Source organism: Bradyrhizobium tunisiense (assembly GCF_042263385.1).
Taxonomy (GTDB): Bacteria; Pseudomonadota; Alphaproteobacteria; order Rhizobiales; family Xanthobacteraceae; genus Bradyrhizobium; species Bradyrhizobium tunisiense.
The window spans coordinates 230,686-288,356 of record NZ_JBHLEV010000009.1 but is presented as its reverse complement, the minus strand read 5'-3'; the positions used below and the strand labels follow the sequence as shown (position 1 = coordinate 288,356).

General features: G+C 58.2%; 39 protein-coding genes and 7 pseudogenes (1 of these 46 running past the window's edge). 29 read left to right on the top strand and 17 right to left on the bottom strand.

The genetic code is table 11. The annotated features are described in order from the left end of the window. On the top strand, positions 1-421 hold the final stretch of the coding sequence (locus tag ACFDR6_RS30605) for an aminotransferase class IV (protein ID WP_375860635.1). The gene continues 494 nt to the left of window position 1, outside the view; only the last 421 of its 915 coding nucleotides appear in the window; the start codon falls outside the window, past its left edge; it ends in the stop codon at positions 419-421. A gap of 181 nt (positions 422-602) precedes the next feature. Here ACFDR6_RS30605 and ACFDR6_RS30600 read toward each other — a convergent pair. Further along, positions 603-769: pseudogene (locus ACFDR6_RS30600) on the bottom strand (IS256 family transposase); the annotation flags it as partial. A 145-nt stretch (positions 770-914) separates the two neighbouring features. Here ACFDR6_RS30600 and ACFDR6_RS30595 point away from each other — a divergent pair. Both ACFDR6_RS30595 and ACFDR6_RS30590 read left to right on the top strand, forming a co-directional pair. Beyond that, positions 915-1,058 (top strand): hypothetical protein, encoded by a 144-nt coding sequence (locus ACFDR6_RS30595; protein ID WP_375860634.1) that lies wholly within the window; start codon positions 915-917, stop codon positions 1,056-1,058. 17 nt (positions 1,059-1,075) lie between these two features. Then, on the top strand, positions 1,076-1,336 hold the full coding sequence (locus ACFDR6_RS30590) for a hypothetical protein (RefSeq protein WP_375860633.1): 261 nt from the start codon (positions 1,076-1,078) through the stop codon (positions 1,334-1,336). Positions 1,337-2,170: 834 nt separating this feature from the next. Here the strand turns inward: ACFDR6_RS30590 and ACFDR6_RS30585 are convergent. The 3 genes and pseudogenes from ACFDR6_RS30585 to ACFDR6_RS30575 form a co-directional block, all read right to left on the bottom strand. Further along, the gene (locus ACFDR6_RS30585) at positions 2,171-3,766 is read right to left on the bottom strand and encodes a class I adenylate-forming enzyme family protein (protein ID WP_375860632.1); all 1,596 of its coding nucleotides are present in this window, start codon (positions 3,764-3,766) and stop codon (positions 2,171-2,173) included. A 757-nt stretch (positions 3,767-4,523) separates the two neighbouring features. Next, entirely contained in the window at positions 4,524-6,209 is a 1,686-nt protein-coding gene (locus ACFDR6_RS30580) for an MFS transporter (RefSeq protein WP_375860631.1), read from the bottom strand. A 303-nt stretch (positions 6,210-6,512) separates the two neighbouring features. Then, a pseudogene (locus ACFDR6_RS30575) lies at positions 6,513-6,735 on the bottom strand (IS3 family transposase); the annotation flags it as partial. 1,068 nt (positions 6,736-7,803) lie between these two features. Here ACFDR6_RS30575 and ACFDR6_RS30570 point away from each other — a divergent pair. Continuing rightward, positions 7,804-8,079: an FAD-dependent oxidoreductase gene (locus tag ACFDR6_RS30570; protein WP_375860630.1), complete on the top strand. Its 276-nt coding sequence runs from the start codon at positions 7,804-7,806 to the stop codon at positions 8,077-8,079. 71 nt (positions 8,080-8,150) lie between these two features. On the opposite strand, the pseudogene ACFDR6_RS30565 reads toward ACFDR6_RS30570, so the two are convergent. The 6 genes and pseudogenes from ACFDR6_RS30565 to ACFDR6_RS30545 form a co-directional block, all read right to left on the bottom strand. Further along, a pseudogene (locus ACFDR6_RS30565) lies at positions 8,151-8,608 on the bottom strand (IS3 family transposase); the annotation flags it as partial. Positions 8,609-8,838: 230 nt separating this feature from the next. Further along, on the bottom strand, positions 8,839-9,900 hold the full coding sequence (locus ACFDR6_RS30560; protein WP_434056906.1) for a reverse transcriptase domain-containing protein: 1,062 nt from the start codon (positions 9,898-9,900) through the stop codon (positions 8,839-8,841). Positions 9,901-9,939: 39 nt separating this feature from the next. Then, positions 9,940-10,185, bottom strand: a complete 246-nt coding sequence (locus ACFDR6_RS36385; RefSeq protein WP_434056905.1) for a hypothetical protein — start codon at positions 10,183-10,185, stop codon at positions 9,940-9,942. 536 nt (positions 10,186-10,721) lie between these two features. After that, complete coding sequence (locus ACFDR6_RS30555) at positions 10,722-11,246, bottom strand: IS3 family transposase (RefSeq protein ID WP_375860629.1); 525 nt, start codon at positions 11,244-11,246, stop codon at positions 10,722-10,724. 33 nt (positions 11,247-11,279) lie between these two features. Next, positions 11,280-12,653: pseudogene (locus tag ACFDR6_RS30550) on the bottom strand (IS110 family RNA-guided transposase). A gap of 180 nt (positions 12,654-12,833) precedes the next feature. Then, on the bottom strand, positions 12,834-13,160 hold the full coding sequence (locus ACFDR6_RS30545; protein ID WP_375860626.1) for a transposase: 327 nt from the start codon (positions 13,158-13,160) through the stop codon (positions 12,834-12,836). On the opposite strand from ACFDR6_RS30545, the gene ACFDR6_RS30540 reads away from it, so the two are divergent. Both ACFDR6_RS30540 and ACFDR6_RS30535 read left to right on the top strand, forming a co-directional pair. After that, the gene (locus tag ACFDR6_RS30540) at positions 13,139-13,810 is read left to right on the top strand and encodes an FAD-dependent oxidoreductase (RefSeq protein WP_375860625.1); all 672 of its coding nucleotides are present in this window, start codon (positions 13,139-13,141) and stop codon (positions 13,808-13,810) included. The two genes, ACFDR6_RS30545 and ACFDR6_RS30540, sit on opposite strands and share 22 nt — an antisense overlap. Continuing rightward, a pseudogene (locus tag ACFDR6_RS30535) lies at positions 13,798-14,151 on the top strand (S-(hydroxymethyl)glutathione dehydrogenase); the annotation flags it as partial. The gene ACFDR6_RS30540 and the pseudogene ACFDR6_RS30535, both read left to right, overlap by 13 nt. A 447-nt stretch (positions 14,152-14,598) precedes the next feature. Here the strand turns inward: ACFDR6_RS30535 and ACFDR6_RS30530 are convergent. The 3 genes and pseudogenes from ACFDR6_RS30530 to ACFDR6_RS30520 form a co-directional block, all read right to left on the bottom strand. After that, positions 14,599-15,105 (bottom strand): annotated as a pseudogene (locus tag ACFDR6_RS30530) (CmcI family methyltransferase); the annotation flags it as partial. A gap of 347 nt (positions 15,106-15,452) precedes the next feature. Further along, positions 15,453-15,551: pseudogene (locus tag ACFDR6_RS36380) on the bottom strand (molybdate ABC transporter substrate-binding protein); the annotation flags it as partial. Between the two features lie 474 nt (positions 15,552-16,025). Beyond that, entirely contained in the window at positions 16,026-17,126 is a 1,101-nt protein-coding gene (locus ACFDR6_RS30520; RefSeq protein ID WP_375860622.1) for an Ldh family oxidoreductase, read from the bottom strand. A 1,406-nt stretch (positions 17,127-18,532) separates the two neighbouring features. Here ACFDR6_RS30520 and ACFDR6_RS30515 point away from each other — a divergent pair. The 6 genes from ACFDR6_RS30515 (at position 18,533) to ACFDR6_RS30490 (ending at position 25,813) form a co-directional block, all read left to right on the top strand. Then, complete coding sequence (locus ACFDR6_RS30515; RefSeq protein ID WP_375860621.1) at positions 18,533-19,561, top strand: radical SAM protein; 1,029 nt, start codon at positions 18,533-18,535, stop codon at positions 19,559-19,561. 157 nt (positions 19,562-19,718) lie between these two features. Continuing rightward, complete coding sequence (locus ACFDR6_RS30510; protein WP_375860620.1) at positions 19,719-21,110, top strand: Gfo/Idh/MocA family oxidoreductase; 1,392 nt, start codon at positions 19,719-19,721, stop codon at positions 21,108-21,110. 407 nt (positions 21,111-21,517) lie between these two features. Further along, the gene (locus tag ACFDR6_RS30505) at positions 21,518-21,880 is read left to right on the top strand and encodes a class I SAM-dependent methyltransferase (protein ID WP_375860652.1); all 363 of its coding nucleotides are present in this window, start codon (positions 21,518-21,520) and stop codon (positions 21,878-21,880) included. A 641-nt stretch (positions 21,881-22,521) separates the two neighbouring features. Further along, complete coding sequence (locus ACFDR6_RS30500; protein WP_375860619.1) at positions 22,522-23,268, top strand: YqcI/YcgG family protein; 747 nt, start codon at positions 22,522-22,524, stop codon at positions 23,266-23,268. Between the two features lie 153 nt (positions 23,269-23,421). Beyond that, entirely contained in the window at positions 23,422-24,714 is a 1,293-nt protein-coding gene (locus ACFDR6_RS30495) for an APC family permease (protein WP_375860618.1), read from the top strand. 1 nt (position 24,715) lies between these two features. Continuing rightward, the gene (locus tag ACFDR6_RS30490) at positions 24,716-25,813 is read left to right on the top strand and encodes a radical SAM protein (RefSeq protein WP_375860617.1); all 1,098 of its coding nucleotides are present in this window, start codon (positions 24,716-24,718) and stop codon (positions 25,811-25,813) included. 1,360 nt (positions 25,814-27,173) lie between these two features. Here ACFDR6_RS30490 and ACFDR6_RS30485 read toward each other — a convergent pair. Then, the gene (locus ACFDR6_RS30485) at positions 27,174-27,452 is read right to left on the bottom strand and encodes a hypothetical protein (RefSeq protein WP_375860616.1); all 279 of its coding nucleotides are present in this window, start codon (positions 27,450-27,452) and stop codon (positions 27,174-27,176) included. A gap of 318 nt (positions 27,453-27,770) precedes the next feature. Here ACFDR6_RS30485 and ACFDR6_RS30480 point away from each other — a divergent pair, with 318 nt between their 5' ends. From ACFDR6_RS30480 to ACFDR6_RS30425, 12 genes are all read left to right on the top strand, one after another. After that, entirely contained in the window at positions 27,771-28,538 is a 768-nt protein-coding gene (locus tag ACFDR6_RS30480) for an amidohydrolase family protein (protein ID WP_375860615.1), read from the top strand. 2,041 nt (positions 28,539-30,579) lie between these two features. Further along, on the top strand, positions 30,580-31,629 hold the full coding sequence (locus tag ACFDR6_RS30475) for a cytochrome-c peroxidase (RefSeq protein ID WP_375860651.1): 1,050 nt from the start codon (positions 30,580-30,582) through the stop codon (positions 31,627-31,629). A gap of 1,604 nt (positions 31,630-33,233) precedes the next feature. Continuing rightward, entirely contained in the window at positions 33,234-34,406 is a 1,173-nt protein-coding gene (locus tag ACFDR6_RS30470) for a cobalamin-independent methionine synthase II family protein (RefSeq protein ID WP_375860614.1), read from the top strand. Positions 34,407-34,421: 15 nt separating this feature from the next. Further along, on the top strand, positions 34,422-35,258 hold the full coding sequence (locus ACFDR6_RS30465; RefSeq protein ID WP_375860613.1) for a phosphodiesterase: 837 nt from the start codon (positions 34,422-34,424) through the stop codon (positions 35,256-35,258). Positions 35,259-35,383: 125 nt separating this feature from the next. Further along, positions 35,384-36,619 (top strand): ABC transporter substrate-binding protein, encoded by a 1,236-nt coding sequence (locus ACFDR6_RS30460; RefSeq protein WP_375860612.1) that lies wholly within the window; start codon positions 35,384-35,386, stop codon positions 36,617-36,619. A gap of 121 nt (positions 36,620-36,740) precedes the next feature. Beyond that, positions 36,741-37,961: an ABC transporter substrate-binding protein gene (locus ACFDR6_RS30455; protein WP_375860611.1), complete on the top strand. Its 1,221-nt coding sequence runs from the start codon at positions 36,741-36,743 to the stop codon at positions 37,959-37,961. A gap of 97 nt (positions 37,962-38,058) precedes the next feature. Next, positions 38,059-38,922, top strand: coding sequence for a branched-chain amino acid ABC transporter permease (locus ACFDR6_RS30450; RefSeq protein WP_375860610.1), 864 nt, complete (start codon positions 38,059-38,061; stop codon positions 38,920-38,922). Between the two features lie 4 nt (positions 38,923-38,926). Then, positions 38,927-39,943 (top strand): branched-chain amino acid ABC transporter permease, encoded by a 1,017-nt coding sequence (locus ACFDR6_RS30445; protein ID WP_375860609.1) that lies wholly within the window; start codon positions 38,927-38,929, stop codon positions 39,941-39,943. Further along, positions 39,940-40,686, top strand: coding sequence for an ATP-binding cassette domain-containing protein (locus ACFDR6_RS30440; RefSeq protein WP_375860607.1), 747 nt, complete (start codon positions 39,940-39,942; stop codon positions 40,684-40,686). Before ACFDR6_RS30445 ends, ACFDR6_RS30440 begins: the two co-directional genes overlap by 4 nt. Further along, complete coding sequence (locus tag ACFDR6_RS30435; protein ID WP_375860605.1) at positions 40,679-41,368, top strand: ABC transporter ATP-binding protein; 690 nt, start codon at positions 40,679-40,681, stop codon at positions 41,366-41,368. Before ACFDR6_RS30440 ends, ACFDR6_RS30435 begins: the two co-directional genes overlap by 8 nt. 194 nt (positions 41,369-41,562) lie before the next feature. Beyond that, a complete protein-coding gene (locus ACFDR6_RS30430; RefSeq protein WP_375860604.1) occupies positions 41,563-42,216 on the top strand; it encodes an LbetaH domain-containing protein in 654 nt (217 codons plus the stop codon). Positions 42,217-42,875: 659 nt separating this feature from the next. Beyond that, positions 42,876-43,781 carry a LysR family transcriptional regulator gene (locus tag ACFDR6_RS30425; protein ID WP_375860603.1) on the top strand — a complete coding sequence of 302 codons (906 nt, stop codon included), beginning with the start codon at positions 42,876-42,878 and terminating at the stop codon, positions 43,779-43,781. Positions 43,782-44,173: 392 nt separating this feature from the next. Here the strand turns inward: ACFDR6_RS30425 and phnY are convergent, their stop codons facing one another. The 3 genes from phnY to ACFDR6_RS30410 all read right to left on the bottom strand — a co-directional run bounded on the left by phnY (position 44,174) and on the right by ACFDR6_RS30410 (position 48,107). Further along, complete coding sequence (phnY, locus tag ACFDR6_RS30420) at positions 44,174-45,616, bottom strand: phosphonoacetaldehyde dehydrogenase (RefSeq protein WP_375860602.1); 1,443 nt, start codon at positions 45,614-45,616, stop codon at positions 44,174-44,176. A 194-nt stretch (positions 45,617-45,810) separates the two neighbouring features. Beyond that, positions 45,811-46,953, bottom strand: a complete 1,143-nt coding sequence (aepY, locus tag ACFDR6_RS30415; protein ID WP_375860601.1) for a phosphonopyruvate decarboxylase — start codon at positions 46,951-46,953, stop codon at positions 45,811-45,813. Between the two features lie 74 nt (positions 46,954-47,027). After that, positions 47,028-48,107, bottom strand: a complete 1,080-nt coding sequence (locus ACFDR6_RS30410; RefSeq protein WP_375860600.1) for a methyltransferase — start codon at positions 48,105-48,107, stop codon at positions 47,028-47,030. A gap of 918 nt (positions 48,108-49,025) precedes the next feature. On the opposite strand from ACFDR6_RS30410, the gene ACFDR6_RS30405 reads away from it, so the two are divergent. From ACFDR6_RS30405 to ACFDR6_RS30385, 5 genes are all read left to right on the top strand, one after another. Continuing rightward, complete coding sequence (locus ACFDR6_RS30405; protein ID WP_375860598.1) at positions 49,026-50,666, top strand: flavin-containing monooxygenase; 1,641 nt, start codon at positions 49,026-49,028, stop codon at positions 50,664-50,666. 35 nt (positions 50,667-50,701) lie between these two features. Further along, positions 50,702-53,140 carry a CaiB/BaiF CoA-transferase family protein gene (locus ACFDR6_RS30400; RefSeq protein WP_375860597.1) on the top strand — a complete coding sequence of 813 codons (2,439 nt, stop codon included), beginning with the start codon at positions 50,702-50,704 and terminating at the stop codon, positions 53,138-53,140. Positions 53,141-54,003: 863 nt separating this feature from the next. Then, positions 54,004-54,927 carry a 3-hydroxyacyl-CoA dehydrogenase gene (locus ACFDR6_RS30395; protein ID WP_375860595.1) on the top strand — a complete coding sequence of 308 codons (924 nt, stop codon included), beginning with the start codon at positions 54,004-54,006 and terminating at the stop codon, positions 54,925-54,927. Positions 54,928-54,945: 18 nt separating this feature from the next. After that, on the top strand, positions 54,946-55,839 hold the full coding sequence (locus tag ACFDR6_RS30390; RefSeq protein ID WP_375860594.1) for a beta-keto acid cleavage family enzyme: 894 nt from the start codon (positions 54,946-54,948) through the stop codon (positions 55,837-55,839). A gap of 239 nt (positions 55,840-56,078) precedes the next feature. Continuing rightward, a complete protein-coding gene (locus ACFDR6_RS30385; protein WP_375860593.1) occupies positions 56,079-57,377 on the top strand; it encodes an MFS transporter in 1,299 nt (432 codons plus the stop codon). Positions 57,378-57,671 lie beyond the last annotated feature (294 nt).

The window sequence follows — 57,671 nt, the reverse complement described above, 5'->3', positions numbered from 1 at the left end:
GGCTGTTGTGCAGGCCCAACGGGATGATTACGACGTCCCTTTTCTCCTCAATTCAAGGGGGAAGCTGGCCGAGGCAGCGTGGGCGTGCGTGTTCATCGTTCGCCGCGGTCAGTTGATCACGCCGAGCGGAACTAACGACATATTGGAATCGATTACGCGCCAGACAGTCATCGAGTTGGCACGTAAATATCTTGGACTGGAGACTGTCGAGCGCGATGTCGATCGAACGGAGCTAATCCTCGCCCAAGAGGTGTTCTATTGCGGCACCGGCGCAGAAATTGCGCCGGTGACATCTGTGGATCGTATGGTTGTTGGGAGCGGTCAACCTGGTGTTATTACACGGCGATTGATGGAGATATATGCGGCAGTCGTCACCGGTAAGAATAGCGCTCATGAATCGTGGCGGACACCCGTTTTTTGACGATGTTAGTCTCAGACGGGCTCGCCTTCGGCATTTGTCGACTGTACAGGAGCCGGCGATCAGAGTTGATGCGCTCGTCGCCAGGGGCGCCGTCCGACGAGAATTCGTGGTGGGGCAATCTCCGAGTAACATGAAAATATCGCTTCAGGCAACGGGGCCATTGGCTGATCGACGGGGTGGTGGCTAGCGTCTGCTGGCCACCGAGCTTACGCATGTTGAGCTGGTCGGAGGCGAACAAGGCCCAAATCAGCATGGCAGCGCTGATGGCAGCACGGTCTGCTTCTTGATGCGCCGCTTGAACTCCTCATGCAGCCATTCGATTGCATTCGTTGTACGAGCGCTCTTCCACTACACGAAATTGCCCGCAAGATCCAGGGGCCGCCCCGACTTGGTTGCTGAGATTGTCCTCGGACGCATGCTGGCGCTGGCCCGGGGCATGCTTGATCAGAAGCAGCACAAACGTGGACCGATCGCTGCACGCGCCGGAGGTAGGGTGCATAGGGCAGCGCAAGGCGCACTGCCCAGGGAGTTCGTCGTCAAGGTCTCGGTTGCCACCACGCTGGCGTACGCCTGCGGCGGCCAGTTCGTCACTCATGGGGAGGTGCTGTCCGGCAACGCTATGACTGCCACACGCTGACCATCGTCACTCCGGGCATGGAGACGCTCATCGGCAATCCCATTGAGCGCGTCCTCGCCCACAAGGCTTCCACATGCGCCGCCGAATACAAGTTCAGGGTGTTCACCTCAGGTCAGAAGCAGCGGATAACGCCGAAGATCGTGCGCGAGGTGCGAAGACCGTCCGCCGTTGAACCGGTCATCGGCCATCTCAAATCCGAACATCGGACGGGCCATGACTATCTCTGGCGTCGCAAGGATGCTGTCCTCGCGGCCGCAGCTACGACTTTTTGCGGCTGATCCGCTGGATAACAGCTCTTGCTGGGCGAAATCCTCGCTCTGTCACCGAGCGGCTTCAGCTCGTCCGGCACGATACCAACGCGTTTGAAGTCGTTCGACTGGATGCGATGGATTGGGTTGCACAAGCGCTTCGTATCCGACTCTGTCGGGGGCAGAATCGGTGATCTGGACCAACAGATGGGCTGGAGAAAGCTGAACGAGGCGGAAGCGCATCGCTGAAGCCATAGTCGGAGTGATCGAGAATAACGAACTACCCGCCGTGCAAGGCGCGAGTTGCCGCCAACTTCGGGAAATTGGGGCGCCCGCCGCTATGCGGGGCTATCAGATCGAAGTCGAGCCTTCACCGTCCCCGCCTAATTGTCGCGACGAGTGGGTCTAGCGCTCGACGTCTGAGCCCAAGCCCACTTGCTCAACCCACTCATGGACCTGCAGGAGGATCTGACGCCTACGTATCTCTTCATCGGCCCCAATCTCGTCGTTATCCGGCATGTGGCCACCCCGTTCCGCTCTTATATATTTTTGCTCGGATCGCCGAGGTCATGTCGATGATCGCGTGCAGCAGCGACTGCAAAAGATCGGCCTGATTCGCTGTCGCATCGGTTGCCTGGTGGCATCAGCCTTTCGGATGCCAAGACAGAAACACGGCTCTCGATTCGAGATCTCCTGGAAATCAAATTGCAGGCCTTTGAGTCTCAAACAGGAAAGCCAACGATCCGAACTGAAGTGTCGACCGGAAATCGGCTCCCGCTTGATGAGTCGGAAGCGTTTTCACGGCCGACTTGCTTAACTATTGAACTACCTGCGCTCGTGCCAACCTGCACTAAAACAAGGGCTCTAGCGCCAGCGTTTCTCCTCACCGTCATAGGTGTCCGATAAGGGGTCGCTGATGGCCATCAGCTCACGTTTGAGCACCTTATTGCTGGTGACCGTTCTCGGAAGCGACGGGACGAAGGCGATGTACCGTGGCACCTTGAATACAGCAAGGCGCGTACGAGCATGCGCGAGAATCCGCTCAACATGCAGGTCAGCTGGCTTAAGTCCGTATTTCAGCTCGACGTAAATCTTGACCTCCTCGCCCCATTTATCATCACGAACAGGCACCGCGGCGACATCGGCGATCTCGGGAATCTCGCGGATGATAGCCTCCACCTCGCACGCAGCGATATTCTCCGTAAAGCGACGGATAATATCCTTCCTACGTGCTACGAACCAGTAAAAGCCGAGTTCGTCGTGACGCAACAGATCACCCGTCTTGAACCATTCGCCTTCGAAGCAATCCGCGTTCGCGTCCGGCCTATTCCAATAGCCCTTGAAGATCCCACGCCCCTTTACCCACAACTCGCCAACTTCGCCTACTGGGGTGGGGCTGCCGTCATCGTTGACCAAACGCAGCTCCCGAAAAGGCGAGCGAATCCCGATCGAGCCAGCCTCATTCATCTCAGCGAAGCCCGGCGGCATTTGCGTGCCATTTCCGATTTCCGTCATCCCGTAGGGGTTGTTGCCATGCACGCTAAACTGCTCGCGATATCGGCGTACCGTCTCAGCACTCCAGCCGTCGTACTGCCACACCTGCCTCAGGCACGTCGGTAGGTCATGGGCGCTGTCCGCAATCAGCCTCGGCAACGCACACCACTCGATGCGAAATGTTTTCACCCAGTGCATGAATTGCGCTGGATCCATTTGCTGAGCGACGTACACCGTTCCGCCGTGTCGATATGAGTTCAAAAGCATAAAGGGCCAACTCATATAGGAGGAGGATGCCCAACTCAAATACCTCTTGTACGGGTTAAGGTAGGTAACTACGGACGAGCACACTCCCCAATAGTCGTGCGTCAACATGCAACCCTTGGGAAAGCCCGTCGTCCCCGAAGTATATTGGATTGTTAGCAGGTCCTCGGGCCCGACATCCTCGTCCACCGGCGAATCGTCGACATCCTTGAACAATTGGTGGAGAGTGATAGCAGTCCCGCCGGAACGCTGCCCGACACGAATTACTCGCTCGTTTGCAAGTTCTTGCGGCCAAGGATCCATAGCGCAGAACATTGGCCATGCAGAGTCGTCGACAACAGCCAATTTGGCCTGGGTCTCACTGAGAATATGCTCGACCTCCCTCGGCTTGTAGCACATGTTGATCGGGACCATCACCGCACCGAGCTTTGCAACCGCGAACCACAAGATCGGCCATTCGATGCGGTTGGGCAGCATCACCCCGACGCGATCACCCTTGCGCACTCCGAAGCCGCGCAGCGCATGTGCATAGCGGTTGGACCAGACGTCCATCTCGGAGTAGGTCGCGCGCTCGTCGCGCTCGAAGATGTCGACCGCGGTTGCGGAGCCGTGTGTTCGTGCCCGCATGGACACAAGCTGTCCCACCGTTGTGGCTTCATATGAGGCTTCCAGCGCCTCGCTGCTGCGCAGGGCCTGTGCCATGCGCTCGTGCAGTCGGCTTGATGTCGAATTGGTAGAGGGCATTTCTGACAAACCTCGGGTTTGTGAGACAAAGAACAAGTCGCCTAACTGGCGCAACCGTCCGTTCCTGACAGTTCCATTAAGTGTCCTGTGGCCAGAGCCAGCGCAGGGTGCTGAGGATCTCCGAAACGTCTGACCACGTCGGCAAGCACATGACACGGAGACACGACCGTGATGAGCTGCGTCATCCGTTGTGGCGAGCGTAGTTGACCGTACATCATTGATAATGATCGCGACACTACCTACTCTGGTGAGCAATATGAAAAAATCGTGGTGGCCCGTATCATAGGCAGATGCCATGGACTAGTAGCGGTCGATCTGGACCGCGGCTGCGGCGGATGATGCGCGCTGCTACCAAGGATGGCCGCAATCCAGCATCTTTGCGTGACAGATGCCGTAGAGCTCCAGTGACTGGGGCCGATGGACGATATGTTCGTGCCGACTGTTTCGCACTAGTGCAGCACGGATCGTCGTGAGGGAGGAATGGTAGCGTACATCGCTGTTAGCCGCCAGCACGTCGGAATTGCGCTCGCCTGCGGCTATAGCGAATGATCCACATTGCTGTTGTGTCGGTAATGTTCTGAGATACCGCGATCGGGCTGCTGGTTCATTTCCATTATGGGCCTCTGCATGTGCTCGATACGGGCGCCCGCGTGCGTCATTAGTCGCGCGCGCCTTTCTGCTTCAATCAGAAGCGAAGCTTTCGGCCTAGAAGGCACTATTGGTTGCTGTCGTGTTTGCAGTTGTGGGGCAGAACCTCGTTCGCAGCGCTGTTCGGCGTGTTTTCCTTCCAGCGCATCGATCCGAATGGGCGCTCCAGCATGCGGCGGACGCGCACAGGGTCAGGGCCGAGGTGGAAAGCAATCGCCTGCTGCTCAATTTCGCGCTCTGACTGCGTCGAGCGGTTGCGCTGGCGCAAATAATCGAACCATGTTGGGCAGTGATAGCGCTCGATCCACAATTCGGGGGCCGCGACGTTGCGGGCAATCGACCAGCCATAAGCGCCGTTACGCTGCCGGAACAGCTGTATGTCCTGCATCACAAGTTGAAAGGCCCGCGCGTTCTCCTGCGAAACCCGGTATTCGATCTCGACCACCAATGGGCCACTGCGTCCGGTCAGCGCCAGCCGTACCTCGGGATCGGCTAGCATCTCTGCCTCGTCGCGCCGCACACTGGTGCGCGGAATAGGCAGCCAGAGACCCAAAAGCGGCGAGACCAACATCAGAGCGGCCGAAACCAGGAGCGCAGTTTCGACCCCAGCGGCATCGGTCAGATGACCCCAGCCCCAGCTGCCGAGTGCAATCCCGCCTGAGCTCGCCGCTTGAAAGGCTGCCAGCGAGCGCCCTGCCACCCACCTCGGCGCCGACAGTTGCACACCAATGTTGAACAGCGCCCACGTCATCATCCATACGGCGCCGGCGAGAACAAGCGCGGCGGCCGTCGCCACTAGCTCGCCGCTGAGAGCCACCGCGGCGATCGCTCCGGCCATCGAAAGCGTGCAGGCGCGGATTGCCGCCTCATCACTCATGCGCTTGCGGACTTCGCTCATACTCAGCGCACCAATGACCGCGCCGAAACCAAAGGCGCTCAGCAGGATGCCAAAGGTCTGAGCATCGCCCTGCAGGAGATCGCGCGCAACTAGCGGCATTAGCGCAGGGATCGCGCCGCCAATCACGCCGGTCACCATGGAGCGAGTTAGAACAATCTTGATCGATGGTGAATTGGCGATATAGCGCACGCCTGAAGCGATGGCACGGTTGAGTCTTTCAGGCGGTAGACGCGAACCTTCGGAAATCCGTTTCCACAGAAATAGCGCAAGCAGTAGCGGTAGATAAAGCAGCGCGTTAAGAGCGAACGCCGCCACTGCGCCGGCGGTCGCGACGACAATGCCGCCGATCGCCGGGCCCACGCTACGCGCGATATTATAGCTGATGCTGTTCAGCGTCACAGCCGCGGGAAGTGTTTCCAACGGTACCTGCTCGCCGACCGAGGATTGCCAGGCGGGATCCATAAACGCCGCGCCCATCCCAACTACGAAGCACAGGGCCAACAGCAAGTTCGGCGTGACTAGGCCAAGCCGGGCGAGCATCGCGAGTGCAGTCGCGCCGGCGAACGCGATACCGAGTGAGACCAGCGCCACGATCCGCCGGTCATACATGTCGGCAATGGCACCGGCCGGAATCGAAACCAGCATAACTGGCAGCAACAGCGCGGTCTGAACCAATGCGACCTGGTCAGCCGACGATGTCATCTGCATCATAGCCCAAGCCGCGCCGACTCCCCGAATTAAGGCGCCAAGGTTGGAGAGCAGGCTCGCCAGCCAGATGCGCCGAAAGGTAGTGTGACGCAGTGGGACGATGATCCCATCGCCAGCGAATGACCGAGGTTTGACCAAATCGATCATTGCGCCTCCGATGGCAGGATTCTGGACCAGATCGACAATGGTCTGGAAGTGAAGTTGACCCATGTGTGGGGACCACGGGGGCCGGGGGTTAGCTGGACTCTGGGCCGCTCCGACTTCCTGTTATCACACTGCGCATCGCACTGTCTGCTGGCCTTGCTTCGGCTGTCGCATGTGGGCAACGCGAGAGCGTTGTCCAAGCGAAGCGTCATGTCCACAGCCGTCGCACCCTCGCGCCAAACCACCATCGCCGTGCGGTCGGCCACGGCTTGATAGGAGCGTGGCGTTGTAAAACGCAACCCACTAGGCGATGCCAGCGTGGGCCTCGCGATCGTCGGCGGGGCACTGAGACAGATGGCTTCGTATTTGAGCGAGCGCGATAGCCGCTTGATGAGCACGTTATCCATCCAGCCGCCGCGCCCATCCATCGAGATACGAATTCCGGCCGTGCGAGCACGCCGATGAAGGGACACGAAGTGAACTGGCTGCCCTGATTGGTGTTAAAGAGTTCCAGCCTACCAAAACGCGTGCCCCTTCAAAGGCGCGTGCCGCCTGATCCTGGAGCTGCTTCTTCCATGAAATCTAGTTCGGATGAACACGACGCTCGGCCAAAATCGGCGACTATCGCCGGTTCCCAGCGCGACGTTCGCTTTCAGCGCCGCATCAATTTTCCGCCTGGTTCTCTGCGTCATCTGCCGCTCCGCCTGTCGTGACGGAACGACTCCAAATCCAATTGGTCAACTGGTCCGAAATCGGCGAGCCACTTCATGGTACTGGCCAAAGTTAGGATCATCTCTGGTGAATGTCCGCATACACCAGGTGAATGCGCGATCGCATGAAACGCGCGGATTTTTAGGTTTTACGCAGAAGTTCGGACTTTCGACAGGCGTCATTGGGCAATTTCGGCGTCAGGTCTGCTGTAACACTAAAAATGGAGATAAGCCGAAGCTGAGAGTTGACGCTACAAAGCGCGGCTCTTCGCGAGCTCCCCAAAAGAACAATTGCTGAATTCTATGCGGACGATGATGTCTGCAGCAAGGGGAAATCGAAGGCACCAAGCTCGTCAGCGCATTCATCAGAATTGAACTCCACCGCTTTGATTATGGCTCCTTTCTTATCGAAGCGATCGGCATGCCACTGGCAGAGTCTGCAACGCCCCTTTCCTGACCAAGGAAACACGCATGCAAACGTTTTGTGGAATGGCGGTGCTATTTTGTCGGCATTCTGCGGATGAACGCGCGTATGAATACTGTGCCCGCAAATCGGCGGTTCTCGGCCGCACTCCGTTCACTAGGGGGCCCGTAGCGACAAATGGATGCGCGCTTCTACGGTGTTGCAAATGAATTGGTCATCGCTACTGGTGCTGCGGCTGATAACGCGTTGAGCCGGGGCCGATTGTCAGTCGCTGCTAGACCGGCTTGGCGACCGCTGGGCGCTTCTGTCTGAAACCAAACACAGCTGATGTCTAGAATCCGCCAAGCTGTTTGGAGCGCTACATCGCACCATCCAAGTCGTCGGCGATTCGGCGCGTCGCACTGGCATAAATCCTGCTCCGTCTTCACTGGGAGAAAGCCAGGAGGACTCCCCGGCCCCGACGATGACGGTGCGCGTCCGTGCGCGAGCGCGCACGCTGCCTCTCGCTAGCGCCAATGACACACGCGTGCTCACATTGCGCAGCCTCGCCGATGCTCGAGTTCTGAGAGGACGACTCCGGACGGGGTTGCGTCTAGCAATAATGGGAGCAGGCCTTATCGGGCTTGAGGTCGCCGCTGCCGCAACGAAACAAGGCTGTTTAGTCACCGCACTGGAGATGGCGGAGCGCGTCATGGCACGATGTGTGCCGTCCCTGATCGGCGCACGCATAGAGCGTTAGCATCGGGCTGCCGGCGTTCAGCTCCGGCTTGCATGCCCAGTACTGATCTTCCCCCGAAAAAGTGGACGGGTTTAGGCGGCTTTTAGCTCCATCTCGATCGGGGCGAGATATCCGATGGCGGAATGGAGCCTTGTTCGGTTGTAAAAGCCCTCGATGAAGGCAAAGACATCGCGCTGGGCCTCGGCGCGAGTCTTGTAGTCGCGATGATGAACGAGCTCGGTCTTCAGGGTATGGAAGAAGCTTTCCATCGGGGCATTGTCGTAGCAATTGGCCTTTCGGCTCATCGATGCGGCAATGCCGGCTCCGGTGAGAGCGTTGCGATAGGGGCGTGAGGCATACGCACGCCGCGATCGGAGTGGTGGATCAATCCATCCTGCGGCCGTTGCTGGTTGACGGCCATCGTCAGTGCCGCGGATGCGAGTTCGACCTGCATATGATCGCGCATGGCCCAGCCGACGATCTTTCGGCTGAAGAGGTCCATGACGGCTGCCAGATACAGCCACCCCTCTGCGGTCGGGAATGGAGTAAGAAGCGCATAAGTGCTTCTCCTCCCCGAACCGTACGGGCACCTTTCAGCGCATACGGCTCTCCGTTCAAGTCTGGCCCATGGCCATTGCGACATCCTGATATCGCGAGGTGATGGTCTTCCTTGGCTCCTCCCTGAAGATGTAGGGATTTGCTTCCGGATTTCTCCATCGGAACTGCCCCTTTGGACTGGATACCAATCGGTGCAATGCTTTCCCGACACGATGGCCTCGTTCACTGACCCCCGTGGACAAACCAGGTCTTGGCTTGCCCAGCGACTGGTGCTCGATACCAGCTCCGCATCAGTGATTTGATGCGACTCCGATACTTTCTCGCCAGCCAGTGCGCCATTTTCCAGAACACGACATGATCGACGTGCCGGAACGTGGTCGCAGTGAAGTCCGTGTACTTGTAGAAGGCCGCCCAGCCCCGCAGTTGGCGGTTCAGGCGGTCCACCATATCGACTTTAGCAAGATCGTGATCACCAGAGAGGACCTTCGACAGTCTGTGCGCGAATGCCTTGGCCTTCTCTTTGGGTATGGTCGTGACGACCGCCATCCGCCCGCTCGATCCCCGCTTGCGAATGATCCGATGCCCCAGAAAGACGAAGCCATCATTGACGTGGGTGATATGGGTTTTCTCCATATTCAACGTCAACTTCAGCTTGCCTTCCAGAGAGGCCCGGCACTCCTCGCGGACGGCCTCGGCATGGGCCTTCGTCCCTTTGACGATGACGACGAAGTCATCGGCATAGCGACAATAGGCTACGGCAGGTTTCCACTCGCGGTTCTCTCGAACCGTGATCGGACGCCCCTGTTGAATGCCGAAGTTCCACGCCCAACGATCCTTCCTCACTTTCTTGTTCAGGTATTTCGCCTCCAGCCAGCAGTCAAACTCATGGAGCATGATGTTGGATAGGAGCGGCGACAGAACGCCGCCTTGCGGAACGCCCTCACTTGCTGCGAAGAATAAGCCACGGTCAACGTGACCGGCTTTGAGGATTCGCCAGAGCAGATCAATGAATCGCAGGTCCCTGATGCGACGACGTACGCATTTTAGGAGCAGCCGATGATGGACAGTGTCGAAATAGCTCGCCAGATCACCTTCGATAATCCAGCGGCCCTTCGACTCAGAGCCGTCTTGCAACTGCATCCTCACTGTACGAACCGCATGATGAACGCTGCGTTCGGGACGGCAGCCGTAGGAACCAGAGTGGAAGTCGCTCTCCCAGATCGGCTCCATGGCCATCAGCATCGCCCGCTGGACGATGCGGTCTAGCAGGATCGGTATACCCAATGGTCTCAGCTTGCCATTGGCCTTCGGGATATGGATTCGCTAGACCGGCGTTGGGCGGTAAGTGCCGTCCAACAGAGCCACGCGCAGCCGATCCAGATGACGCTCCAGAACGGCAGCAAGTCGTCCCTTGTCCATTCCGTCAAGACCCGGTGTATTGGCACCTTTCGACGCCAGGACAATCCGGGCCGCCTCAGCAAGCCAATTCCTGTCGGTGATGAGCCGGAGCAATCGATCAAACCGGCGGGTCTGATCGGCCGCGGCCCACGTCGCGAGCTTGTGCTGCATTTCACTGATTATCAAAGGTCTTCACCTCGTTAGGTCAGATCACGTGCACTCCAAGCAACTCAAACGGCTCCCCTTCGCCATGTGACCGGCTTTCCCGGCCTCGGACTACTACGGGAGCTCTGCCAGCATGACGGACATCGGGGTCAACTCCTTTACCATTCCGCTCATGCCTTCCCTCGTTCATATGTTGGACTACCAGCGTGTCGGTGAGGTTGCCGGTCGCAGTCTTTTCCCTTGCTTGCTACAAGTCGATGCCGTTGCCTCAGGTTTGGCTGTGTTCTCCCCTCGGCCCCCGCAAGGCGCCTTACATCTACGCTCGCGTTCGGGTGTCTCCGGCTACATATCCTTCGACACCATTCGGCATTCCGCCTGTTAAACCGTGTAGGCGGAGGCGACATTTCAGCCCACAGACGCGGATGAACCGGTTCGTGTTCCTCAACCTTCCGATACTCAGCCTCGGGAGCCATCTCGGCGTAACGGTTTCGCCTCGACCCCCTTTACCTGCGGGCTACGTCACCCTGCCAGTTGACAGCAGGTCACCGCCGCTTGGGCTCTTGCTTCCCCACAGCAGGAAGCAGGCTCATCACATTTCCTCCTTTCTCAATGCATTCCAAACATGCGCTCGCCGATTTCTCGGGGCGAGGCGCACTGTAGGTGATATCAGCGAGCCAGACCCGGTTTGGGGCGGGAGCCGTGAAGTCGCGCGCGATCAGGTTCGGTGCGATCGGCAGGTCGTGACGGCTGTCGGTGGTGCGCACACGGCGCGGCCGTGCCATGATGGCGCGGATACCGTGCCGGTGCATCAGCCGTTCGATCCGACCACGGCTGGCGCCACGATCCTGCCTGCGCAGGACGGCATGGACCCTGGGACTGCCGTAGCGCCCGCTGCTGTCTTGATGGACTTGCCGGATCGCGGCCAGGAGCGCGGCATTGGATTTGGTCCGCTCACTCACCGGGCGACCGCGCCAAGCGTAATAGCCGGCTGGCGAGACCTCGAGCACGGCGCACATCAGCCGTACCGGATAGGTGTCGCGGTGATCCTCGATGAAGCGGAAGCTCATGTCCGGGTTCCGGCAAAGATCGCGATCGACTTCCTAAGAAACAGCCGGATTGACCTCCTCCCCCGGGACGGGCTGCAAGACGAAGCCAGCGATTTCGCCCGGCGCTGAAGATTGGCGAGGACGCGGCTGCGGTAATGTTGCTCGTATTGGTCGGCTCCCGGGTCCTTGTAGCTCATGCCGTGCCGGAGTGTGTTGTAGAACAGGACCGCGATCTTGCGAGCGGTCGCCGTCACGGCCTTCGCCTTGCCGGCACGAGAGGACAGCCGACGCATAAAATGCGCCGAGCGCCGTATCGCTCCGCCCGATGGTCGTGGCCGCCAGCCGCAACAGCGCAGCCGCCCGACTGGAGGATCTCCGTGTGCGCGAAGAAAGCACCTTGCCGCCGGAGATTTTGTTCCCCGGTGCGAGACACAGCCAGGAGGTGAAGCGCTTGGCACTCGGCCATGCCCGCAGATCGGTGCCGCACTCGCCAATGAGCTTCAGCGCAAGTGACGGACCTAACCCGTGGATCTCGGTGAGATCGACGCCGAGGACACCGTATAGAGCGGTTCTGACATCGAACGACGGAGTATTGACCTGCTTGGTCTTTACCCGCGGCCGGTGGAGCTTGCCGATCGGCTTGGCTCCTTTGTCAGCCAGCGCCGCTATCAAGGATTCCAGCTTGCGGTCGCAGTCGAGCATCTTGGCCTGGTAAGTGTCGTAGAGTTCCAACGACTGGGTCAGCGCGAAGACATGTTCATCTCGATCATTGCCCACCAGTGCGGCGCGGATCGTCTCGATGGAGGAGTGGCAACGCACATCGCGGTACGTTGCCAACACGTCGGGATTGCGCTCGCCCGCAATAATGGCCCGGATAATCCGCATCCCGGTCGCGCCGGTGATGTCCGAGACGACGTGGTGAAGCTGTAGGTTCATCTCCATCAGGGCCTTCTGCATGTGCTGGATGTGGGCGGCTGCGTATTCCACCAGTCGCTCCCGTTGACGCAGATAGGCGCGCAGAGTTGCGATCTCGGCATTAGGGCGGAAGCTTCCGCGTAACAGACCGTAGGAATGGAGCTGGCGCAGCCATGCGGCATCGCTGACATCTGTTTTGCGCCCGGGCACGTTCTTGGCGTAACGCGCATTGACCAGAATGACCTCGAACCCGCGCTGCTCGAGAATCTCGTAGGCCGGGATCCAATAGACCCCGGTGGATTCCATCGCAGCACTCGTCACGCCGCAGGCTTTGAACCAGTCTGCCAGATCATGCAGGTCCTGCGTAAATGTGCCGAACGCACGTACCGGCGTGTCAGCGCAGGCCGGGTTGACCGCCGCCATGTGCATTTTTGATCCAATGTCGACGGCGGCGGCGCCAACATTGACCGGATTCAATTCCGGGCGGTCACTGGTCGTCTTCTTCTTGGGCATCGCAAATCCTCCATCCGATAGCGGGCAGGAGGGTCTGGGCTATGCCAATCGTCATCTTCCTAATCGGGATCACCGCAGGAACGGCGTCACCACTCTCAAGTTCGCATGCACCCATGGACCATGTTTTTACGGATTGTGCCTCCAATAAGCTGACGGCCGCTACCCTCCCAGCCGCAGATGCTAGCACAAGGCTGCTTCTACCCCGCACAGGCGCGCCATGGCCCTGGACAGTTTTTTAAAATGTCGCGCTCCATGCGCAGCCGTTCGTTCTCCTGGCGCAGGCGGGCGATCTCCGAAGCCTGGTCCGCCGACATCGGCGTCGCCTGTGTTGTGGGGCGCCACGCCGCCGATGCCGGCTTGGCGGAGCCTATCGACCCAGCGTCGTAGTACCGAGTCCCGCAGACCGAGTTCCTTGGCAACAGACCCAATCGAGCGCCCGCTCGACAATACCAGCTCAACGGCCTGGCGCTTGTACTCTTCGGTGAATGACCGACGTTGACGTTCCATTCGACACCTCCGGGCTCAACGAGCCTACTACAGGTGTCCACTCATTCGGAGGAGGCTCAGTACGCGATGTAAGAGCGGAGCGGAATTGCTTGCGCATCGTTACTGATTGGGACGAAATTGAGGTCGACGTCCTTCTCGTTGCTATTGGTGCAGTTCCTAACACGGAGCTCGTGTGCGAAGCGGGCGTTGCCGTGCAGGACGGCATTCTCGCTGACGAGTGTGGGCGCACTTCCATCCCCTTGATCTTCGCAGCCGGGGAGGTCGCTCGTGTCCGTCAGCCAGGCGGCCACTATAAGCGTTTTGAGACGTGGCAGGTCGCACAGTACCAGCCAATAGCGGTGGCGCATGCAGTCTGCGGGGTCGAGAAGCCTTATCTCGAGCTACCTTGGCAATGGACCGACCAATACAAGCACAACATCCAGATCATTGGGGACTGGGGCGTGGGGCTGGAGTGGATAGAGCGGGAGGATACCGAGGGCCGTCTCGCAGCACTGGGTGTCGATCCCGAAGGACGGCTGCAAAGCGCCATTCTCGTAGATAACAGCCGTGAGGTGAGGCCGCTGCGTCGACTCATCATAGCGAACCGTCCAATAGCGCGGGAGCGATTACTCGACGCCTCGCTTCCATTCAAACAGCTCTGGTCACCTTAGCCGATAGCGGCGCCGACTACACCTTCGACCGCATCGGCAACACAACCGTGATGCGCCAAGCGCCGGCTACGGCACCTCGGTCATCTCGGCGTCGCTGAAGCCAGCAAGCAGATCGCCACCGGTCCGTTTCCGTTCCGCTGGTGATGGATCGCAACCGGAGACGCGCGGGCTTCGCCGGCGCGCGCGGCTGCACCAATGTGCCGAGGATCGCGGATTGGTGCATGAACGGAAAGATCCAGATCAATCCGATGATCACCCACGTGCTGAAGCTCGAAGAGATCAAAAAGGCTTTGATCTCATGCACGAGGGCAAAATAGATCCGTCCCGTCGTCGTCTACTAGTTCAAGAACATTGTACGAAGGCGATGTGCGCGAAACGCCTCGGTGATGTGAGCGGAAAATTGTGCTACATGCCTAGGCCATCATCTTCGTGCTAACGTGGGGACGGCTAATTCGAGTCCTTTTCAACCGCACTTCGATCAGAAGCCAAGTCGGTTCACGGACGAGCAGATCATCGGAATGCTGCGGGAGCAGTAGCCTAGCGCCGCAACGGCCGATGTCCGCCGCGGACCCGCGATCCCCAGCGCAACGTTCTATAAGTAGATGGCCAAGTACAGTGGCCTCGACGTGGTTCGATGCCAAGCGGCTCAAGGCCTGAGAGGACGAGAACGCCAAGCTGAAGAAGCTCTTGGCTGAAACGAGGCAAGGCTCGAGAACGCCATGCTCCGCTCAGCAAATGAATACGTCGATGGGCGTGCGTCGTCGAACGCACTCCTGCCGACCTCAGGTTTACGACTTTCGAAGCCATGCATTTGGAGCACAAGTAACGTTAGTCCCAAACGCGTCGGTGTAATAAGTATCGATTAAAAATCCTGATTGCTCGACCATCTGGAAGCCATCGATAATCTCTCTATTTGCCCTCGCAGGATTGTCTTCAATTACATAGTAGTCTCCTGACACCAGAAAGTTGTTCAGGTAGGAAAACATCGAAAATATTTGCACGTGCGCGTCGTCGATCACTAGCCAAGGATGAGGCAGCCTCATCAATAAATTTTCATCGAAGTTGGCGACGTTCGAAAGGTCAACTTGATGAAAGGCAAGCAGTGGATGCGTTCTTGCATTCTCATGGACGCATTTCGTGTGCAAATCAAAGGAGTGAACTTCACCGGGATTCTCACAAAGCACCGACATATTATCAGCAAACCACAGTCCGCTACCGCCCTGATATGAACCGAGCTCTAGAATGGTCCTCGGCTGAAGTTCCCAAATGAGCCTTGGATACAGAGCCAGATCGAAAGGAGTCTTGAGAAGACATCAACCCTCTATAAGTTTTCCCCAAGGCTCCAATTTTTGTGGAGCGCTTGTCAGCTATCCAGGGGTTGATAGACGACATCCACCCTCGTTCGGATGGCTTTGCAAAGCGGTCAGATTGGTCAGCATCCACGACGTTGTTAATTGCGTCGAATATCCCTCCCTGGTCAAGAAGTCCGTGGGGCCTTATTTGATCAGGGTAGTTCTTGTGGGCGGCTTCCCAAAAAGCCTTGTATCCGGAAGCGAGTTTCATAGGTCATCTCCATGCTCGTCTGCCACTGTCTCACGAAAGTGCGTAGCCTTGATCAGTTGGTGGTCTGGCCGTAAAACTATCCGCTCGCGCCAAAGCACAACCGCGCCTTGTGTGCGGTCTTCTGCTTGAACGGCGCTGCAATCTCATCGGCCGGCTCGCTGAAGTTCGACGCTCCTGCATTTGCGAACACATCCAGCATCAGCGTTGCATTGACCACGGTCAATCGGGCAAGTCTCACTTGGAACTCCTTGGCCGGTGCTTCGACGCGGCGGTTCTTTGCTCCTAGCAATAGGAGTGCCACTTGCGGAATATGGTGCTCATAGACCAGACATCCGCCGTCAAGGCACTGGTCGGGTCCAATCTGAGTGCCAATGCGGACGGCGCCTCCGTCGACATTAAGCCGTTTGTGGTCGCCACAAAATCCGGGGTCGCAGCAAGGGCTCAATGCAATGTTGCTCTCCTGCTGGACCGACGTGGTGGCTAGCTGCTGGCCGATCAACCCTGCCTCCCGACCTATCACAGCGAGGTCTTTCTGCGATGACACCAGACCAAAATGAAATCCGGCCGATCGGTTGTCCTCGCGCCAGCGATCAAAATATTGAGCGTCTTCGGGTATCATGCCGAACGTGCGTCCTTGTGCCCGCTTTTCTGTTCAGACGAGATCGAGTTCGCCGGCCAGCCCGTAATCACGCGCAAGGGCGCGCAGTTTCTCCCAGGTCGCATCTTCGATTTCGATGCCGTTTGTCGTGCGCTCCTGCTCGCGCAAATATCCGATCTCGCCGGGGTAGAATACGCCGGATGAGCCTTCCGAGGGTGGCGTCGATTTCAGATAGTGCACGAACTCGGCGACCTCCTTCTTGAATTGATCAAGCGGGCGGAATGCTGCCACATTGAACACCGCCATGAAGCAACCGTTACTGTCCCGGCCGCTCGACTCGCCTCCGGAACCGGGGCCTGTCAATGGCCCGCATAGTACCTCTATCATCGTGGCGAGGCCGCTGCCTTTGTAGCCCTCGCTGCCGCCGAGCGGCAGCAGCGCGCCGCCTTTGCGATAGTCGCGGGGATCAGTGGTGGGCCGTCCCTCCCCATCGACGATCCAGCCCTTGGGAATGTTCTCACCGCGCGCGACTGCCAGGAAGATCTTGCCGGCGGCGACCGCCGAGGTCGACATGTCGAGAACAAGTGGGGCCGCAAGTTCTGAGGGCATCGCGATCGAGATCGGGTTAGTGCCGAGCCGCCCCTCGCGTCCGCCGAAGGGCGCGACATATTTAGGTGAGCAGCCGCCAGCCGCCATGAGCCCGATCATGCCCGCGCTTGCCGCCATCAAGGGATAGGTGGCAAGCCGTCCGACATGGCTTTGCCGGAATACTGTGCAGGCCGCGACATTGGAGCTCTTCGCCTTTTCGATGGTGAGCGCCATCGCCTTCGCGTTAACGTGAAACCCAAAGCCCCAATGCCCGTCGATGACGGTCGTGGTCGGAGAGTCCTGTACGATGGTCCACTCCGCGCGTGGCACAATATCCCCCGCCTTGATGCATTCGATATAGTATGGAATTGAGAGGACGCCATGGGAATCGTGGCCAGCCAGGTTGGCCTTGACGCAGCCGGTCGCGACTGCTTGCGCCTCCTCCACCGAGGCGCCGACAGCTCGCAGCAGCGCAGCACATATGCGGGTCAGACGATCGGCCTTAACGACCGTAAAGGTCCCCTTTGTGTCCAGCGGCCCGAGCACTGGGCTTTTGATTGTACTCATGAGAACGTTTCCTCTTTGGTCATTCCCGGACACGTCGGCTGGCGAGAGACGCGGTGCAAATTGCATGCCGCCTATGCTTGCCAATTGGAGAATTCCGCAAAGAAGACACGCACCGCACCGCAATTGAAGAGCAGTTCGGAGATCCGACATGCGTTGCAAGCAGGCGCGATTCTACTGGCCGATTTAATGACCTCTGCGAACCGCTCTGTCGCGGATTCTTTCGTCATTCTAGCAATCGGCGTCCAGCTCGCGGCATCTGAGACGCGCGCCTTGCATGCTGACCAAAAAAATGCATGCCTGCGAAGAATGGCCGGCTGACTTTTGTCCAGTTTCGCACTTCGGCGTCCTCAAGCGGACATGCATCGTACGACAAAGGTCAAGGCTTAAATGTGATGGCGATACCCTCTCCGCTGTACTTGAGCTCCGTTTGCAAACGCATTCGTCGCCAATTTCCTGCGTGCGTGCTCTTTTACGAAGGCGGGTCAACGACCTGCATAGCACGAGCAAGCCGATCGGCTACGTGAAGCGACCTTCCGGGGGCGCTAGATCGCGCCGGGGAGACTCTTTGGCTGAAGAGAGCACCCGGAACAGCGCGCATTGCTCTATCTGCCTTTAAAACGATCCGCTCTCGCGCCGACGCGCAGCACGGACTCTTGGCCTGTTTTTCTTGGGGGCGCAATAATCTCTTTCTCGATGAAGTTGCGTGGCAGCCGCGATATCGATGTTCGTTGCTTCGGCGCTGCCAGTTGCAAGCCTCGCGGCGCATTCGTTAGTTTAATCGGGCGAGCTTCATTGATAACTCCCGGAGCGAACCCACCTCATTGGTCGTGGCTCCTTCTTTTTAAGCGATCCGCGAGGCGCTTGCGGAATCTGACGCGGGCCGTGCTTCACGAAGCATACGTTTGTGACAACGTCCCTGGAAACGCGATGTAAACGGCTTCACGAACCGAGAGCAGTGAAATGTGTGTTACGCGTCAATCACACCGGCTGCTTCAGCCGTTAGAGGGTAGGGAAAGTTCGCAGGCGGCTGCCCGACAACGCGTAGATAAAAAAAGAACTTAGCCACAAATCGGCAGTTTCCGGCCGCGCTCTGCTCACCAGCGTGATGCGTTGTGGTCAGTGGGACGAATGATGCGCGACTTCTGCGGTATGGACGATGAGCGCTCATCGCCAATGCCGCGGCTGATAGCGCCGATGTGAGCCGGGCGGCCTGTCGGGAGCTCGTAGGCTGGCTTGGTGGCTGCGGGGCGTGCGCAAGCGTCTGTCTGAAACCAAGCGGGCCTGGTCTAGAATCCGCCTAGCTGTCTGAGGCGCGACATTGCGCTCTCAAAATCGTCGGCGTTCTGACGCGACGTACTGGCATAGATCCTGCTCCGCCCTTGCTGGGAGAAAGCCAGGAGGACGCCATGCCAGTCGACAATCCGCTTCCCATCGTCTTCAGCCACGCGAGAATATGTGTATCGTTTTACTGCAATCTCCATTGCGAGCACTGCTACGTTCCTGAAGAGTATCGAGATCAATACAAGCGGCTTTTGGAGCCATCACAACTATCGATCGAGGAGATGACAGGTTTCGTCGACCTTCTCGTCGACAAATATTCGCTGAGAAAAGTCTCTTTGACGGGTGGCGAGCCGCTTCTCAAGCGCGTGTTTCCGCGCACGGCAGCCGTGATGGCCCATGCGAGCAAGCGAGGCCTTCACGTGCAACTGAACACAGGAGGGTTCGGCCAGGTGCCAATTTATGACGTCGCCTCGTTCTTTGACGATCGCGAGAAGCTAACGTTCCAGTTCAGCTTTGACGGTGCGAAGCGGAACACGGTGGACCGCTTCCGGGGCAAGGCGGGTGTTTACGATTCTGCGCTCCGGCAGATGGCTGAAGCGGCCAATTGCGGGGCCCTGGTGCAGGCGAGGATGACTGCCAACCGGCACAACATCGGTGAGGCGCTCGACGCCTATCGGCTGCTGTCGTCAATCGGCGTCTACTCCTTCAGGGTCAAGCCCATGTTCGCCTCGGGCGTTGCCCTCGGCAATGAGGATGCGCTCTTGGGCTCGGCTGACGAAATTCGAGAGCTGCAGGAAGCCCTGATGGAGATTGCTGCGCAGCCAAGCTCAGCGCGCCTCGAACTGCCGCCGCCGATTTTCATTGATACGTCGCAGCCGCGGCCAAACGTCAGATATACCGAGTGCGACTGTGGTGCCACCGCGGTCTACCTCTCTACAAACGGCGATGTGTATCCCTGTTCCTTCGTCGTCGGAGATCCCCATAGCCAGGAGTTCCTCCTTGGCAATATCCGATCGCCGGAATTCGATCTGGAGAAGGTTTGGCGCACCTCGCCGGCTCTGAAGAAATTTCGGGCGAACAGCGGCTGCGGCCAATGCCCGAGCCAGGTCGCCCTCCTGAAGAATATTGAGAACCGCGCGCTTGCTTGCGCATGAGAAGCGATCGATGAGCGCAAGGCGTCTCTATATCGGCGATCCGCGGCGCGCGAGGAGGCGGCATCCCACCTTTTCAGCGTCCGTCAGGCTGACGCGGTGTCTGCCCCATCGCGTCCGAAGTTCTGATTAAGGCAAAAGTGAGAGAGTATCAGAAGGCATGCGAGGAGATATCATTCTCGTCGGGCTCGGTGCTTATGCCCGGGCGAAATATATTCCTCTGATCGAGGATGCCGTCTCCAGCGGTCGAGCATCGGCCTTCCATGTCGTCGAGCTCGACAGTGCGCGAGACGACGTGGATGCCTTTTTCCGGACCCGCACCTGCAGGCCGGCGAGCCTCTCATGGGTACCCGATCTCCGGCGACGGGCGATCTGGTATTCCGGCCATGGGGAGGACGTCCTGACGGCTCTGGCACGTCCAGGCACGAAAGTGATCGTCGCGACCGAACCCAAGGCTCATTTGGGCTATCTTCGCGCGGCTCTTGGACTTGGCCTTGATTGCCTGGTCGACAAGCCCGTCGTTCTGCCCATGGGGTCGAATGGACGCCCTGCCGCGGACCGTCTGGTTGGTGCGGTAACCGAGCTCAAGGAGATCTGCGATCGAACTGGCGGCCGTTGCGTGGTCATGACGCCGCGCCGCTACAACGCAGTGTACGAATTGATTGGACGCTACGCGCGCCGCGCCTCCCGAAACCTTGGCACGCCGGTCACCTATATTGGTATCGAGCATCACGCGGGAGTGTGGAACACGGAGGAGGAGATCCTCTCCCGGGAGGACCATCCTTACCGCTACGGCTACGGAATGCTTTGCCATTCCGGTTATCACTACATCGACATTCTCTCCGGTCTCCTGGCTCACAATGAGGACCACTTCGGGAGGCTGGCGCTCGAGCTAGATGTCCACCGGGCATCCGCCGCCGACCAGGTTGGGCAGATTGGCCCGGATCCGGTGAGCAGGCTTAGCGGCGACGCGCCAGTCGCTCGACTGTTTCCCGCGCCGCCGTTCTGGGGTGAGACGGATATTGTCTCGTCCGGAGCCGCTATTCGGCCCGGAAGCCGCAATACCGTCTGCCTGTTTCGGCTCGATCTTCTGCAGACCAGCGTGTCGCTTCGCAATTGGCGGCAACTGCCAACCGATGTTTACAACAAGAACGGACGGTACGGGTCCGAGACCGTTCGCTTGAATATCGGTCCATTCGCAGCGATCGAGGCGAGGATCTTCAAGCGCGCACATTTGAGCACGGAAGCTCATCCGCAACTGAGAAGGGAGGCGCACATCATGCTTTGGCGGAATGCCGGTTTCCTCGGGGGGGCAGCCTTACGCGAACGGCTTTATCCCGCGAGGGACACGCTGGTCCGGAACGCTGATCTTGGTGCTGGCCGCAAAAGGTTGTTTGACGATTGGCTGGCGGGACGGAGCGACAAGAGTTCCCTCGATTCGCACACGCGGACGATATCGCTCTTTGCTCACTATTTGGCGGCGCTCACGACGGGTGACGCAAACCGAGACCAAGCGACCCCATTGCGCGCCGTGAGCAAAGTTCCGGCGTGAATGTCGTCGCTTCGACTTCAGCGCGCCCTCGGCATTCTGGGCGTGCCTGTTCGCCGGAAACGGCCCGAGAATGGCCATCGTTGGACGTGGCCGGGAAGGTGGGGCTCTTGGCCGTGCGTATGGCATGCCAGACGTATTTTCTGACCAACTGCGAGACGATTGATGAATTGTGACCGTCACGACGTCCTATTTGACGGGAGCCATCGTCTGCCCAGCAACTACCGGGCGTACAGGCAGTCGGTTCATGCGCGCCTAGTGAAGATCCTTCGACAAAATCCCGGGGCCGCTTTCTCGAGATCGGCGTAGGGCCGACCTTCAGGCAGGAGCGGTTCAGGGCCATCAACGACCTCGGCATCCACTATGTGGGCTAGGATTTCGAACATGTTTGCGCCGAACGCCGGGCCGACCTGGCCGCGGCCGGCATCGCCGATCGAAACATCGCCTTTCCGGGAAATCCGTCAGGAACATACCTGTTCAACCTGATCAGGTTGGCCAGGAATCGAGAGACTTTCGATATCGTCTACCACGATGGTAGCCATTCGATTTATGTCGATCTGGCGGCTGCGATTGCGGCAGTGCGGCTGTTGAAACCTGGCGCCCTCCTCCTTTTCGACGATGTGAGGTTCTGCTTCGGAAGGCGACATTTGATCCAGACCACAACTCAATATGCGGATGCCAATCAGGCCAGGCAGTTGAGCGAGGATGAGGCCAACGAAGCTCACGTCACCATCATCATCCGGGACTATCTGATCCCTTTGTTCAGCTTTTAGGTGGAGCGGTCGTGGTCGGATCCCGATTGGATCGCACTGCGAGCGCCAAAGGCCGCTCCGTGGATGCGGATTTGACGATTCTGCCACCCTCGCTCGACGTTTGCACGAATCCAACTACGACCGGCTCAGGAGAGCCGAAATCTTGGACGCATCGCGCGCGGTCGCGATGCTTGAACATCACATCGTACATCCGTCTCCATCGCGAGGTCGCCCCGCAGGTGCGCGTCCGAGGAATGCTCGCCGATCCGAGCTCGTGCCTACGCTCGCACTCATCGTCGGATCTCCGACATATCGGACATGAGACACAGCGCTCTCAGATTGATCGTATTGATCTTCCACTTGGCACGACACATGCACAACTAGCCACAAACGCCTGCGCCAACGACGACAGGAGATCCGATGATCAGGTTCGCCGTGCAGCGATCACCGAGCAAAAAACTGCGCTTTTCGATCCGACGCGGACGTTGCCGGCAGTCTTCATCTGATCGATGTTTTCACGCCGTTGATGTGTCAGGCCGAGCGGTAAACGGACATGCTGCAACAACGTATGAGATCGCTCGCGGCAGAATCGGTTGGCGGCGAGCAGTGGGGCTCTGGCAATCGCACACATGCGCCCAATGCACAAACTAAGGGGAGAGAACATGCTAGTCAGTCAGGAAGAACTTGCTAACCTCCCTGCCAAGTTCCGCTGGGGCCAATCAGCGATTTCGCACATCCTTTCGAAGTTCGAAAATGAAGCAGAACCCCGCACGGCATTTCCCTGCATTTTCGCGCGGAACGCGGTCAAGCGCGGCAATTTGCGATTTCTCCTTATTCCATGCGAACCCGAAAACTCACGGTATGAACTTAACCGTCTTGCTTCTGGCTTACGCACCTACATTGATCAGATCAATATCGATGCGCTCGACGTCAACCACAACCGTTCACTCCTGGTGCTCTTTGAGCCGGTAGCGCCCCTCACGACCACGGATCAATTCAAGCAGATTTTCATCGAAGCGATGCAGTATCTCCTCGATGAAGATCGCAGACCTTGGCCTTCTCACGTGTCCAAGGATCCCACGCACCGCACCTGGACGATGTGCTTTCACGGCTGCGAACTCTTCGTGAATGTAAGTCATCCAGCGCATGTTCTCCGCAGAAGCAGAAACATGGGCGTCGGGCTGGCTTTCGTGATCAATCCGCGAAAGATCTTCGACATTGCTGCTCCTGCCAATCAGCAGGGCAGGGCCGTCACTGCAAGGATCAGACAGAATATCGACGTCTACGATGACGTCACACATAGCGGGCTGCTGGGATCGTACGTTCTGGGCGAAGCGCAGTGGCAGCAGTACATGATACCCGATAACAATGAGGACGCCCCACTCGAGTGCCCTCTGCACTTCAGGTGACGGTCAGTACATCAGCGGCTTCGTCGCTCTCTCACTTGAACCCTGAGCGTGACTGAGCAGGACCACGGCTCGCAAATGGCGAACTTTGCGGTAACGTCGATCACAGCAGAGCTTTTGTAAATTGGCTTACCCCCCGGGCGATGGACAGATCGTGTGGCCGGCTATCTCGAGGGTCCTTATGTCGAGGTCAGCGTGAAACATGGAAGCGAGAATAAACTCGAGGGACATTTGGGGCTTGCCTCCGGGGTTTTGCTGATCGTCACAGTCATCCTCGGATCCGGCATCCTTGTCCTTCCCGGATTTGTGTTCGAGAAAATTGGCCAGGACGGCATCTATACGTGGTGCGCCTGCTGCTTGCTCTCTGCGCCAATCCTGGCGACGATGGTCCTGTTAGGAGGCGCATATCCCAGTGCCGGTGGTGTTGCACACTATGCCAAGCTGGCTTTTGGGCAATACCTGGAATTGCTGGTGTCTTTGCTGTTTCTGGGAGCGACAATGGTGGGCTTGCCATCCATCACGCTGGCGGGGGCTGTCTACCTCCAGAAGCTAACAGGCCCCAGTGTCGACGTCCATCTGCTTGCCGCGTTGCTCATCCTCCTGGCTGGCTTCTTTGCCCTTTCCGGTGGCGAGGCACTCCGTCGAGGCGTGAAGCTCATCGGCAGTTGGTCGGTCTTTTTGTTGGTAGGCGCTCTTTTCGCCCTCATTGTTCTGGCGGTGCGGGCCAACGGTGTTCGGTTCGATCGTCCCGCAAACGTTCTGTCGATTGCGAGCCAGATTCCCGTGATCTTTTTCTCCTTCACCGGTTGGGAGGCCGCGTCCCATCTAGCTGCAGACTTTCGCAATCCAAGAAGGGATTTTGGCCTGGCCATGCTCCTGGCCTTTGTTCTTGTCTGCGGGGTCTACATCTGCAGCGCAGCGCTCGTCCATGTCGCTGATATCAAGTCGAACTTCAATGCGCCAATATTTCAGGCTGCGGCAGAACTTGCACCATCCGCACCAGGCTGGCTGATTCCGCTGCTTGGCATATCGCTGATCGCCGCCAACCTCTTCGGGTCAGTTGTCGCCATCTCACGGCTCGTTCTGTACCTCTCCGGACGACACTTCCTTCCGGCCTGCCTCGGTCGCTTGCACAATGGTGCGCCCCGGAACAGCGTCTATTTCGTCGTTGCATCCTTGGTATTGGTCGTGGCCTGCGATCAGATCGGGTGGCTCGACATCGAAATGATGTTCAGTCTGGCCGGGATGAATCTCCTTTTCATTTACATGATCTCGGCACTTGCGCTGGTGAGGCTCCGGGGAGGACCGGTCTCGTGGCTTCTCGCTATTCCGATTGTGATTTGCTCTGTGCCGATCATCGTTGGCGTCAGGTCGTCTCACCCTCTTATCGCTTCGACGGCCATCCTTGCGTATGTCTTGAGCCGCAACCATCGAACGGAGTTGACTTGATATGAATCAATCCGTTGTCAACGAGATGTTCAAGACCATCTCGATCAAAGAGGGCCTGCTGCCGCTGAAGGTGACGCCATTCTATCAAAGGAAGATCAAGGAAGAGGTCGAGGCGTTAGGCAACCATCTGGGCCCGCTTCACCGAGTGTCCTTTCCAACGCAAGACAGATTGTCGTTAAGGGCCCCGAACGAGGTGAAGGACTTCGTCGACGATCGGTCAAATGCGGTCGGCCACGCCCACAAAACGTCCGTCGTCAAAAAGTACGTTGACCGCATACTTTTCCTCACCACATCGGAATGCTTTGGGAATTGTCAATATTGCTTCCGCACAGACGTGCTTACAGAAGGCAGTTCACCCGATAAACGAACTGGACGACTTGCTGATCTGCACCTGCTGCGCGAATATCTGGGCGCCCACCCAGAGGTCACGGAGGTTATCCTGTCAGGCGGTGATCCGTTAATTCTGCCGGCATCCAGGCTGACGGAGATCATCGAGTGGATCCGTTCGGTTCCATCGGTAAAGTCAATCCGAATTCATACAAGGGCGATTGTGTATGAACCGAAAGCCTTCACTGCGGAGAAAATTGATATTGTTGCGAAACACAATGTTCGCATCGTCTTTCACATCGCGCATCCATATGAAATCTGCGAAAACGTTGCTGAAAAGGTCGGGAAACTTCGAGAGCGCAAGATTCGGCTATACAATCAATTTCCGCTGTTACGTAACACCAATGACCACCATTTGGTCCTCTATCAGCTCCTGGAGAGGCTCGACGAGATGGGCGTACGAAATCTCTCGATCTTCATTCCAGATCCCATCAACTTCTCCGCGGCATTCCGCGTGCGTTTGAGTCGGGTGTGGCGCATCGCTGATCAGCTTAACGCCATCTCACCATCATGGATCAATTCGACGCGCTTTGTATTCGACTCCAGGAGCGGAAAAGCGCGGCGAGAAAACTATATTGCGACGGATGATCGCGATGTTGCGACCTTTGTGCGCGATGGAAATCCGATTTTGTTTCCCGACTTTCCTGAGCATCTTGATGTCCCCGGAAAGATCGAATTGATGCTGTGGAAGGAGGGGGGCCACAACAGCTGAGGTTGAGAGAGCGGGGCCGCTGCCAGTTCGGTGGCAGATAGGGTGCTTAAGAGCCAGGGTGCGAACGCGGACAAAGGAAGTCAGCAGCAAAGGTGAGAGCGGATTGCGAGGCTGGTCAAGGAGTTGAATTTGTCTGTTCGAACTTGAAGCGTGGCCCGGCGTGCGGATTCGGCTCTATGTCGCCCACCCGTTCCGGGATGATCTCACCCATCATTCTGAACTCAAGTCGCTCTTGAAGAAGATGTCGCCCACGATTCCGTGATGATCCCGGGGTGACGAGGTCTCTTCTGGCGCCCATACGGTCGCCCCTTTCGGCTTTGCAAGGGGACCATGGTTGCCGACGCAGAGGCTTGCGATGCGCCATGTGCGCGAGTGATGAAGATGAACGCAGGCATGCTGCCAGGCCGCGAGATTGCGCGGCGGGTCGGGCGGCACCCTCGACGATGCGGGTGGCAATCTTATGCTTCGCGGCCGCGGGCCTGAGTTGGTCGCCGGACGATGTGACCGACGCGGTCTTGGAAGCGCGGCTGTTTGCCCGATCCGTCATCAGCAGGCGACGGGCAGCGGCGGCTTGCGGAAGAGCGACTGCGTAGCCGTGCACCGCGAAGTCAAGCGCAGGTAGGTGACGCTGCGATCTGCCGGAAGAGGACATTGCCGCCGAGCCCGGCTTCTATCGGTACTCACGCTTCTGCGAGGTCATCGCCAATCGAAACATGAGCTTTCCGGCGAGTGCGGCAAATTCCATAGCGGAGCTTGGGCCGGTACCGCGCTTTTGCGGTGGCAATGGTGTGCGGGCTTCCGGTGTTGCGCGTTCAACAAGTGTATCGGGCGGGCAACTAGAAGGACCGTGGTGGGAATTAGTCTTCCACACCACGGTCAAGGGATAAAGGGACTAACTCAAGCGCTGGCAGTGCTCACACTTAGGCCGACCGCCCGTGCCAGAGGCTAGATATTGCCTCTCGATATTGTTGCCTTCGGTGCACTTATCGTTGTCGTGGTAGACGTTCTTTGTATTTGGCTTCTTTGAATGAAAAGGAGCTACTTTCGCCATGATGCATTCTCTCGAAATACGAGTGCCCGGAATTGAGCGCTCGGTTTGCTGCATGTCATGTTTCTACAACTTTTGGGAGTCCATAAGATTGGATGCGCCGCCCGTAGGGCTGTAGTGCGTCAATCGCCACAGATCTAAAGCTCGACGGTCTGGCGCTGTTTGTAGGGGGCCGCGAACGGGGAGCGTGTTTCGAAATCCTGCGCAATGGCGCAAGAAGAGCTGGATTTCTGCATGATTTGCGACTGCGCTGCCGGCTTGCAGCGAAAGGAACCTGCTAACCGGATTGGTATGGTCCTCCAGGTGAGTTGGCTAAGGGAATTCGGTGGTACCAAAGAAGTCATGCCGCACGCGCAAACATCGTGTGGGCCCTTGCGCCCCGGAGCCGACCGCGCGCATGTGGTGGCGGTCGACCGCAGCGTCGCGATCTAGACACACGCCGGCGCAGGCGTTAGCCCAGCGAATGACAATGATCGCACGGTGCTGCCAACGGTTCTGGAGTTCGCTCGCGAGGTTATTTGCATCGCGCGAAACGTTCATGAGATCAAAGAGCTCGGCCTTCCGAATGGCGTAACCGCAACCGAACAGCATTGTCTTGACTTGTCCGCATCCCGTATCTTTTTTCGGCAACACGACTTACATAGCCGAGCAAGCGACCAAGATGACCTTCTGCAGAGAATCCGCATTTGCAATGGCGCGAGAGCATTCCATGCCAGGAGTTGGCTCTATCGGCGAGTTCATGGCGGCCGATCTGCATCGCACCGACGCGCGGCGGGATATCGCCGGCTGCGTGCTTGAGCAGAAGCTGGAAAGTCTCCACCCCCGTGCTGTTATCGAGGATCTGGTGTTGTGTGTGAGTTCCTGCCTTACGCGCGCTGCACCAGCGAGGCTTTGCAGCGAGGGCGCGTCATGAGGATCGACTGCGAGGTGCATGCTTTCCGACTTATGAGCCGGCAGGCTGCGCCCACCATCGACGGCTCCATGGAAACGCTGGAAGGCGCCGCGCGCGAGTCCAAGATAGCTGGGCTGGTCCTGGTCCAGCCTGCCTTCCTGAACGACGATCCGGCCGAGCTCTTCGCCCAGGCGAGCCAGGCCCGGATGCCGGTGAGGCTCATTCCGCCCCTCGTTCAAACGCTGGCGCCTGAGGTGCTGGAGGAGTGGGCTCGATCGGGCGCCGTGGGTTTGGCGCTAACCCTCACCGATCCAGATCCACTGGCCGAATCCCTTCAGGCCGCCCTCCGGCTGGGCTTGCACTTGGAGGTGTCGGGTGGCCTCGAAGGACGTGAGCACCTCGCAGAATTGCTTCTCGCCGACGGCCATCGACTGGTTTTCCGCGGCTTCGGACTTGCGGACAGCGCCCGCGATCCTGCCTGGGATCCACGCCTCGCACGGCTCCTTGGGCTCGCCAAGGGAGCCGAGGTGTGGGTGAAGCTGTCGGGGATCGGACGCGTCCCAGATGGCTGGGCCCAAGCAGTTGCAGCCAGGATGCTGCAGGAGCTCGGGCCGAAACAGCTGCTCTGGGGCTCGGAGTGGCCGCACGTCGCAGCCGCTCACGCCTACGCGCCATCCTATGCGCAGACACTTGAGTGGCTTGAGGAACTCGTCCCGGACGAGGACGCCCGAGGGCGGATCCTTGGCGAGACGCCTGCCGCCGTCTACCGACTTTCCGTATCTTAAGACCTACATGCCCAAACGACGAAATGAGCGATGTCGACCGGAGCGCGGGCTCGCCGCGGAAAGAGGTTTCGCTCGAGGAATTGGCAGATCGAAGCCGTCCATCAAAGCTTTCCGAGAAGCCACACCGAGTGCGCGTAAAACCAGTCGAGCGGAAGCCGTCACCGCATAGGTTTGGCTGTGGATGCAGACGTGCAGACTACGGGTGGAGGTTATCTGTTGAGGGGCTGATGACATGTCTGATCGATTTTCAATCTTCGAAGTTATCTTGGAACAGCGCAGACGAAGGTGGGTGTGGTCGGTTCGCACGACCGGAGGCTCGCTGGTCATGACAGGTTCAAGAAGCAGCCGATCCGCTGCTCGCTACGAAGCCGACCGGGCGCTCTTTTTGATGCTGCTGAGCGCGCCGTACCGTTCGCGGCTCTCGGAGCGAATGATCCAGGCCAACCAACAGATCCGCCCGCGGCGCTCGCTTCCGCCCAAACTTTGAGCTCCGCGCTGCACACTTGTCCGAAACGCGGATCTTGGCGCTGGCCGCAAAGGGCTGTTTGGCGATTGGCTGGCGGGACGGAGCGACCAGAGTTCGCTCGTGTCGCACACCCGGGCGATATCGCCCTTTGCTCACTATTTGGCGGCGGTCACGACGGATGGAGCAAACCGAGATATGAAGCGCCCACATCGCGTGCCGTCAATAGAGTGCCGGCATGTCGTTGCTTCGACTTCAGCGCACTTTGGGCATTCTGGGCTTGCGGTGTTCGCCGGAAACGGCCCGACCTTGGCCATCGTGGTCGTGACCGGGAAGGTGAAGCTCTTGGCCGTGCGCGTTACGGCATGCCAGATGTATTTTCTGACCAACTGCGCAACGGCCGATGAATAGTGACCGTCACGACGTCCTCTTTGACGGTAACCGTCCCCTCCCAGCAACTACCGGGCGTACAGGCACTCGGCTCATGCACGCCTGGTCCGGATCCTTCGACAGAATCCGGGCCGCTGCTTTCTCGAGATCGGCGTAGGGCCGACCTTCCGGCAGGAGCGGTTCAGGATCATGACGAACTCGACATCCACTAGTGGGCTTGGACTTTGAACATGTTTGTGCCTAACGCCGGGCCGACCTGGCCCGGGTCGGGATCGCCGATCGAAACATCGCCTCTCGGGAATGGGTCAGGAACATACCTGTTCAACCTGATCCGGTTGGCGAGGAATCGAGAGACTTTCGACATCATCAATCTCGACGGTAGTGATTCGATCTATGTCGATCTTGCGACCGCCATCGCAGCAACGCCTATTGACGCCTGGCGCTCTGTTCCTTTTCGGTGATGTGAGGTTTTCCTTCGGAAGGAAACATTTGATCCAGACCACGACCCAGTATGCGGACGCCAGTGAGGCCAAGCAGTTGACCGAGAATGAGGCCGGCGAACCTCACGTCACGATCATCATCCGGGACTATCTGGTCCCTCTGTTCAGCTTTTCGGTGGAGCGGTCATGGTCGGGTCCCGATTGGATCGCACTCGGAGCGCCCAAGTCCGCCCCGTGGATACAGATTGAACGCTCTTTGCGCTAACGAATCTCGATGGACGTCTACAGCCTAAGTCCAATCACGAACTGTGCCGGGAGGTAAAATCAGCAGCTTAAATCGATTGATCGTCACTGGCACGGCTCTTGCTGCTGGCATGCAGTAACACCTCGAAGCCGGTGTGCTTTGTTTCTTGGCGAGAATAAAGCTCCGGCGGAAAATGCGTGGCCGCGGGCGTTTGATAGAGAACAAGATGTCTTCACTTGAACAGATCACGTCGCTCCTGGAACGTCGCTTGGCGAGACGGCTGTCGCTGCACGGCATCCCGATATCCATCGTACAGAGCTTGCGGCAAGTGTCGCCAAGATTGAGGACCGCGAGATCAACATTACGCTCCAGAGTATCCCGTAGTTGGAGGGTGGGCATCTGGGGACGGGGGCCGGACGCGGCGGTCATGCTGTTCCTATTTCCGTCAATCATCAACGAGAACTGATACGGATGAGACTTGGCATGAAGACGTCAGCGATATGGATGCACAATTTTGTAGGCAAATTGTCTATTTCGGCGGTCGCGGTACTGGTCCTATCACAAGCCAGCGCAGATGACGAGTTGATGAGGGCTTCCAGACAGATTTTCAGACCGATCCCCTCTGTCGCGCCTATAGTGAGAGATAATCCGGTCTCCCCGGAGAAGGTTGAACTCGGCAAGGTGCTGTTCTTCGATCCGCGAGTGTCGGCTAGCCAAATCATAAGCTGCAACAGCTGTCATAATCTTGGTACGGGCGGAGTGGATGCCGGTCCAACCTCAGTTGGTCACGGCTGGCAACGGGGGCCTCGTCGGGCGCCAACCGTCTACAATGCCATCTTCAATGTGGCGCAGTTTTGGGATGGACGCGCGGCAGACCTCAAGGCTCAGGCAAAGGGACCCGTGCAGGCGAATGCCGAAATGAACGCGACCCCAGACCATCTCATCGGCACGCTGAACTCAATGCGCGACTACGTCGTCTTGTTCAAGAAGGCGTTCCCGGAGGATGCCTCGCCAGTCACGTTTGATAACTTCGCGAAGGCAATCGAGGCCTTCGAAGCGACTCTCATTACACCGGCTGCTCCTTTCGATCGCTATCTTGAAGGCGATCCGAACGCTCTCAATGATCAGCAGAAGGCAGGATTGAAGCGATTTATCGAAACGGGATGCTCCTCTTGTCACAAGGGGATCAACGTCGGTGGACAGGATTATTTCCCGTTCGGCCTGGCCGAAAAGCCAGACGCAAGTCTACTTCCGAGCGCAGACAAGGGCCGGTTCGCGGTCACCAAAGCGGCCGGCGACGAATATGTGTTTCGCGCTGCGCCGTTGCGCAACGTCGCTCTGCGGTCGCCCTATTTCCATTCGGGTCAGGTCTGGAGCCTCAAACAAGCAGTTAACGTGATGGCCGAAATCCAGCTTGGCGCCAAGCTCGGTGACAATGAGGCAAACGATATTGTCGCATTTCTGAATTCGCTAACCGGGCGGCTGCCGAAGATCGAGTATCCGATGCTCCCCACGCGCACCGACGCGACCCCGCCGCCCTCTTTGGGCAAATAGTACGATTCATCACGGTTATCTTGATTGCGTGGCGTTGGAACCGATGGAATGCGGCGCGCGCATTCAAGAGCGGCGTCCTCATGACCTCGCAGAGCGGGATGCGGGCGGAGCAGGGCGCGAGCAAGGTCTGATCGGCAACAGACTGAGCGAAGCTGTGAAAAGGATCGGGTCATAAAGGGCAGGTTGCGGACGCACGCAGAGCGTCCTGTTACAGCGCCACGTCCTCGGTAATTGTCTCTCGTCTCGATCATGGCGGCCGAACGCCACGGGCTCCGCGACGACTTGAGCGCGCCCTACTTGGGTGGAAGGTGACTAAGCTGCCATCAAGAATCTGCTTTCGCGTGTCAGCTGCGGCCTGCCGCTGCCTTCGCCATCGCCGGTCCATGAAGAATTCACCGCGAAAGCCACGCCTTTCGTCGAGAGGCCCCCAGCAGTGCCCATCGTCGACAGCCTCCTTGGAAACACAGAAAGGTGCCCGCGCGGATCTGCGATCACCGGGCTGCTCGTGCTCCAGCCGCGTTCCTGAACGGCAATCCGACAAAATGTTTTATCTAGGCAGACAGGCTTGGGGCCCGCGAAGCTCATTCCGATGCTCGCGCAACCGCGGGCACTTGACGCGCTCAACAGCAGGGGCAATCAAGCGGCGTGGTAGGCTCACTCTCAATGATCACGATCCGCTGGCCGAATCTCTCGGGCCTCCCCCCAGCGAGGCTAGCGGTTGGGCCTGTCCGTGGTCAGGCTCGAGCAGTCGTCGACCCTTCGCAGGGTTGCCTCGATGCGCGAGGCTCTGCGGCCCGTACCACTTGGTTGAATTTCGCGAAGCGCGTTTCGGCTGGGTTGAGGTCAGCGCTCTAACGTTGCAGAGAGAGAAAACGCGTCGTTCGGTGCGAATGGCACTGCCGGACGGCGCGCCCTTGTGACTGCCGAGACCGTCGCAGATGACCACGTCATTGATTGAGTAAGCGCCAACGTTTTCTCCAATGGCGAGAGTGAAGAGTTCGCCATTGCTGGTATCGCTCATGGCTGGCTGCGATCCGGTCGCAGCATACCGCCGCGACCGGCCCGCCGAGCTAGGCGGATCTTGCTGTGGCTCAAATTTCACTTCGCCCCAAGCTTGCAAGCTCGCTCGCCATGGCTGATCGAGATCGACGTCTTGTTGGGACAGTGCCGCGATCGCTGGATCCACGGCTCCAGGCGACTGCACCGCGAAATCAACGCTTGGGAATGGCAGAGACGGCCGTGGGCTCGCGCACCAAGTGGATGTCGACTAACAAATAAAATCCCGAGCCAAAACGAGGCGAGCCTATCCCGACAATTCCAAAAAGTCATAATCACTGTGCGGAGCTACTGGATAGTAGTTGCGCGCCGGCTCATCGCGGCCGGCAGAATTAGTGCCTCTACCATTAGTAGAACTAATATCAAGACATTTCCGCGTCAACAGCGCTTGTTACGAACCGGGCCGGAAGCTGCGGGGGCGCTCCAGCTAGAGGGTGGAGTGCTCAATTCCAACGAAGTCGTACGCGCCAAGGAGGCAATCCTCTCTCCGTCCAAACGGGGGAAGGCAGGCCTCCAGCAAATTTCGCCGCAAGTCATAGGAGAGACCGATGAAGATAAGCACCGACAGAATCCTCACGACGCATGTCGGAAGTCTGCCGCGGCCGCCCGCATTGGAGGAGATGCTCTTGGCGAAAGAGAAGGGCGAATTGAATGCCGATCACACTGCGTCGTTGGCCGCCAACGTCAGTTCAGCGGTCGCCGACATCGTAAGAAAGCAGGCGAGTATTGGCCTGACGGTTATCGACGACGGTGAGATGAGCAAATACGCCTATGCGACGTATGCGCGCGCGCGCATGACCGGCTTGACGGGGATTGATCAGCCGCTTGCACTGTCCGAACTGGCGGAGTTTTCGAATTTCGCAAAGCGGGTCAATCTGGATATCAAGACTCCCGCCTGCGTTGGGCTTCTCCACTATCAGGGAGAGACGGCGGTGGCGACCGACATTGCCAATCTGAAAGCGGGTCTCGATGCGGTCTCTGTCGAGGAAGCATTCATGAACGCCTCCTCTCCAGGGATCATGGCGCACTACATGCCGAACAAGTATTATCCATCGCAGCAAGCATATCTCTATGCTTTGGCCGACGCAATGAAGCAGGAGTATGATGCCATCGCTGCATCGGGCATCCTTCTGCAAATCGATTGTCCGGACCTTGCGCTTGGACGCCATTTTCGTGCGATTCCGATGGATGTCGCGGAATTTCGCAAGGAGATTACCCTTCACATCGAAGTCCTCAATCACGCGCTGCGCGACATTCCAGCCGATCGGATGCGAATGCATCTGTGTTGGGGCAACTACGAATCGCCCCATCACCACGACATCGATCTCCACGAGATATTCGATATCATCATCAAAGCGCGGCCGATGGCTCTCCTGCTCGAGGCGGCAAATCCACGTCACGCGCATGAATGGTGCCTCTTTAAAGAGACTCAGTTACCCGACGACAAGGTCATCGTGCCCGGTGTCATCGACACTTGTACGAACTACATCGAACATCCGGAAATCGTCGCGCAACGCATCGAGCAATACGCCAATCTCGTCGGTCGGGAGCGGGTGATCGCCGGCACGGACTGCGGTTTTGCCAGTTTTGCAACGTTTCATACCGTCGATCCGGACATAGCCTGGCGCAAGCTGGAGTCGCTGGTGCAGGGCGCCGAGATTGCGTCCCACCGGCTCTGGAACACGCAATCCAAGCGTCCCAGTCAGACCCATGCCGCCTGAAAGCGCAAACACCCCATGAAAATCATCCAAATCACCGACCTCCATCTGGTTTCAACGGGTGGTCGTCTCTTTGACAGCGATCCAGGCGAGCGCTTGAAATCCTGCTTGGCCGATGTGGCCAAGCATCATGCAGATGCTGAACTGTGCGTCATCACGGGTGATCTCGCTCATCATGGCGAGAGGAGCGCCTACGATCGCCTGCGCAAGGCGCTCGAGGTCTTGCCGATGCCGGTGCGACTGCTCTTGGGTAACCATGACGATCGCGCCAATTTCCGTGATGTATTTACCGAGGCTCCCGTTGACAGCTTTGGCTTCGTCCAGTCGATGCTCGACGCCCCGGCGGGACGCTTTCTGTTTCTCGATACCAAACGATCCGACAGCCATGCGGGCCTGTATTGCGAATCGCGGCGGGCGTGGCTGCGCGCGCGTCTGGAAGAGGCGGAAGGAAGGCCGACCTATCTCTTCATGCACCACCCTCCACTGCCGGTTCACTTCCGGCCTGCGGACGACATCATGCTGGACGACGGGGCGGCCTTCGGGAAACTTCTTGAAGGGCATCGCATCCGCCATCTGTTCTTCGGGCATGTGCATCGCCCAATCAACGGAAGCTGGCAAAACATTCCTTTTTCCACCTTGCGCGGGCTGAACCATCAATTGTGGCTGGATTTCAATCATGAGCGAGGAATTCCCTGCAGTATGGAGCCGCCGGCCTATGCGATCGCCTTTCTGAACGCCGACGCCGTGGTCATCCACACCCATGACTTTCTCGATACGAGCGCAAAATATCTGTACGACCCGGACCAGCCTGTTGAGCGCCAAGTCCTTCCAATGGGACGACGAGCGCTACCCTGATCCCGTATGCGGCAGGGTCTCGCTCCTCGCCGACGATTGTCACGCCTGCCCGTCCGTCATCTAGCCCCGGCGGAGCAGTTGTTTGCACCATTTGGCTCGTCTTTTCAGGACTAAGGAGCACTCTCATGATCATCTCACGCCGCACGCTTCTCCGTTCTTCCGTGGCGGCATCCGCCGCGTCCATGGTCGGCTCAGTTGCCGGTCCGGCCTTCGCCGCATCGGATAGCGTCACCATAGCCTCGCTCTACGACTTGACCGGACCGCTCAATGTTTATGGTGCTCCGTCCAATATGTGTACGGAGTTTGCTGTAAGGGAATTGAATAAAGCGGGAGGGCTTCTAGGCAAGCAGGTGATTTTGAAGGTCTATGACTGCCAGTCGGATGTCAACAAGGGTCCACAATACGCGCAGCAAGCGGCGCTAAGTGACCGGGCCGTGATGGCAGTGGGTGCCTTGACCGGCGCCGCCCGAGAAGCAACGCGACCGGTCCTGCGCAGATACAAAGTACCGTATTTTTATGGGTCAATTTATGAGGGCGGCGCTTGTGAGCAGAATATCTTCTGCTGTAACACCGAAGGAAATCAACAGGTCGTTCCGCTGCTCGAATGGTCGTTCAAAAATTTGGGCAAGAAGCTTTACTATATCGCGTCGGACTATAACGCCCCGCGCGTTTTCGGGCTTTGGAATCACGTCATGGCAAAGCGCGAAGGTGGCGAGGTGCTTGCCGATGACTACTACCCCTTGGATGTGACCGACTTCACCGCGGCAATCGCCAAAATCCAGGCGGCGAAACCAGACTTCATCCATTCCTGTCTGGTCGGCGGGCCGTCAATGTCGTTTTATCGCCAGTGGGCGGCGGCCGGAATGCTGAACAAAATTCCGATTATCTCGATTATTTTCGGAGGTGGCCGGGAACCGGAGATCCTTTCACCTCAAGAGACGAATGGCATCTATGTAGCCTACAACTATTTTCAGGAGCTCGATACGCCGCAGAATAAAGACTTTCTGGCACGTTTTGCCGAAACCATGGGTAAAGACCATACCTACATCAACGGAGAGGCTATCGGAGGCTACACGACGGTCATGTTGTGGGCGGAGTGCGTGAAGCGTGCAAAGAGCTTCGAGCCCGACGCGGTCAGGAAGGCGTGGGAGAGCGGAATCACTTGGGAAGGGCCCGGCGGAACAATGGTCACTGACGGCCCGACGCACCACACGATGCAGGATGTGCGCATCATCAGAGTCGAAGATCGCGTGTGGAGTCTGATCGAGACCAAAAAGCAAAACCCACCGAATACCTATGACGGCAGATGCAACGTCATCGCCCGTCCAAACCAAACCGAGTGGTTGATGCCACAAACATAAGCGCTCAAGCGCGCGGCGCCTCATTGCTGGCGGCGCCGCGGCCTCGTTCGTCCGGTTCGGGGTTTATCGGTTGAGGGGAGAGGGCGTGACTCTTCTTTTGACAATTCGAAGGAGGCTTCTCTTGAAATTGTCCCGTCGCAAGTTTCTCGACTCTTCCGCGGCGCTCTCCGCCGCATCCCTCGCCAGTTCATTTACCGATCGCGCCGTGGCGGCATCAGACGCGGTCGCCATTGCCTCGCTGCATGATTTGACCGGACCACTCGATATTTATGGCGTTCCGTCCAATTTGTGCATGAACGTCGCCGTCGATGAGATCAATGCCGCCGGCGGCCTGCTCGGAAAGAAGATCGATCTCAAAGTCTGTGACTGTCAGTCGGATTTCAAAAAGTATCCGCAATACGCCCAAGGGGCGGTGCTGAACGACAAATGCGTTATGGTGCAGGGCGCGCTCTCCGGCGCCGCGCGCGAAGCGACGCGCCCCGTTCTGCGCCGCTACAAGGTGCCGTTCGTCTATGGCTCGTTATACGAGGGTGGTCTGTGCGAGAAGAACACCGTTTGCGTCAATACAGGCGGCAATCAGCAGGTTGTACCGCTGCTTGAATGGTCGTTCAGGAATTTGGGCAAGAAGCTTTACTATATCGCGTTGGACTATAACGCGCCGCGCAGTTTCGGCATTTGGAATCATGTAGTGGCGAAGCGCGAAGGCGGCGATGTGCTGGCGGAGGACTACTATCCCCTGGATGTTACGGACTTCACGGCGGCCATAGCCAAAATCCAGGCAGCGAAACCGGACATCGTCCATTCCTGCCGGGTCGGTGGTCCGGCCATGTCCTTCTATCGCCAGTGGGCGGCGGCCGGGATGCTGAAGAAAATCCCGATCATCACGATCGTCTTTGCCGCGGGCAACGAGCATAAGGTTCTTCCGCCGGAAGAAACGGACGGCATAACCGTCGCCTGCAACTATTTCCAAGAGCTCGACACGCCAAAGGACAAGGAGTTTCTGAGCAAGGTCGAAGCCGTGGCCGGCAAGAACCATCCCTATATCAACGGCGAAGTTGTCGGCGGCTATAGCGGAGTCATGCTCTGGGCTGAAGCCGTGAAACGGGCGGGTAGCTTCGAGCGGGACGCAGTCCTCGCGGCATTTGAATACGGCATCCGGTGGGACGGTCCGGCCGGGGTCATGACCACCGATGGTCCCAGCCACAACACGTCGCAAGCCGTTCACATCATTACCGTCAAAAACCGCGTCTGGAGCCTGATCGAGAAGAAGGAGCAGATCCCGCCGGATTCCTATGGGGCCGATGCAATGTCTTCACCAATTCGAACCAGACGGAATTTCTGATGCCGCAGATCTAGGTGGCCGGGGTGGCAGCACTGAACCGCCGACTATGTCGCAACGTTATTCGACTGTCTCCGTTTTTCGCAGATCGGGATACACCATGGATCAGTTCGTCATATTGTGTTTCACGGTGGTGAATTCCATCGCGCTTCTCGTTCTGGTCAGCCTGGGACTCGCGGTCGTTTTCGGAATGATGCGGGTCATCAACTTTGCCCATGGCGAATTCATTATGCTGGGCGGATACGCGACGGTGATCGCTAATCACGCCGGCGTCAATCTTTGGCTGTCCATGCTGATCGTCGCCCCTATCGTCGTCGGTCTAATCGGGGCTGCCGTTGAGCGCCTCATTATTCGCCGGCTCTACGGGCATCTGGTGACGACGATGCTGGCGACCTGGGGTCTCAGCCTCTTTCTAATCGGTGTAGTAACCGCCATTTTCGGCAACACGACTTTGGGCGTGAGTGCACCGCTAGGCAATATGCCGGTTGGAGCCTATTCCATCGGTGCCTACCAGCTGCTCTTGAGTGCAATCACGGCGCTGCTCGTAGTGTGTTCTCTCCTGGTGTTGCATTGGACGAAATACGGACTGATCGCGCGGGCGGCGATACAGAATTCGGAAATGGCAGCGACCCTCGGGATCAATTGCGACCGTGCGTATGCCGTCACCTTCATCGTCGGCGCGGCGATCAGCGGCTTGGCTGGCGCTCTCCTCGCACCCATATCCGGCGTCCTTCCCCACATGGGTTCTGCTTATGTCGCCCGTGCCTTCGTCACGGTCATCAGCGGCGGGGGAGCCTTGATCACGGGCTTTCTGTCGGCCGCGGCGATTCTCGGGCCGGTCGAGGCGTTGCTTTCCTATTTCGCGACACCCGTCGTCGGCCAGGCCTCGCTTTTGCTTTTGGCCGGGATCATCCTGCGCCTGTTCCCGACGGGCGTCTCCAGCTTGTGGACCGGAGGTCGATAACGCCATGCTGCCCCAATTGAAACATGCATTTGTTCCTCTCGCTCTCGCGCTCTTCGCGGCTCTAGGACCCTTCGTGCTGGAGCCTTTCTGCCTGGTCAATCTGTCGGCCTTTTCAGCCCTGGCGATCGCGGCGCTCGGTCTTGCCCTTGTCTGGGGGACGCTCGGCGTTCTGAATTTGGGCCATTCGGCTTTTTACGGTCTCGGCGCTTACGCCTATGCGATTGCCGTCTTCAATCTCGGCGACAGCACGCTCGCGTTGCTGATCGGGATAGCCGTGCCGGCCGCATTCTCGCTGATGCTCGGCTATTTCCTGTTCTTCAGCCGTCTCGGCGACGTCTACCTTGGCGTCATAACACTCTGCGTGACACTGATCTGCTATTCCTTCATGACATCGACAGCTGATCCCTCCTTCCGCATCGGCTCGGTGCCGCTTGGGGGCTTCAATGGCATCGCGGCCATACCCCCGCTCAACATGCCGGGGAGCTCGCAAACATTTCTATCAGTGGAAGCGACATTTTCAATCTGCCTGTTAGCCCTTGCGGCCGTATATATCCTGCTCTCGGTCGTGCGCGCGAGCGATGCCGGTCGGATTATGGCGGCGATCCGCGAAAGCGAGTTGCGTAGCGAACTTCTCGGTTATGATATTCGCTTCTACAAGCTCGTGGGCTTTGCCCTAAGCGCCGCCATCGCGGGTCTTGGCGGCGTGCTTTATACTGCGGTGATGGGTTTCGTAAGCCCGAACGTCTTCGATCTCGCGCAAGCCTCGCAATTCCTGCTGTGGGTGATCGCCGGCGGACTCGGCACCTATGTCGGCCCCATGATCGCAAGCTTCGGCTTTCAGCTTCTCAGCAGCCAGCTCGGCGCAAACCAAGTTTTCAATACCGAACTCATTTTCGGCACGACGATTATCTTGTTTGTCTTGCTCGCGCCACAAGGCCTGCTGCCAATGATCCTCGGTATGGCCGATCTGAAATTCCCGCCCCGTTTCGGCAGCCTGAGGCGAAAGGAAGAACCGGTATGAGTGGCTCCCCCATTCTTGCAACGCGCGGACTGGTCAAACGGTTCGGCGGTGTTGCGGCAATCGATGGTGTCGATCTTGCCGTGATGGCCGGGGAGATCCGCTGCCTGATCGGCCCGAACGGCGCCGGCAAAAGCACTCTCTTCAAGTGCCTCACGCATCAGCACCAGCCGACCAGCGGCCATGTTCTGTTCGACGACCGGGATCTTCGGGGCCTTGCCACGCATCGGATTGCGCGCCTGGGCATTGCCATCAAGAATCAGATTCCGACAATCTATGCTAACCTTGACGTCCGGGAGAACATCCGGCTGGGCGCTCTGCGGCGGGAACTGACCAAACGCGAGCTAACGAAGGTTGTTGAGCTGACGCTCGACGAGATCGGTTTCGACGACCATCTTGCGAAACAGCCGGCTGCGACCCTTTCGCACGCGCATCGCCAATGGTGCGAACTCGGGATGCTTCTCGCAAGCGATCCGCGGCTTGCGCTCCTCGATGAGCCGACCGCCGGCATGACGCGCGATGAGATGTTGAAAACCGTCGACATCATCAAGCGCCTGAACGCCCGTGCCACGGTGATTGTTGTCGAGCACGACCTCGAGTTCATCGCCCGCCTCGCTCAGAAGGTCACGGTCCTGCACAGGGGGCGGGTTCTGGTGGAAGACAGCATGGAAAGGATCGAAGCAAACGAGACGGTTCGGGATATCTATCTCGGGCGCAAAAAGGAGAAGGCGACAAATCATGCTTAAGGTCGAACGGCTTAGCGCAGGCTATGGCGGGACTCGGGTCCTGCGCCGCTTGAGTTTCCAGCTTGCGACCGAGGAAGTGCTCGGCATCGTTGGCCTCAACGGCATGGGCAAAACCACTCTGCTCAAAACGCTCGTGGGGCTGCTGCCGACCGAGGGCGGACGTATCGAATTCGATGGGACAGCAGTCGAACGTTCGCCAGCGCATCGGCGCGCGCGATTGGGCATCGGCTACACGCCGCAGGGCGGCTTGGGCTTTCCGGGCTTTACAGTCCGGGAGAGTCTTGCGCTCGCCGGCATGATGCCCACAAAACGGCGCACAAAGCCCATCACCGAAATTCTCGCGCTATTCCCGCAGCTTGAGAGGCTGCTCGATCGCCGCTCTTCCGCGCTCAGCGGGGGTGAGCGGCAATTGCTTGCCTTGGCGCGAGCCATCGTCCCTTCGCCGCGTCTCCTCCTGCTCGATGAACTTACGGAAGGCGTTCAACCCTCGGTGACCGATGAAATTGCCGAATGCCTTTCGTCCCTCCGCCGAACCGAAAACACTGCGATGATTATCGCCGATCAGGACCTCAGCTTTGTTGCTTCGTTGGTTGGGCGGGCGCTCGTCGTCCAGAAGGGCGAGATCGTGGCAGAGCGGAATCCGACGGAACTACTCGCCGATAGTGTGCTGGACGTGAACTGAACTCATGCACCTCGCGCGTGTGCCGTGCGCGTCTCAAGTCACACAGCCGAACGGCCCGCGCCGGCTCCCGCGCCTGGTGATGCTATCGGCGCGGATGTCCCTGCCGCTCCGGAAATCAGCAGGACAGCCTCTATGTATCCTGAATTCGATAACCGCTCGAGACGAGAACCCACCGTTCAATGTGCGGAGCCACTATGATCGCCAAAGCGCTCTCGATTCAATCGTTAGTCCATCCCTCGGCGCAGCTGCGCGATGCAAAATTCGGCGCATATTGCGAGATCGGTGCGCGTACGAATCTGCAAGAAGTGACTATCGGCGACTACTCTTATGTCATGAACGATTCACAGGTTACGTACACGACGATCGGTAAGTTCTGCTCCATCGCCGCAATGAGCCGCATCAACCCCGGCAACCATCCGATGGACCGGACCAGTCAATCGCACTTCACTTATCGGGCGAGTGTCTATTTCCCAGGCGAGAGTGATGAGGCAGAATTCTTCGAATGGCGGCGGCAACATCACGTCTACATCGGGCACGACGTCTGGGTCGGTCACGGCGCGATCGTGCTGCCCGGCCGAAACATTGGCACCGGTGCCGTGGTCGCAGCCGGTGCAATCGTTACCAAAGACGTGCCGCCCTACACGATTGTCGCAGGCAATCCCGCTCGCGCCGTCAGACGACGATGTTCGGACGACACCGCCAGGCGGCTTGACAGACTTGCGTGGTGGGACTGGGATCACGACGGCTTACGCGGGGCGCTACCGGATTTCCGTAAGCTGTCGATTGAAGACTTCCTGGCAAAATACGAAGCCAAGACGATCTCCAATCACCCCTCTATTAGCGAATGAGGCGTTCTCGCGTCACCGACATTGAAGGCGGACATGCCCTGATCGAGCGTGCTGCAATTGACCTTCGTGAGTCGGCCGTGCGTTCAGGCTCGGGTCGCCGACGGGGCCCATCTAGCTCCTTGTCGGAGCCCTCGACGTGATTGCAAAAAAGCCTGATCCGCCCGCGTACTCGGCTTTGTCCCCGAGCTGTGATCACAATTCGACACGATGAAAACCTGCGCAGCACTCCGAACAAGTCACACTGCTCTCTCTCTCTCTCTCTCTCTCTCTCTCTTATACATGCGCCTCACGCTACCTGCCGTCACAATTCTTTAACATGAGCTTAGTTGTGACCCCGAACGGATTTTGAAATGCCGGATGAGGCTCTTCACTGTCCCAAATCGGCTCGAGGAGCCTCGTGCCACCCTGATCCAGCACCATAAGTTCGCAGTTTGCAGCAAACAATCATGGAACATGCCATTATCGTTGACAACCGTGTCCAGCGAGCATGTCACATTGCCGGTACTAATCCTACGAAGGTGGCGTGCCACTGACACATTCCGCCCCGTCGGGGTTGCGGGGATACTTAGTGTAATTGAAGGGCGAGGCGCGCGTCCGCAAGCCTCAAACTCGGTTCGAATTGCGAACCCACGATAGCAGGAGGAGCACGCTTCGAAGCCATGAAAATCAGTTCCCACCAGATTGCGGCCTTTACAGAGGTCTTCCGGCGGAGAAGCGTTTCAGAAGCTGCAGCTGTCCTCGGCGTCACCCAATCGGCGGTCACCCAGCACCTTGCCAAGCTTGAGCAACATATGGGGACGACACTCTTCATTCGCCATCGCAGCGGGCTCGAGCCGACGAAGCCGGCTCAGGAACTGTTTGCGCTAACTGATCGCGTTCGAGTATTGGAGCAGCTGGTCGCGGAGAAGGTCAATGCCTATAGCGACCTATTAGCCGGGCATATGACGGTGATCGCGAACGCGCCGCGTCCAGCGATGCCAATTATTTCCGAGTTCAACCGACGTTTTCCCGCAGTCAGGATCACGTTCTCACTGGCCCCCTGGGAGCTTGCGAAGCGACGACTTGAAGCGCGTGACGTCGATATTGCTGTCATCACTGAGCCCGATGACATCGCCAGCCTGTTCCACATGGAGCTAAGCAAAACGCGCCTTATGGCGCTCGTGCGGCGTGAGCATCGACTTGCGCGCAAGGAGACACTCAGTCTGGCTGAACTTGCGCAAGAAAGAATCATTCTGACAGAGGATGGTTCACTCACGCTACGCGAAGTTGAAAAAGCGTGTGTTGAAAACAGTATAAATATGCCGAACATTATCAAAATGGCGACCTATCCCGTTCTAAAGGAGGCCGTTCTGCATGGAATCGGGATAGGCATTCTTCTCCAAGACAGCGTTTTTCCAACAGAGGAACTTGTCTACAAGGCAGTCGACGAACTCGGCATCGATTTCAAGACGTATGTCGTCACGACATCCGATAAGAGAAGGCTGCGATTCGTAAAATCATTCTTCGAAACGGTTGAAATTTTTATCGAGAATCAACCAAGCGCGATTCGCCGCTCGGCGGATTAGAAATCGCATCGCCTAAGGCGCGATGCGAGCGACAGCTTCTGAAGTGGATCATGCAGTACAATCAGCTTTGATGTCCTCTTTGTCCGAGAACCAATCGCAAGTGCTGCGGAAGTCCGCGCGATTGCTCTGGCGTTCAGCGATTGCTTCGCCTTTAGGGGCCGTGAGGCGGCATGACGAGATAGGACCCCCAGACACTGAGCGAGGTCGATACGCGATGGGATTTCCGTGCTGCTGTCCCTGTGTGCACCCCGACACATTGCTGGACCTGCGGTCGTCTATCAAAGGTTCAAAATATCTCGTCGGAAGTGGAAAAGAACGCAATCGTTCGTACAAGGCTGCTGCGGCTCTTGCCACGTCGTCATGGCAGAGGGAAGCGGAACGTAACGCCCTGACTAGACTGGCCATGGGAGCGAGTAGGTCTTCAACTGCGTGAAGCTGCGCATCGCCTCTAGCACCCCCTCCTTGTGCCCGAGTCCGGACTGCTTGATCCCGCCGAATGGGGTCAACTCGGTGCGATACCCGGGAACCTCCCATACGTTGACGGAGCCAACGGCGAGACCGTTGATGAGTTTCGTTACATGATCGAGCCGGTTGGAGCAGACTCCGGCGGATAGTCCAAACTTGGTCGCGTTCGCGATCGATATGATCTGATCAATATCGTTCGGGCAACGGATGATCGGTAGCACAGGTCCGAATGTTTCTTCAACAACCAGCTCGGCGGTTGATGAGACGTGGTCCAACAGGGTAGGCGGGTAAAACGCGCCGTCAGGCTGGTTGCCGAGCAACAGGACAGCACCGACATCGATCGCGTCGGCAACACGTCGGGCGATCAGCTGAGCTGCCTCGCGACTGATGACGGTCCCGAGGTCAACCGAGGGATCGCTCGGATCGCCGGTCGAGAGCTTCAGCATGTGATGGAGCGCCCGTTCTGCAAATTCATCGGCAACAGAGTCAACGACCAATGCCCGCTTGACGGCTGTACATCGTTGGCCCGAGTTCTTGATCGCCCCTTGAACCGCCAATTGCGCCGCGCGATCGACATCGGCATCATCGAGCACGATGATGGGGTCGTTTCCACCGAGCTCCAATATCAGCTTTCGGTAGCCCGCTCGTTCTGCGATATGGTGCCCAACGCGGACGGAGCCGGTAAATGTCACCAGCTCCGCGTCTCGATCGGTGAACATCGCATCTCCCAAGGAGGGAGGGGCCCCTGTCACGATCGAAAGCATTCCCTCCGGCAGCCCTTCCTTATAGAGAATCCCGCCAAGCGCCAGGGCAGTCAATGGCGCTCGCTCGGAAGGCTTCAGGACAACACGGTTGTTTGTCGCAATGGCGGGAGCGAGTTTGTGGCTGACAAGATTAAGAGGATGATTAAACGGCGTGATAGCGGAGATCGCACCGACGAGGGGTGTGCGCATCGAAAACACGCGCCGGTCATGAGGGCTTGTGCCAATGTCAGATGGATAAATCTCGCCCTCGCTCTGGATCAACATATGGGCGGCAAATGACCAGACGTCGCAGGCACGTCTGGTTTCGTGCAAGGAGTCCTTCAGACAGAGGCCGGTTTCGGCCGTGATGAGCCGAGCAAGCTGGTCTTGATCTCTTCTAATGGCGTTTGCGGTGCCAAGGAGGATATCTGTCCGTTCACGGCGCGTGAGCCGGGGACAAGTCTGCGCAGCCGCCTCAAATGCTTTGCGTATGTGGTCTGGCCTGGCCTGCGGGACCCTGCCTTGAAGCATTCCTGTGAATGGGTTCCTGATTTCGATCAAGACGTCCGAATCAGCAGGCGCGCCTGCAATGAGCATTGGATGATAGTCTTGATCGATATCGTACATGCTTAACCTGATTGGAATGTGTCTTCAAGATCGCCCACAAGTCTCTCGCCTTCGAAGCAGATGCTTCGCCACGGAGCGGGGGAGCCGTGCTTCTTGGACCGAGCCAATTTATATCGAAGTCTAGAGCGATGAAGATCACGTACAGGGTGGCCATAGTCCATATCTAGCGGCTTGCAAAACACGACACTGCTCTTTCAAGCCCTTGCCGCCGGCTCGTTGCCGCCAATGCCGAGCGCGCGCTGAAACATGGTCTTGTTCTGACGCGGCGAATATCGGGATGTGACGCGAGGGAGCTGAGGCAAATGGACGCGATTGACCTTGCAAACCACGAAGTGAGGGCCGCTACCCCGGGCGCATTGCTGCATGACGGTTATGATTTGCTCAGCCTCGTCACAGCGGGTAGCCGTTCGGTACCCGCAGGCGGAGGCGACAACGTCGAGAGATGACGTTCGCGAGGTTGAGAGCTGGCCGCCTGTCGAAACGTAGCTTTCGTTGTCCAGCACAACATGGATCAGATTTTTGGGGCTTGCGTAGCCAATGGTCGACAGGATGCCCATGTGCATCAATACGCTGCCGTCTCCATCCAATGCCAGCACGAGCCGCGTAGGCGAAGCCAGCGCGAGCCCTGCGGCAACCGCGCTGCAATGTCCAAGGGAGCCCTGCATATAGAAATTCAGGGGACGATCCCGGAGGCGAAACAGCTCACGAGAGATGAACCCGGTGGTAGAAACAATGAGGGTGTCGGCATCGACGTGCTGGCAAATCAAATCAATAACCTGACCGGCACTAAGTCCATAGTCGATTGTACCAGCCTGTCTTTCGGCCATGTTGCAGTTGGATAGCTGGCCTTTCCGAAACAGCAACGCAAACGGCGCCGCCCTGTGAAATGCATCGTTACAGCGCGCGAGCGTGCAATCCAAGCCAGACTCGGTCCCATCGAAATCACACCATTCAATCGAGAGCTGCTCCAGGAGACCTTGAGTCTTGGCGCCCATGATCGTGTGTTGTGGCTCGTCCGCAGGTTCATCGGGGTGACCACGAACGGACAAGAACAGCAGGACCGGAATTTCGTTGACCATCAAAAGGGACGTCAGGGGATTGATGATATTTCCCAGACCGGAGTTCTGAAAGGCAACGACTGCTCGGTGACCTGACAGTACCGCACCAGCCGCCAGCGCAACTGCGCTGCCTTCATTGGCTGCGGGCACCTTCAAGAATGCAGGATCTTCAGCCACCTGGTCGAACAGATCACCGAAGATGGAACACGGTACGCCCGAAAAGACGGTGTACCCGGCTGCGCGGAGCTTCGACAACAGAACGCTGGTCGGAACAGGCATGTCGCGTTCACGATACTGATGGAGAGGTCCGGCGGAATCAGCCATCCCCCAAGGGGGGGTAAAAGTCTTGAGAGTCAGGCGATCTTTCTCGCGACGATCAGGCTCCGATTACAGATGGATTTGTGGAAGTCGACCTGCTCGAAACGGGCGTTCTCGAGCATCGTCCGCATGTCCTCGAAGGAGTAACAGCACCCCTCGTATCCTGTTGTGAGCAGCACGGAATATTCCGCTTCGGCGACCGGGGCCGGACGTCCGTCGCGGTCGTCCGGGTGGCAGCTGTAAATTGCTACACGACCACCAGAAGGAAGGCTGCCATAAGATTTACTCAGGAGCAGACGGACCTTGTCTGGTCCCCAATTGTGCAGGACATGCGAATAGAGGTGGAGGCTTGCATCCCGTGGCAGCGGATCAACGAACATGTCGCCAGCTATGACACGAGCCCGATCCGGATAGAGATTTCGGCCTGTCAGACACGTCCTTGCAAGCTCATCAACGGGAGGGCGCTCGAAGATCGATGCTAAGAGGGAAGGATAGCGCATCAGCAAATGGGCGGAATAGACGCCAGATCCACCACCTACATCGAGTACGGAAGTATCATTCGTACAATCAAGTAGGTTTGCAAGATGAGGAGCGAAGATCCGTCCGCGCTCCTCCATCCCGCGTGTGTTCAGATCGGCGAACTCATCCGTCTGCATCAGGGCGTCCCAGGTCATGGTGCCGCCGCGCTCAACGTGCCAGGTACTCGAGCCGTCCTGCCGCAGGATATTATAAAGTTCCCGAACGGAAGGCTTATACTTCATCGTTGCAATATACGACGCGATACTGTCCGCCGAATTGCCGCTTAGATACTGAACGGCTGCGGCCGTCGCGTGTAGCCGGCCGGATTCGTTGGCGATGAGACCCCACGATTCGAAGAGGCGAACCATGGTCCGCGTCGGCCGCTCGCGGAGAGAGAATTCAATTCGCAGCTCCTCTTCGGTGACCGGATGACCATCCAGGTAGGTAAAGAGATCAAGCCATGAGACCGCGGCGATATAGAGATCCGCGGCATAGGAGCTGTCACGCCATTTGATGATTTGCGCAATATCCGGCGAGCAAAAAGGAGCGCCTTCAGGAGTCGGGGCGGATATTGACGCTAGTGAAGACGATTGCATGGTCGCAAGTCCTCCTTTGTACCGGCTGTGTTGGGGACGAGACGCTGTTGCTCAGCAGGCTTGGCAGACCTCGCGCTTCTACGCCGGGCCGAGTGGCGTACCGGAAGAGTGCGAAGACTCGGTAGCCTCGAGCGCAGGCAGTCGACAGCTCCAATGCGCCGGAGATCTTTGAAGCCTGCGCTCGACGATTGCGCCGAGGCGCCATCATGCGCTTCCATAAGTTCATGGATGGTGTAGACCTTAACGCACGGCCTTTCTGACGTCGGCCAATCAGCGCATCGATCACGACCGTCGGCAGGTAGGAGTTTTTGGTGATGTTGCATGCTACCTAGAAACGGTTGACCAGCCCGAGGTCGGCAACCAGTCACTGACATGCTTGTGTCATCTAGTTCAATTGCTAGCGTTGGTAGTTGACCTTTCGCAAATTTTGCATGTCACAACGGATACTGAGCGGCGGCGCCAATCCCGGACAATTGCGAGCTGTTCGATCGTTGGTGACGAAATCTGACAAAACTCATTGCGCTCGACACCCGCCAGCGCCTCATCATGCAGCGGGCTTCTTTGCAGGCTCGGTGCCGACTACGATCCCGACATTTCGACTTGCATCCACGCGAAGTGTCGTCCAGTGCGAATCTGGTTAGAGGGCTCGCTCATACTTAGATACATGCTCCGCTCTGCCACCGAAAGGATGAGCAAAGCGCATCTCCTTTTTCGAGTCATTTCAACGAATGAAGCGATTTGAGCTAGGGACGGCGTCGCACTTCCAACGAATGTTGCGATTGCTTCAATGCGCATGAGACCTCTCAACCGATGTCTTCCAGGGCTTTGTCTTGCCGCGTGATCTTCGTGTCCGCCCCAACTGGCACGATAGTTGCCGTCGTCATTGCCGAGTCCTCAAGAGCACACAGGAGCCGAGACATGCCCCAAGCCGCAAACAGATCCAATCCTGGCAATGAGGCGCAAGCGACGGCGAAATGCGACGCCGTGGTTATCGGAGCCGGCGTCGCTGGTCTTTATCAGTTGTACCGCCTGCGAGAGCTGGGGCTGAAAGTTAGGGCGATCGACGCGGCCTCCAGTGTCGGCGGCACCTGGTATTGGAACCGTTATCCCGGAGCACGCGTCGATTCAGAAGGCTACATCTACCAGTACCTCTTCTCGGAGAATCTCTACAAGAGGTGGAGCTGGAGCGAGAGGTTCCCGGGGCAGCCGGAAATCGAGCGCTGGCTGAACTACGTGGCCGACGAACTTGATCTGCGCAAAGACATTCAATTCAACACGACGGTCCAGAGCGCTTATTTCAATGAAACAACGGAGCGATGGGTAGTCGGGACCGGAAAGGGTGACCTCATCGACACTCAGTTTCTCGTCACCTGTTGCGGCATGCTGTCGGCACCCCATGTGTCCATCCCCGGGCAGGAGGCGTTCAAGGGCATGGTGTTCCACACGGCGCGGTGGCCGCAGCAGCCGATCGACCTTGCTGGCAAACGCGTCGGCGTGGTTGGCATCGGAGCGAGCGGGATCCAGGTGATCCAGACGATCGCTGAGAAAGTCGGTCATCTCAAGGTGTTCGTCCGCACGCCGCAATACATCCTCCCGATGATAAATCCGACATACGGTGCCGCTGACGCCGAAGCCTACAAGTCAAAGTTCAAAACCCTTACCGAGCGGCTGCCGCATACGTTCACAGGCTTCGAATTTGACGTAGAGCACATCTGGGCCGATCTGCCCCCGCAACAGCGACGCAAGGTAATCGAGGACTGTTGGAACGACGGTTCCGTGAAATTGTGGATAGCATCGTTCGCCGAGCTGTTCTTCGATGAGGTGGTCAACGCGGAGATCTCCGACTTCGTGCGCGCGAAAATGCGCGAGCGGCTCAAAGATCCGATGCTGTGCGACCTGCTAGTCCCGAGTGACTACGGGTTCGGGACCCATCGCGTGCCGTTAGAACACAAGTTTCTCGAGGCCTTCCACCGCCCTAATGTGGAGATTGTTAGCGTCAAGACCAATCCGATCGAGCGTATCACGGCCGATGGCATCCAGACAGCGGACGGCACGGTTCACCCGCTCGACATCATCATCCTGGCGACCGGCTTCGACGCGGGAACAGGTGCCCTGACGCGCATCGACATCCGCGGTCGCGACGCGCGATCACTGAAGGAGGAATGGGGCAAAGACATCCGAACCACTATGGGGTTGCTGGTGCACGGCTATCCCAATCTCTTCGCGACCGCGGTGCCGCTTGCCCCGTCGGCAGCCCTTTGCAACATGACGACCTGCCTGCAGCAGCAGGTCGAGTGGATCGCCGGATGCATCAGCTATCTGCGCGGCAAGAAATTGAGCGTCATCGAGCCTACCAAGGAGATGGAAGATCAATGGGTGGCGCATCATGATGAGATCGCCGACACGACGCTAATTGCCAAGACCAATTCTTGGTACTTGGGGTCGAACGTCGAAGGGAAACCGCGCCGGGTCCTGTCCTACACCGGCGGCGTAGGCATCTATCGGCGAAAATGCGACGAAGTCGCCGCAAGCGGCTATCAAGGCTTTGCCATGCACTAGGGCCGCCGCGGGTAAACTTGTGGAGAGCGCCCCTGATGGAGGTGTTGTCAAATCTGCGGGTCGTCGAAATCGGTAGCTCGGCCGGGACCAGCTATTGCGCGCGATTGTTTGCCGACTTCGGCGCGGATGTTCATAAGATCGAACCTCCAGGAGGAGAGCCGCTTCGCTTCAGTGCGCCACTTACGCCCAAGGGCCAGAGTGCTTGGTTCGCATTCCTGAATTTCAACAAGTCAAGTACTACCCTCGATCCCGGCGACCCGGATGCGACCACGCGACTCGCATCACTGATCGAGGATTGCGACGTTCTGGTCGATGGCCGCGATGTGGATCCCGCGGATTGCCCGTCCATTGATATCACCGCGATCCGGCAGCGGCGCCCCGGGTTGATCTACCTCGAAGCAAGCTGGTTCGGCGGTGAGGGTCCCTATGCAGGATTCGCCGCAACAGATTCAACCGTCCGCGCGCTCGGGGGTCTCATCAAGCTGGTTGGCCCTGTCGAGGGCCCGCCAATGCACGCACCGGATTTCCAGATGGGGATCCTTGCCGGCCTCTGGGGCTTCATCGCCGCCGCTTCGTCGCTGGTGGCTCGGATGCACGACAAGGCAGGACGGTCGTGGTCGCTCAATATTTTCGAATCAAGCCTCGCTCTCAGCGAATATCTCATGTTTGAGGCGTGTGCGCCCCGCGACGCGATGCGCCGGCTTGGCATTAACCGCTTCTGGCCAGTCTTTCCGATCGGCATTTATGAAACCAAAAAAGGCTGGCTCGGGATTACGACGTTCACACCAGCACAGTGGTACGCTTTCTGCGACATGCTTGGCCTGTCCGAATTGGGCGAGAATCCGGCCCTGGTCCTCGGCGAAGATCGTCTGCAGCACATGGAACAGATCGAACGACAGTTCATGCCCCGGCTGAAGGCGCGCACAGCGCAGGAGTGGTTTGCGGAGGGACTGAAACGTAAGATCCCGATCGTCCCAGTCCCCGAAATCTCCGATCTGCTCCAGGACGTGGAGAAGAAGCAGCGCGGTGCAATCGTGCCCGTCCTGCTCGGTGAAGAACAGGGCCTGACAGCCGGCTCAATGCAGCGGCTGACGTTGACACCGCCGCGCCGGGGCGGAAGGGTTCCGGCTCCTGGCGAGCAGCAAGCTTTTGCGAATACCCAAAGGCACCCGAGCGGGACCGCGTCGACGTCGCTCGGCCCCATCGGGGCACGGTTGCCACTGCAGGGAGTTCGGGTCATCGACTTCTCGATGGGCTGGGCAGGCCCATTGTCTACGCGAACGCTGGCGGATCTCGGTGCGGACGTCGTCAAGATTGAGGCTATCCAATATCCAGATTGGTGGCGCGGCGTTGACCGGCGGCCTGCTTACGTCAACAGTCAGATGTATGAAAAGACGCCACGCTTCTGCATGATAAACCGCAACAAGCGCGGTATCACACTCGACCTTACTCGCCGGCAGGGCCGCACGCTCGCCAAGCGGCTTGTAGCGGGAGCCGACATTGTCGTCGACAACTATTCGGTGGATGTGCTGCCTAAGCTCGGGCTTGGCTACGAGGTGCTCAGAGCGCTCAATGCTCGCCTGGTCATGATGTCGATGTCAGCCTTCGGGGCGAACAGCGTTTATCGCAGTTGCCGGGCCTACGGCTCGACCCTCGAGCAGGGCTCGGGGTTGCCAGCCGTGATCGGAAACCCTGACGGACCGCCTGTGATGAGCCACGTCGCGTTTGGCGATGCCGTCGGCGGGTTGAACGGCTGCGCTGCGGTTCTGGTTGCGCTGATTCATGCCCTTAATACTGGGCAAGGACAGTTCATTGACCTCTCGCAGATCGAATGCATGATGCCCTTTGCGGCGCCATGGATCACCGTCCATTCGATCAATGGTGCGCCGCCAATAAGATACGGCAATCGACATCCGCAGTTCGTGCCACACGGCTGTTTCCGATGTGCAGGCGAGGACAACTGGATCGTAGTGACGGCGACCGACGCGAGCATGTGGCAGAGGCTTGCGATCCTTATTGGCCGGCCAGACTGGGCCGCGGACGCATCGCTGAAATCTACGGAAGCTCGCCGGGCTATTGAGGATGTCATCGAGACAGGCATAGCAGCCTGGACGCTCACCCGCGATGCGGACGAGGCGATGTCCCAATTACAGGGCACAAACGTTGCCGCCGGCGTGGCCCGCCTACCAGTGGACCAGCTGAAAAATCGACACCTTAGCTCGCGCGCATTTCTCCAGGAGGTCGGACGCGCTTTCATTGGCTTGCATCCACAGCCCTCCATGCCCATTCGGGAAGGTTCAGAGCCCTATGCGATCCGGACAGCGGCGCCGACCCTCGGCCAACATAACAGAGAGATATTGTCAGGGCTTCTTGGACTTTCCGACACCGAGATCGCGCAACTAGCTAGGGAGGGCATCATCGGTACGGCGATGCTCTCCGACGGGGAGCTAGCAAAAGCACACAATGTGTTGTGACCTTTTTCTCATCATCCCGCATGGTGTGGCTTCTTAACGTACTTGGAGGTCTTGATCAGAAGACGGAAAGTATCGCGAGGATTGCGCGGATGATCATTGAGGACAGTAGCTCGTTTAGTGGCTGTGTCGGTCTCGCCGCGGCGCTTCGTCTTGGCCGCATCCAGTCGCGCTCCGTCACGTCCCAGCGAAGCGGGGTTCTAGTCATGTCCGACCGATCGAACTCGAATCGCGTTCATCGTACGATTCAACGGATTTCGGCCAGAGCCCTGTAAGTCCATTCGTGATGCCGAACCTGATAGACTCCCGCGCCGGAGCGCCATCTTGGCGCGGCTGCGCAGCTCTATCCCAGCTGGCCCGCATTTGCCTTGACAAGCTTCATCACGACACGACGCCGGATGTTGCTCCTGATCTGTTTGCCGCGGGCCCTCCAATGCCCTATAGCGCTAGAGCTTAGGGCAGTGCAGCGGTGCTGCCCCAACTCTCTCTGTCGTGCTTCGCGTTCGCTGCAGGTGGAAGGATATCAGACAAATCACACAATTGCTTTCCGACAGAGAGCACGATCAACACGATCGCTAGACTGCACGTTCAGGGGAATTCCGGCAGAAATTCACGGGTTGAATGGTCCGGGCAATTGGCCCGGCTCTTGCTCCGCTGCTCGCAAAACGCCGTGCAGAGCTAACTTTTGGGGGTTGTCGGCCGAAGGACAGGGCGATCCGAGATGCTTGAGCCTTTCAAACAACGGATCACCGAAAGACTCTTCACACGTTCTTGGCGCGAATGAGATTGGGTCCGCAGCCGCCGTGCAGCTTGGAAACGCCATTGCGCGTAACGCCTATTACATTTCGGACGTGAGGGAGAATGGCATGACTGAAGCTTCCGCAACCAGATCAAAATTCACGCGTGACCGGAAAGGCAGCACGGATGGCCGACTATTCTTTCTCGAGGTGAGTACCAGCCGTATTCAAGCCATGACCCCGGACGGTTCCGATCGAAAAGTCATCGTCTCCGATTGTCAGCTTCCCGACGGAATCGCCATCGATGTCGCCGCCGGCCATATTTATTGGACCAACATGGGCTCTAGCATCGGCGTTAACGATGGCTCTGTCGAACGCGCCGATATCGATGGAAGAGATCGCAAAGTCATCGTTCCGCGCGGCGCCACGTTCACACCGAAGCAGATCCAGCTCGATCGGAAAAACGGCAAGCTCTATTGGTGCGACCGCGAAGGAATGCGGGTTATGCGATGCGATCTTGACGGATCCGAGATCGAAACGCTTGTCGAGGCGGGCCGCGGCGACGTGGATCGGCGCGACCCGACCAGGTGGTGCATCGGCGTCACCATCGATACCGAGCGCCAACAGATCTACTGGACGCAAAAAGGCCCGGACAATGCCGGCCTGGGCCGAATTTTTCGTGCCAACTGCGACGTCCCGAACGGCGAGAGCCCAGCGAACCGCTCCGACATCGAGGTCCTGTTTGAGGGCTTGCCGGAACCGGTTCACCTTGAACTCGATCTGGCAAACCACGTCCTGTATTGGACCGACCGCGGCGATCCTCCGCGTGGCAACACGGTCAATCGCGCAAGAGTCGACACCAAGACGGCGCCGGAGATACTGATCACGCACCTGATGGAGGGAATTGGCATTGCAATTGATGTTCCCGGCCATCGAATGTTCGTGACCGACCTCGCCGGTTCGGTCTATTCCGCCGATCTCGATGGAAAGAACAAGTGCAATCTCCTCTGGTCCCAAGGCAATTTCACCGGCATCGCATATGCCGAAATCTAACAATGCCGAGGAATTCACATGAAGTTCGAGAACAAGGTCATTGTCACGATTGCGCCAACGGGAGGCGTGGTGAAACAATCGCAAAACCCGCACCTGCCAACCCAACCCGCCGAGATCGCGGAGGATGTGTACCGGTGCTACGATGCCGGGGCATCCATCGTGGCGCTGCATGCTCGTAGGCCGGACGATGGCGCAACCTGTCGTCCGGAGATCTACCAGGACATCAACTCGCGGATCCTGGCAAAGTGCAACATCATCATCAACAACAGCACGGGTGGGGGCATTGACGGAGACATGGTGCGACCGGTTGAGTCCGGTCTCGATGAGGTGATCTTCGAACAGCGTCTAAAAGGCCTGGAGGCCGGCGCGGATATGGCAACATTTGACGCTCACACCGTGCTGGCCTGCTTTGGCGGCCGCGAGATTGTCGTTAACACCTCACCCGCTCGCTGCGACATCATGGCAAAACGATTCCAGGAGACGGGTATCAAACCGGAGTGGGAGTGTTTCTCGCTTGCTCATCTTCTCCAAGATACCATGCGCCTCATCAACAAAGGGTTCGACAGCCCCCCTTATTGGATCAACTTCGTCCTTGGTGCCGATCGCGGAATCCAGGGCGGCTTGCCATATACTCCGCAGATACTCGATACGCTCATCGGGAATCTGCCGAAGGAAGCCATGTTTTGCGTGAGCGGGATCGGTCGAGCGCAGTTGCCCGCAACAACTCACGCCGTGCTCGCCGGCGGTCACGTTCGCGTCGGCCTCGAGGATAATCTGTACCTCGAACACGGAAGACTCGCCACGAATGTGCGGCTCGTCGAGAAAACAGTGGGAATCATCCGAGAACTCGGCTACGAGCCCGCGACCGCTGCGGAGGCTCGCGCGGTGCTTGGGCTTGCGACACGCAAATAGCCCGGGTCCACGGCTCTAAAGCGGGAGCAGCGTACGACCAAGCCTTAGTCTGCTGACGCGCCCGCGATAAGTCGTTCCTGTGAGCGACCATCGTAAGAACTGCCGTTTCCGAGATGGAGTCTTGAACGTCAGAAATCCTTTTGGCCGCGCCCGCAACTATCAACCTGACATCGCCCCGCAGCTTCAGAAAGTGAGCAAAAGAGGGTTTGGACAGCGGCTATTTGCGGGAGGAGAACCGAATGGCGGACGCCGCTGTCCAATTCGACGCGAATGGCGAGTCAGGGCCTTCCCTGGTCGCGAGCGCTGTTGCCAAGAACACGCGGCGGCTCGTGCCACTTTTGGGGCTCGCTTATCTCTTCAATAATCTCGACCGCACCAACGTCGGCTTCGCTGCGCTGCAAATGAACAACGCTATTGGCCTGAGCGCGACGCAGTTCGGCTGGGGGGCCGGAATCCTCTTCCTCAGTTACTGCGTACTTGAAGTTCCCAGCAACATGATCATGTATCGCTTCGGTGCGCGCCGCTGGCTCGCCCGCATCATGATCACCTGGGGCCTTGCAGCCGCGGCGACTGCGTTCGTTGTCGGACCATACAGCTTCTACGCGATCCGTTTGCTTCTTGGAATTTTCGAATCAGGCCTCTTCCCCGGCGTGATCTGGTACATTTCGATCTGGTTTCCGGCGCGATCCCGGACGAGCGTGCTCGCTTGGTTCATGGCCGCAACGCCGCTATCTTCGTTGATGGGCAACCCGCTCTCGGCTTCGCTACTCGGGTTGGACGGATTGTGGGGGCTGGCAGGCTGGCAATGGATGTTTATTGTCGAAGGCCTTCCGACGTGCCTCCTCGGGATCCTGTGCCTCGTTCTGATTGCCGACACGCCGGACAAGGCCTCCTGGCTGACGCCCGCAGAGCGGACAGCGCTGATGGACGAGCTCGCAAGCGAAACGTACGAGAAAGGCAAAGAGAATCTCTTGGCCGCGATGAAAGACGTCCGCGTGCTGATGCTGACGGGCATCACATTCGCTTTCACGATCGGCTCTTATGGTATTGGCATCTGGCTCCCTCTGATCCTGACGGGCTATAACTTGAGCAACAGGGAGGTCGGGTGGCTCTCGGCCGTGCCCTATCTCTTTGTGACGATAGCCATGTTGTTGTGGGCGCGCCTGGTCGATCGCAGGGGGCACAAGATCTGCAACCTGATGGCCGCGTTGATGCTTGGCGCGACGGGTCTTTTCTTTTCGGTGGGGCGCACATCGCTCGTAACGGCTCTCACATGCATGACGCTTGCCCTAGTCGGCACAATCTCGGCGCGGACAGTCCTGTACACGATCCCGCAGAGTTTCCTGACCGGCGCCGCTGCCGCCGGCGGCATTGCATTCATCAATTCCGTCGGTGCCTTTGGCGCTTTCGTTGGCCCGTACATGGTCGGCTTGCTTAAGGACGCGACGGGCTCATATGACGCTGGCATGATCGGAATGGCTAGTATCCTGGTTGTCGCAACGGCCATTGCCGGCGGACTTAGATTGGTGGGCATGTGATAGTTCAATTCGCGAACGACGGCAAAAACGTGTCGCCCCACTGATCGGTGCCGATGGATAGTGGTCACTCGTCCGCAGCAGCTTTTGGCATTGCTCGTTCTGATTGCGCCGGCTGCGGAGTGTGGCTCGGCCTCGCCTCGATCGATTATCTCGGTCGGAGTCCGGATGCCAGAGTTACAGAACGTCCTGTAATCGAACGACTCTATAACCAGGCCGCCTGGCCTCTGCTTGCCCTCATAACCATCAATGTTTGTTTTGCAAACCTGATGGTTCAGGTAGGCGACCGCGATGTTC

Bases quoted from the DNA above. Each gene is read 5' to 3' on its own strand.
- ACFDR6_RS30570 (WP_375860630.1), top strand. From the start codon at position 7,804: ATGACGGTGCGCGTCCGTGCGCGAGCGCGCACGCTGCCTCTCGCTAGC.
- ACFDR6_RS30405 (WP_375860598.1), top strand. From the start codon at position 49,026: ATGCCCCAAGCCGCAAACAGATCCAATCCTGGCAATGAGGCGCAAGCG.
- ACFDR6_RS30515 (WP_375860621.1), top strand. From the start codon at position 18,533: ATGCCAGTCGACAATCCGCTTCCCATCGTCTTCAGCCACGCGAGAATA.
- ACFDR6_RS30465 (WP_375860613.1), top strand. From the start codon at position 34,422: ATGAAAATCATCCAAATCACCGACCTCCATCTGGTTTCAACGGGTGGT.
- ACFDR6_RS30390 (WP_375860594.1), top strand. From the start codon at position 54,946: ATGAAGTTCGAGAACAAGGTCATTGTCACGATTGCGCCAACGGGAGGC.
- ACFDR6_RS30435 (WP_375860605.1), top strand. From the start codon at position 40,679: ATGCTTAAGGTCGAACGGCTTAGCGCAGGCTATGGCGGGACTCGGGTC.
- ACFDR6_RS30410 (WP_375860600.1), bottom strand. From the start codon at position 48,107: ATGCAATCGTCTTCACTAGCGTCAATATCCGCCCCGACTCCTGAAGGC.
- ACFDR6_RS30395 (WP_375860595.1), top strand. From the start codon at position 54,004: ATGACTGAAGCTTCCGCAACCAGATCAAAATTCACGCGTGACCGGAAA.
- ACFDR6_RS30430 (WP_375860604.1), top strand. From the start codon at position 41,563: ATGATCGCCAAAGCGCTCTCGATTCAATCGTTAGTCCATCCCTCGGCG.
- ACFDR6_RS30425 (WP_375860603.1), top strand. From the start codon at position 42,876: ATGAAAATCAGTTCCCACCAGATTGCGGCCTTTACAGAGGTCTTCCGG.
- ACFDR6_RS30445 (WP_375860609.1), top strand. From the start codon at position 38,927: ATGCTGCCCCAATTGAAACATGCATTTGTTCCTCTCGCTCTCGCGCTC.
- ACFDR6_RS30440 (WP_375860607.1), top strand. From the start codon at position 39,940: ATGAGTGGCTCCCCCATTCTTGCAACGCGCGGACTGGTCAAACGGTTC.
- ACFDR6_RS36385 (WP_434056905.1), bottom strand. From the start codon at position 10,185: ATGCAGCACAAGCTCGCGACGTGGGCCGCGGCCGATCAGACCCGCCGG.
- ACFDR6_RS30500 (WP_375860619.1), top strand. From the start codon at position 22,522: ATGCTAGTCAGTCAGGAAGAACTTGCTAACCTCCCTGCCAAGTTCCGC.
- ACFDR6_RS30520 (WP_375860622.1), bottom strand. From the start codon at position 17,126: ATGAGTACAATCAAAAGCCCAGTGCTCGGGCCGCTGGACACAAAGGGG.
- ACFDR6_RS30475 (WP_375860651.1), top strand. From the start codon at position 30,580: ATGCACAATTTTGTAGGCAAATTGTCTATTTCGGCGGTCGCGGTACTG.
- ACFDR6_RS30555 (WP_375860629.1), bottom strand. From the start codon at position 11,246: ATGAGCTTCCGCTTCATCGAGGATCACCGCGACACCTATCCGGTACGG.
- ACFDR6_RS30485 (WP_375860616.1), bottom strand. From the start codon at position 27,452: ATGCTGTTCGGTTGCGGTTACGCCATTCGGAAGGCCGAGCTCTTTGAT.
- ACFDR6_RS30540 (WP_375860625.1), top strand. From the start codon at position 13,139: ATGACCGACGTTGACGTTCCATTCGACACCTCCGGGCTCAACGAGCCT.
- ACFDR6_RS30510 (WP_375860620.1), top strand. From the start codon at position 19,719: ATGCGAGGAGATATCATTCTCGTCGGGCTCGGTGCTTATGCCCGGGCG.
- ACFDR6_RS30580 (WP_375860631.1), bottom strand. From the start codon at position 6,209: ATGATCGATTTGGTCAAACCTCGGTCATTCGCTGGCGATGGGATCATC.
- ACFDR6_RS30490 (WP_375860617.1), top strand. From the start codon at position 24,716: ATGAATCAATCCGTTGTCAACGAGATGTTCAAGACCATCTCGATCAAA.
- phnY (WP_375860602.1), bottom strand. From the start codon at position 45,616: ATGTACGATATCGATCAAGACTATCATCCAATGCTCATTGCAGGCGCG.
- ACFDR6_RS30470 (WP_375860614.1), top strand. From the start codon at position 33,234: ATGAAGATAAGCACCGACAGAATCCTCACGACGCATGTCGGAAGTCTG.
- aepY (WP_375860601.1), bottom strand. From the start codon at position 46,953: ATGCCTGTTCCGACCAGCGTTCTGTTGTCGAAGCTCCGCGCAGCCGGG.
- ACFDR6_RS30480 (WP_375860615.1), top strand. From the start codon at position 27,771: ATGAGGATCGACTGCGAGGTGCATGCTTTCCGACTTATGAGCCGGCAG.
- ACFDR6_RS30585 (WP_375860632.1), bottom strand. From the start codon at position 3,766: ATGGCACAGGCCCTGCGCAGCAGCGAGGCGCTGGAAGCCTCATATGAA.
- ACFDR6_RS30590 (WP_375860633.1), top strand. From the start codon at position 1,076: ATGGAGACGCTCATCGGCAATCCCATTGAGCGCGTCCTCGCCCACAAG.
- ACFDR6_RS30385 (WP_375860593.1), top strand. From the start codon at position 56,079: ATGGCGGACGCCGCTGTCCAATTCGACGCGAATGGCGAGTCAGGGCCT.
- ACFDR6_RS30545 (WP_375860626.1), bottom strand. From the start codon at position 13,160: ATGGAACGTCAACGTCGGTCATTCACCGAAGAGTACAAGCGCCAGGCC.
- ACFDR6_RS30460 (WP_375860612.1), top strand. From the start codon at position 35,384: ATGATCATCTCACGCCGCACGCTTCTCCGTTCTTCCGTGGCGGCATCC.
- ACFDR6_RS30400 (WP_375860597.1), top strand. From the start codon at position 50,702: ATGGAGGTGTTGTCAAATCTGCGGGTCGTCGAAATCGGTAGCTCGGCC.
- ACFDR6_RS30450 (WP_375860610.1), top strand. From the start codon at position 38,059: ATGGATCAGTTCGTCATATTGTGTTTCACGGTGGTGAATTCCATCGCG.